Raw genomic sequence first — 44,618 nt, forward strand, 5'->3', positions numbered from 1 at the left:
TTTTTACTGGCATTCTTTATTTTTGAAATCGATGACCATTCGTCCTTGAATTTTACCTTGTTCCATCTCTTCGAAAATATCTTGGACTTCGTGGAGGCAACGTTTCTGGACGACCGGTACGACCTTTCCTTCGGCCCCGAATTGGAAAGCCTCTTCTAAGTCTTTACGTGTACCGACGAGTGATCCGACGACTTCGATGCCATCGAGGACGAGACGTGGGATATTCAAATCCATTGTTTCAGACGGAAGTCCGACCGCGACAACTTTTCCACACGCTCTTACAGCGTCGACCGCAGAGTTGAAGGCTACTTTTGAAACGGCCGTGACGACCGCTGCATGTGCGCCCCCGAGTTGCTCTTGGATGATTTTGTCCGCAGCGCCCTCTGTCACTGGATTGATGATCATATCGGCGCCGCTGTCTTTAGCGAGTTTTAGTTTGTCGTCATTGATGTCGACTGCGACGACGTACGCATTGAACACGTGTTTGGCGTACTGAATTGCCAGGTTACCAAGACCACCGCATCCATAGATAACAACGATTTGACCTGGCTTCACGTCAGCCACTTTAATGGCTTTATACGTCGTGACACCGGCACACGTGATACTCGAAGCTTGTGCTGGATCGAGTCCGTCTGGTACTTTGACAGTGAAATCGGCCATTACGATACTTTGCTCGGCCATCCCGCCATCAACGCTATATCCAGCGTTTTGTACGTGGCGGCAGAACGTTTCACGTCCAGTCGTACAGTACTCACAACGCCCGCAGGCATGATACATCCAGGCGATACTGACGCGGTCTCCGACTTTCAAACTCGTTACGTCGTCAGCAATTTTTGAAACGATCCCGATGCCTTCGTGTCCGAGTACGCGGCCTTGGACATCACCGAAATCTCCCGCGGCAACGTGTAGGTCTGTGTGACATACGCCACAATACTCGACGTCGACAAGCGCCTCTCCAGAATTTAGTGGTCGCAACTCCTTTTCAACCACTTCGATATTCGCTTTGTTAGATGAATTGACTACGACTGCTTTCACTTTATCCCACGCTCCCCATCCTAATTATAGGTAATTAAAGATATGTAATTACCAAACTGACAAGAAAAGAATAGCATAAAAAAGGGAATGAAAACGCTTAACTAAAGGCGAAGTCTTGTCGCTTTCATGAACTTTTTTCACATAATGATTTTGGGGAACAGTATAAGACAGAACACGAAAGGAGGATGAATCGTGCCGACACGAACCGACCTGTTTCAAGCCTATAAACAGAAAATCATTGAGCTTCCTGACATGGACGAAACGACGTTGAAGAGCGAGACGTTTCTTCTCGAGGAAGACCCGAAGAAGCAATTGACCATTTATTATGCCCCGTTCGAATACATCAATCCGAACGCCAAAGTCGTCATTGCTGGCATCACGCCGGGTCTTTATCAAATGCGACAGTCGTTCGAGGCGATCCGCGACTTGGCTGATGCCTCGGACGAAACAGCGTTACGAGTCGTTAAACAGCGCGGCAGCTTCTCAGGTCCGATCCGTAAGAACTTGGTGACGATGCTCGATGACTTGGACTTGCATCGCCATCTCAACATCGAGACGACGCTCGACTTGTTCGGTGAGGCGAACCATCTCGTCCAAAATACGGCCGTGTTGCCTTATCCGGTGTTCTATAAAGGGAAGAACTACAACGGCTCAAGTCCAGACATATTAAGAACGGACCTGTTCCGTTCTTACGTCGAAGGCAGTTTCGCTGACGAGATGGCCGTCCTCGAAGACGCGCTCATTTTGCCGATGGGTGTCAACGTGCGCCGGGCCGTCGAGACGCTCGTCGACCGTGGGCTTCTTGCATCAGAACGGGTTGTCAGCGGGTTTCCGCATCCGTCAGGCGGTAACGGTCACCGGCACCGTATTTTCGCCGAGAACCGTGATGCAATGCGGTATCACATCGCCGAGCATTTCAAGCGGCATCCGATTTGAAGGACCGTGAGAGCGGTTCTTTTTTCATTGAAGCGCTTCAACTGACATTTTTACTTTAGTTCGCTAAAATGGATAACGGTTATCATCCACTTTTTCATCATAAAAGAAAGGGACGGTCTATGATCACGTTAACGAATGTAAGCAAACAGTTTGGTCGTGACGAGGCGGTCCGTGACGTCTCGCTTCAGATTGAACGAGGCGAGGTATACGGTATCATCGGTGCGAGCGGTGCCGGCAAGTCGACGCTGCTGCGCCTGATGAACTTGCTCGAGACGCCGGACGCAGGGACGGTCACGGTCGATGGGAACGAACTGACGAGTCTATCGAGCCGGCAACTCCGCGAACAGCGACACGTCATCGGGATGATCTTTCAACAGTTCAACCTCGTCGGCAACAAGACGGTATATGACAACGTGGTCGCCCCGCTCAAACTGGCCAGGCGACCAAAAACGAAGCATGAGGAACGGGTGCTCGAATGCCTCCGCTTTGTCGGACTCGAGTCGTTCAAGGACAAGTACCCGGCCCAGCTGAGCGGCGGGCAAAAGCAACGCGTCGCCATCGCCCGAGCGCTCGCGAACGAACCGCACGTCTTGTTATGTGACGAGCCGACTTCGTCGCTCGACCCGAACACGACGGCCGAGATTCTCGGCGTGCTGAAGTCGATCAACGAGGCGCTCGGTGTCACGATCGTCATCGTCACCCACGAGATGGACGTCATCAAGCAAGTGTGTGACCGCGTGACCGTCATGGCGGATGGATCGGTGTACGAGACGCTCGATCTCGTCCCGCGTGGTGTCCCGGAAATCGACAATAATCCGGCCTGGTTCGTCAACGAGTTGCGAAAGGCGGGTGAGCCGGATGCCTGACGTGCTCGTTCAATATCAAACCGAGATTTGGCGCTCGATCGGTGAGACGTTCATCATGGTCGGCGTCTCGATCCTCGCCGCCGTCCTCGTCGGCTTACCGCTCGGGACGTGGCTCTACTTGTCCCGGAAAGGGCAGTTGCTCGAGAATCGGGCCGTCTTCTCGGTGCTCAACTTGGTCGTCAACATCGTCCGCTCGTTCCCGTTCCTGCTCCTCGTCGTGTTTTTGATTCCATTTACGCGGCTCATCATCGGAACGGCGCTCGGGACGGCGGCAGCGACCGTGCCACTCGCGATCATCGCCATCGCCCACTACTCTCGTCTCGTCGAGCAGTCGCTCCTAGACGTCCCGCGCGGCGTTGTCGAGGCGGCCGTATCGATGGGGGCGTCGATTAAAGACGTCATCTTCAAATTTTTATACGTCGAGGCCCGGTCCGGACTCGTCCTCGGGCTGACGACGTCGATCATCAGCTTCATCTCGTACTCGACCATCATGGGGGTGGTCGGGGGCGGCGGCATCGGCGACTTCGCCATCCGCTACGGCTATCAACAGTTCAAGACGGAGCTGATGCTGTACATGATCTTCATCATGCTCGTCTTCGTCCAGCTGATCCAGTTCACCGGTACGACGGTGGCCCGGGTCATCGACAAACGCTAATCATATATAGAAAGAAGGAAAATCCATGAAAAAATTGATGGCACTCTTCGCCTCACTCACTCTCGTCCTCGCGGCGTGTGGAACTGACAACGAAACAACGACGGAAACACCGTCAAACGAGCCGCAGACGCTCAAAGTCGCCTCGCTCATCCCACCGATGACCGACATGCTCGAGATCGCAAAAGACCAGCTCGCAGAAGACAACATCGAACTCGAAATCGTCGTCCTCGGCGACAACGTGCAACCGAACACGGCGCTCGCGGCGAAAGAAGTCGATGCGAACTTCTTCCAGCACGTCCCGTACATGGAAGAGTTCAACCGCAGCAATGACGCCAACCTCGTCCCGATTGAACCGATCTATTTCGCCAACTACGGCGTCTACTCGAAAGAGTACGACAACATCGACGACATCCCAGAAGGCGCGACGATCGCGATCGCGAACGACGTCTCGAACATCGACCGCTCACTTTCGCTCCTCGCGCAGCATGACGTGATCAAGCTCGGGGAGAAGACCGGCTCGTATTACACGCAAGCGGACATCACGGACAACCCGAAAAACCTCAAGTTCGAAGAAGTCGACCTTCTCATGCTCGCGCGTGCCTATGACGACGTCGACGCGGTCCTCATGACGCCGGCGTACGCGGCACCGCTCAACCTTACACCGAAGAGCGACGCGCTCTTGACGGAAGGGGTCGAGAACGACTTCGCCATCACGCTCGTCGCCCGTGAAGACAACAAGGACGATGAAGCGATCCAGAAACTCGGTGAAGCGCTCACGAGCGACGAAGTCCGTGCGTTCTTAGAAGAGAATTACGACGAAACGGCGATCCCGGCGTTTTAACGAAAAAAATGAGCCCATGCGGCTCATTTTTTTTAGAATTCTTCGTATTCTCTCGGGTCTTGGTTGTCGATGCGGCCATCGGGTTTCGTCAACGCATTGATGGTCTCCATCTCGTCCTCGGTCAACTCGAAGTTGAAGACGTCGAGATTTTCTTGTTGGTGCAGCTCGCTCGACGAACGCGGGAGCGGGATGACGCCAAGCTGGATGTGCCAACGCAGGATGACTTGCGACACCGTCTTACCTTTTTGGTTGGCGAGCTCGGTGATCGTCTCATCATGGATGACGGTCCGGGCCCGGCTGAGCGGACTCCACGCCTCAGTGACGATATCTCGCTTTTTGTCGGCTTGACGTTGCTCGACTTGAGAGAAGTAGGGATGGAGCTCGATTTGGTTGATGACCGGTGTCTCACCCGTCTCTTCGATCAAGCGATCGAGATGCTCAGGCATGAAGTTCGAGACGCCGATCGAGCGGATCCATCCGTTTTTTTTCGCTTGGATGAGCGCGCGCCATGCCTCGACGTATTTATCTTGCTTCGGGTTCGGCCAGTGGAGTAAAAATAAGTCCCAATAGTCGAGGTTGGCCCGGTAGAGCGACTCTTGAATCATATTGAGGGCCTCATCATAATCGAAATATTGACCACGCAGTTTCGACGTCAAAAATAACTGCTCACGCGGGATACCGGACTGGCGGACTGCTTCCCCGAGCGCGCCTTCGTTGTCGTAGCGAATCGCTGAGTCGATGAGACGATAACCGTTACGGATCGCGCTCGTGATGGCGTCGACACCGGTCTCGCCTCGTAAGAAGACGGTGCCGAGTCCGATAGCTGGAATCTCGTAACCGTCGTGTAGTTTGATGGTCGGAATGTTCATAAAATGCCTCCTCCGTGGAAATACGTTCTCTTCTCGGCTATTCCACTTTCCCGGGGAATGAAACGTTTGAAGCGGTTAGAATAAAATAAAATGAAGTTGCCTATTTTCCTGTTTTTGGGATAATTAAAGTAAGGTGATCGGGATGAAATGGTGGTGGGCAGGTGGTTTATTAGTGTCGGTTACGTTACTTTACGTGAATGACGCGTGGTACGGAGGTGCGGCGACATTCGGTGTGCCGATCGGTTGGATGATTTCGATATTGATTTTAGTGAAGCTCACGTATCCGAGACTTGAACTACCCCCACCTACGCTTCGCTTAGAGGTGGAGGATTCCTGAGTGATCCAGTCTAACGACCGGAACCTGATCAGGCTAGCCCCGTCGTCCCGACGGTTGAAGAAGCCACGATTCGTTCAGCTTCTTGTTTGAGATTCAGTCCTGCGTTCACATCGCGGTCGTGGTGGATCCCGCAGCCCGGGCATGTCCACTCACGCAGACCAAGATGCTTCACGTCTTTGTGTTGATGGCCGCAACTCGAACAGAGCTGGCTCGAGGCGAAGGTCTTGCCGACCTTCACGACGATCTTCCCGTACCAGTCCGCCTTGTATGCGAGCATGCGGAAGAACTCCGACCAACTGACATCGGAGATAGATTTGCTGAACTTGCGGTCCTTCTGCATGTGCTTGACCTGCAGGGTCTCGATGCCGATGACGTCGTGGTTTTTGACGATCTCGGTCGATACCTTGTGCAGGAAGTCGGTACGCTTGTTGGCGATCTTCTCATGGATGCGGGCGACCTTGCGTTTTTGTTTCTGATAGTTCCTCGCCTCGGACAGCTTGATGTTCTTGTCCAGGGCGATGAGCTGACGGCGGGAGAGCTTGCGCTGCTCGCGCGCCAGTCTCTTCTCGAGCGTGCGGAAATAGCGGTCGTTTTGGTACACCGTGCCGTCGGACAGGACGGCGAAGTTCTTGAGCCCGACGTCGACGCCGACGGTTGAGCCGGTCTTCGGCAGTTCGTCGATCTCCTGCTCGACGAGGAGGGAGACGAAGTATTTGCCTGAGGCGTTACGTCGGATCGTGGCGTTCAAGATGCGGCCCTCGACCTGCTTCGAGTTGGCGAACCGGACCCACTTCAACTTCGGGAGCTTTAGCCGGTTGCCGACGATCGACACCTCAGGAAGTTGAGACTTGCCTTGGATGTTCGTCTTATAGGATTGGACGGGGTTCCGCTTCGATTTGAACCGTGGCCGTTCGTTCTGCCTCTTGAAGAAGCGGTCATACGCCTCGGCCAGATGTTTGACGCTCGTCTGGACAGATGTGCTATCGACCTCCCTCAGCCAGTCGAACTCTTGCTTCAACAAAGGGATTTCTTTCGAACAGGAACCGTAGGACAAGCCTTTCCCTGTCGCCTTGTAGGTTTCTTCCCACTTCGCCAAGAAGTGGTTGAAGACGAAGCGTGAACAACCGATCGTCTTAGCGATCAGGATCTCCTGCTCTCTTGTCGGATAGATCCGGAATTTATACGCTTTATGCTTCGACATGATGTTCACCTCCTCTAGGTATTTATACCCGAAAGAGAGGTCGGCACTACGATCGTACTTTCGATTCCGACTTACTCGGTCGCTGCCGCGGAACAAGAATTGTCCACAACGCATGGGAGTGTCACTTATAAGGAGAGTGTGCGAACAAGCGGGGACGACTGGAATCCGTTCAACCCAACTGTCGCTTATGTGTTTGAAACGGAAACGGGGGAGTCGATCCTGTTCATCCCGGACACTGGGAAGTCATTTGAACTATAAAAAACGCGTCCTCCAATGTGAGGACGCGTTTCCTGTTTAGTTGCGAATCATGTAGTCGAAAGCACCGAGTGCGGCTGTCGCACCAGAGCCCATCGAGATGATGATCTGTTTGTAGGCACTGTTCGTGCAGTCGCCTGCCGCGAACACGCCTGAGATGTTCGTCGAACCATGACGGTCGACGATGACCTCTCCGAAGTTGTTGCGTTCGACCGTATCGAGCCAGTCCGTGTTCGGGACGAGGCCGATCTGGACGAAGACGCCTTCAAGTTCGACGTGATGCGTTTCGTTCGTCTCACGAGACATGTACGAGATCCCGTTCACTTTGTCAGTACCCGTGATTTCAGTCGTCTGGGCGTTCGTGACGACGGTCACGTTCGGTAGACTGTGAAGACGGTTTTGAAGTACTTGGTCGGCCTTCAGTTCAGGTGCGAACTCGAGTACCGTGACGTGCTTGACGATGCCGGCGAGGTCGATGGCCGCTTCAATCCCAGAGTTACCGCCGCCGATGACCGCGACACGCTTGCCTTCGAAGAGTGGACCGTCACAGTGTGGGCAGTAGGCGACACCTTTGTTTTTAAACTCGGCTTCGCCTGGGACGTTGACGTTGCGCCAGCGTGCCCCTGTCGACAAGATGACACTCTTACTCTTCAGAATCGCGCCGTTTTCAAGTTCGACTTCGACGAGGTCTTTCTTCTCAAGGCGCTTCGCGCGTTGAAGATTCATGACGTCGACGCCATATGCTTTCACGTGTTCCTCTAAGCTCGCGACGAGTTTTGGACCTTCCGTGTACGACGTGCCGATGAAGTTCTCGATGCCCATCGTGTCCATCACTTGACCACCGAAGCGTTCAGCGACGATGCCGGTACGAATGCCTTTACGAGCTGCGTAAACGGCCGCACTTGCACCAGCCGGACCACCACCGATGACGAGGACGTCATACGCCTCTTTGTCTTCGAACGCCGAAGCGTCAGGACCTGTGCCGAGTTTCGCCAAGATCTCTTCGAGCGACATCCGTCCGTTACCGAACGCTTCTCCGTTCAAGAAGACGGTCGGGACGGCCATGATTTCTTTCGCTTCGACTTCTGCCTTGAACGCGCCGCCGTCGATCATCGTGTGTGTGATGTTCGGGTTGAGCACGCTCATGACGTTAAGTGCTTGGACGACGTCCGGACAGTTATGGCAGCTGAGGCTGATGTACGACTCGAAGTGGTACGTCCCTTGGATGTTTTGGATTTGCTTGATCGCATCTGCGTCTACTTTCGGCGCTCGGCCGCTCACTTGGAGCAACGCGAGGACGAGTGACGTGAACTCATGACCGAGCGGGATCCCGGCGAAGACGATGCCCGTCTCTTCAGACGGACGGTTCACGCTGAAGCTCGGTGTGCGAACGAGTGTGACGTTCTCGACTGAGATGCGTGACGACATGCTCGCAAGTTCGTTCACGAGGTCGAGCATCTCTTTAGAGACCGCGTCATCACCAGCGTTCACACGGAGGACGACGTCGCCCTCCATGAGCTGCAAGTATTGGTCTAATTGTTGTTTAATATCTGCTTCTAACATAGAATCCGCTCCTTACAACTTGCCAACGAGATCGAGGCTTGGACGAAGTGTCGCTGAGCCTTCTTCCCATTTCGCTGGGCAAACTTCGCCTGGGTTGTTGCGGACGTATTGTGCTGCTTTGACTTTGTTTACGAGCGTGCTCGCGTCGCGGCCGATGCCGTCTGCGTTGATTTCAACAGTTTGGATGACGCCGTCTGGGTCGATGATGAACGTACCGCGGTCAGCAAGGCCATCTGCTTCGTTCAAGACGTCAAAGTTGCGTGAGATCGTGTGTGACGGGTCGCCGATCATGATGTATTCGATCTTGCCGATTTTCTCTGACGTTTCGTGCCAAGCTTTATGTGTGAAGTGCGTATCTGTAGACACTGAGTAGACTTCGACGCCGAGGTCTTTCAATGTCGCGTATTCGTTTTGAAGGTCTTCAAGTTCAGTCGGGCAGACGAATGTGAAGTCAGCCGGGTAGAAGCAAACGACGCTCCATTGACCTTTAAGGTTGTTGTCTGATACTTCGAGGAATTCACCTGTTTGGAACGCTTGTGCTGTGAATGGTAAGATTTCTTTGCCGATTAATGACATGGGGTATGTCCTCCTTGGTTTTTTACTCTAGCGGGACTCTGTCTCTACTAGAATAATTATAATGTAATACTAATTTCATATAACTAGGCGAAATTGTCAAGACGTATGCATGCTGCCTAAAAGGTTGATCTATCAAGGTATTTATTAAAAATCGCATCGTAGCGGTAAAGAAAACGGTTACATTAAAACTGCTAATTTGTTTTCTCAAACTCATATAAAATGAGTAGAATAGCTTTTGATTAAAAAGAGTAAAGAAGGGATTAGATGCTTCATTCTCGTAAATGATCGACATTTTATCAATTGCATACAAAAAAACCTTATCCAGATTGGATTAAGGTTCGTCAAGTTGTTAACTTATGAATCAGTTGTTTATTATAGCCCGCTCCGTCTTTTCCTTTGTGCATGCGAGCATGGCAATTTGGGCATAACGCAGCCACTTGATCGGGACGTGATAATCCATCATCTGATTCTTTATATAAAGAATGGAGTTCGAGATAAGGACCTTCTTCTGTTTCAAACGGGGCTTGGTTTCCACAAGCTTCACAGCAATTATTTGCCCGAGCCAGCACAGCGTAATAAAGAGCTGCTGTTTGTTCGCGAACTTGTAATTTTCGAGCTGGCACACTTAAACCAGTAGCTCGTTTCGGATCACGTAAAGCAATTTCATTTAACTCTTCAACGGTTTTATAGCGCATGGTTGATGCAAAATGATGGGCTTCTTCTTGAACAACGTGTAGCGGTTCGAATGCAAAAACGATTACTTCGCGCTGGTTATGGTGTTTATCAATTCCGAATTGAATGTCGTAACCGATTAAAATAAGTTGATCCACGAAGCGATAATTACCTTTTCCAAGTGATTCGAAGAGATAGACGTCTTCTCCATTTTCGATATGGTTTAGAAGAGCTTTGTTTCCAAAAGAAAAAGATTGGTTTCCTTCCTGACCCTCACCACTGTAATAATATAAACCGTCGTCTTCACTCCAGCCATTCTTGTATCCAAACTCTTCATCCATCCCGCTATCAAAAATAAAGATTAGCTTATGTTTGTTCGGAGTACTAATTCCACGTTGACGACTCCCGCCGTATTGATCGTGAAGGACAGAGCGTTTGTATAGTTTGTTTTTTTCGAACAGCATATGTCACCTCGTTTGTTTAGTTGTTCTACAATTATCCTGCTCAATTGTATCATGTCTATTTGTGATCCTGTTTGTAGGATAAACGAAAACAAATCAAGCATCTCATCTAAAAACGGGAATACAACTCATGTAGCCACATCCATATTTATTTTCATTATGAAAGAAGGCAACGGTCATGAGAGATGTCCAGACAGATGTATATTGGTCCCGTCCTTCTATTGACTTAATCCAAGCACTCGACTCATCAACTCACGGTCTCAGTTCTACTGAGGCCAAGCGTCGTCAAGTCGAATTTGGATTAAATGCGCTCGCCAAAGAACGCCGCTTTACCCGGCTTGCGTTATTGCTTGGACAATTTAAAAGTCCGATCATTCTCATTCTGCTCGGTGCGACGCTCATCTCGGCACTGACGGGTGACTATATCGATGCGGGCATCATTCTAACAATCATCTTGGCGAGTGCCGTCCTCAGTTATTTTCAAGAATTTCATGCGAGCAAAGCGGTGGAAGAATTGCGTGACAAAGTGAAAGTCCACGTCTTAGTTTGGCGCGACGGCAACTTGATCGACGTGCCTGCCATTGAATTAGTACCCAGGCGATGTCGTCGAACTGTCAGCAGGGAGCTTGGTGCCGGCTGATGGGATTCTTCTGACGAGCGAGCATTGTTTCGTCAATCAGTCGATGCTGACCGGGGAGTCGGGTGCGGTCAAAAAACAAGTCGGCGTGACGGCGCCTGACCAGTCGTTAGAACAACGCTTCAACTGCGTCTATATGGGAACAAGCATCCAAAGCGGGAACGCGGCGATGCTCGTCGTTCACACGGGACGGACGACCGAATACGGTGAAATCGCGAAGCGGTTGACGCTCCGCCCTCCGGAGACGGAGTTCGAACGAGGAATCCGTCATTTCGGTTATCTGTTGACGCGCATCATGCTCGTGCTGACACTTGTCGTCTTCGCCATCAACGTTTGGTTCGAGCGGGATGTCATCGACTCGCTCTTGTTTGCTGTGGCGCTTGCGGTCGGGATCACACCGCAACTTCTCAGTGCCATCATCAGTATCACACTATCCCAAGGGTCACGAGCAATGGCACAAGAAGGGGTCATCGTTCGCAAATTGACCGCCATCGAGAACTTTGGGGGCATGGACGTACTATGTACGGACAAGACGGGGACGCTGACGGAAGGACAAATTCGAATCGACGATGCAGTCGATGCGAGCGGGGTCTCCTCGGACGAGGTGTTCCGAGCCACCTATTTGAACGCCACGCTCCAGACGGGAATGAAGAACGACTTAGACGATATGATTCGCCGTCACCGCCAGATTGACGTGGCGGCAGTGACGCGTCTCGGGGAAGTCCCGTTCGACTTCATTCGGGAGCGCTTGAGCGTTATCGTGCAAGACGGGCAGGACGTTCGCATGCTGGCGAAAGGTGCCTTCCATAGTGTGCTTGATACGTGCGACCATGTATGGAAGCACGCGACGAGCCACCCGCTCGACTCGTTCGCGCGAATGGAGCTAGAAGTTCAATTTGAAAACTGGAGCGCCGAGGGTATCCGGGTGCTCGGGGTTGCGGAAAAACGAGTGACGATTCGTGAAGAGTACAGTGTCGACGATGAGACCGGTATGACGTTCATCGGTTTCTTGCTCATATTCGACCATCCGAAAGCTGATGTCGCCGAAACGATCCGTCAACTTGCCGTCTATGGTGTCGACCTCCGGATCATCACAGGCGATAACGCTTCGATCGCGCTTCACACCGCTGAAGCCGTCGGTCTGAAAGTCACCGGTGTCCTGACTGGGAAAGACTTGGTTCGAATGTCGGACGAGGCACTGTGGCAAAAAATCGAGACGACGACACTCTTTGCCGAGGTCGATCCGAACCAAAAAGAACGGATTATTTTGGCGCTCAAGAAAAACGGGCACGTCGTCGGGTACATGGGTGACGGAATCAATGACGTACCGGCGCTCCATGCGGCCGACGTCAGTCTGACGGTCGAGAATGCGGTCGATATTGCCAAAGAGTCGGCTGATTTGGTACTCGTTCGAAAGAGCCTACGTGTCTTGCTGCGTGGTATCGTCCTCGGCCGGACGACGTTTGCGAACACGCTCAAATATATTATGGTGACGACGAGCGCCAACTTCGGGAACATGTTCAGCATGGCCGGGGCCTCGTTGTTCTTACCGTTTTTGCCGCTGTTACCGAAACAGATTCTCATGATCAACTTCTTGAGCGACTTCCCGGCCCTGGCCATTTCACAAGATAGAGTCGACACCGAGGATGTGCGTGTGCCCAGACGATGGGATTTGAAAGAAGTGCGGCGCTTCATGATCGTCTTCGGACTCGTCAGTTCCTTATTCGACTACACGGTGTTTTTAGTGTTGATCGTCTTATTCAATGCGAACGAGTCCGTGTTTCAAAGCGGTTGGTTCGTCTTCTCGATTTTGACCGAGCTGCTCATCTTGATGATCATGCGGACACGCCGGATCCTGTATCACAGTCGTCCGGCCCCGATCCTCTTATTCGCGTCGATCCTTGTCGGTGCGGTCGCGATCGTCGTGCCTTATTTGCCGAACGCGTCGCTGCTCGGCCTCTATCCGTTACCGTTCCCGATTCTATTCACGTTACTCGGGCTGCTGGTCGGCTATGTCTTGCTCAACGAAGTGGTGAAACGCTGGTTTTATCGGGAAAAATAAAAAAGGCAGAGGTCGCCCTCTGCCTTGATTCATCACTCTGCCATCAACGCACATACCGCATTCGAATACGCTACCGGATCTTCAAGCGGTAACCCTTCGATGAGGAGTGCTTGCTGGTAAAGAAGATCGGTATATTGTTTTGCTTTTGCCTCGTCTTCCGTATAGACGCGTTGCAACGTCTGGAAGATGGCGTGGTCGGCGTTCACTTCGAGCACTTTTTCTGCTTTCATGCCGCCGCCATTCGGCATCGTGTTCATGATCTTCTCCATCTCAATCGAGACGTCACCTGCGACCGTCAAGCAGACCGGATGCGACTTGAGACGAGTTGACGCGCGCACTTCTTTGACACGATCGCCAAGCTCGGTCTTCATGAAGGCAAACAAGTTTTTATTGTCTTCATTGAGCGAATTCGCCGCCTCATCATCGAGACCGAGGTCACCGCTCGCGACCGACTTGAACTCTTTGTCTTCATAAGACTGGAGCACTTTGATGGCAAACTCGTCGATCTCTTCTGTGAAATAGAGGATCTCGAAGCCTTCTTCTTTCAAACGTTCCGTTTGCGGGAGAAGGTCGATACGATGGATCGATTCGCCCGTCGCGTAATAGATGTACTTCTGGTCCTCTTTCATACGCTCGACGTATTCTTTCAGCGAGACGAGCTTTTTCTCGTTCGACGAGTGGAACAAGAGCAAGTCCTTCAACTCATCCTTCGCGGCGCCGAACTGGTCATAGACGCCGAACTTGATTTGGCGGCCGAACGCGTCGAAGAACTTCTCGTAGTCCTCGCGCTCATTCTGAAGCATCTTCTCGAGCATGCCTTTAATCTTCGACTTGACGTTCTTAGCGATGACGCGCAGTTGGCGGTCCTGCTGCAACATCTCCCGGGAAATGTTGAGCGATAGGTCTTCCGAGTCGACCATCCCTTTGACGAAACCGAAATAGTCCGGCAATAAGTCAGGCGATTTCTCCATGATCAAGACGCCGTTCGAGTAGAGCTCGAGCCCTTTCTCGAACTCTTTCGTGTAGTAGTCGTACGGGACCGTCGATGGGATATAGAGGATCGACTGATAGCGGATCGAACCGTCGACGTTCAAGTGGAGATGTTTGAGCGGCTCGTCGAAACCGTAGCGCTTCTCGTGGTAGAACGCCGTGTAGTCCTCGTCCGTCAGTTCGTTCTTCCGCTTGCGCCAAATCGGGACCATACTGTTGATCGTCTCTTCTTCGACATAGTCCTCGAATTCTTCCGAGTCGTCTTTTGGACGGTGTTTCGTCACGTCGAGTTTGATCGGGTAGCGGATGAAGTCCGAATGCTTCTTGATGAGCGAGCGGACCTCATATTCCTCTAAGAATGAAGAATACGTATCGTCTTCGGTGTCGGCTTTCAAGTGCAGGACGATCTCGGTTCCGATCTCTTGTTTAGACGTCGGCTCGATCGTATAGCCGTCGATGCCGTCTGACTCCCAAAGATATCCTTGGTCACTGTCGACGGAACGGGTCCGGACCGTCACACGGTCGGCGACCATGAACGCCGAGTAGAAACCGACGCCGAATTGACCAATCAAGCTGTGGTCTTCTTCCATCTTCGTCGCCTGCTTCATCGCGAGCGAACCGCTCTTGGCGATGATCCCGAGGTTCGATTCGAGTTCGTCTTCCGTCATCCCGATCCCGGTGTCACGGATTGTGACGGTGCGTGCGTCTTTGTCGAGTTCGACTTTGACGAAATAGTCGTCCTTGTTGAAGTCGATCGCCTCGTCCGAGAGGGCGCGGTAATACATCTTGTCGATGGCGTCACTCGCGTTCGAGATGAGCTCACGCAGGAAGATGTCCTTATGTGTATAGATTGAGTGGACCATCAACTCTAAAATTCGTTTCGATTCGGCTTGAAACTGTTTTTTTGTCATGACCATTCTCCTTTGCCGTTCGATTTTGGCACTCTTTACATAAGAGTGCTAACACTCTTCATTATCCTAGTTTTTGGAGAGATGTCAAGGTGCGAGAAAACAAAAGATTGACGACGAAGCGTGATTCGAGTATTGTTGAGTACATGCGATGAGCTGGTCTATGTAAGACGGCGGACATTCCTTCGGGAGCACGTTGTGGAGCGTGGTTCGACGCGGTAGACTTTTCGAGAGCACCTCTTTAGAGAGGTGCTCATTTTTTTTTGCCTAAACATCAAGCCCCTTCAATTGCGAAGGGGCTTTTGTCATGCCCGCACGTAAGCGAGCAGCATCTCTTTTAAGACACGTTGTTGGATCATTGGGTCGATATCTTTCTCTAAATAACTGATGTGCGACTTCAAGATGATGTTGTTGCCGAACGTGCCGAACGCGTTGATGACGGTGATGACCGTCTCTTTCACGTCGATATCGTGCCGGAACGACCCGTCCGTCCGCCCGTCTTGGATGAGCGGCTCGAGCGTCGCCATGATTTGGCGCTGTAGTTCGATATAGCCATCGATTCCTGGGAGCGGGGAAGCGACGAACGAGGCATAGCTCTCGAACGCCTCGCGGAATCGGGAGTGGCTCGTCTGACGAAGCTGTTGCCCAAGCAAATAATCGAGTATTGCTTCTAGTCTTGAATAGGCGTCACCGGGACGCGCCGTCAATTCCTTGAAGACGTGCAACGTCGGCGTCAAGTTATGGACGGCGGCCGCAACGATCAGTTGGTCTTTTTTCGGGAAATAGCGGAACAGCGTCGCCACCCCGATGTTTGCAGCGTCGGCGATGTCCTGCATTTGGACGCGCTCAAACCCGTCTTTCAAAAAAAGTGTCTCAGCTTGATCGATGATGTGATTCAAGCGATCTTCTTTATTTTGTTGTCGTTTGTTCATCTAATCACCTCTTTGTTGTCTCGTCATTATAACGTGTTCAGGCAGTTTCGTTGAGAATCAAATGTGCCTCGTCTATTATTATGATAGTTAGACTATCATAATTTAAGAATGGAGAGAATTCAATGCGATTAAAGGGGAAAGTTGCGGTCATCACAGGTGCAGGCAGTGGTATGGGAGAAGCGACGGCGAAATTGTTCGCAAAAGAAGGGGCGACGGTCGTCGCGACCGATATCAATCTTGAAGCAGTAACGAACGTCGTCGAGTCGATTCGAGCGCAGGACGAGGAGGCGCTTGCGATTCGCCATGACGTAACATCACGTACAGATTGGGAGAAGGTTTACGCAGAAGTCCAAGCAACGTGCGGCAAGCTCGACATTCTCGTCAACAACGCTGGCATCGCGCTCGCTAAACCATTTTTACAGCAGACAGAAGAAGATTGGGCGCGGACGTATCGCATCAACATCGATGGCGTCATGCTCGGAACGCAATACGCGATCCCGCTCATGGAGAAGAATTTCGGAGGCTCGATCGTCAACATCTCATCAATTTCGGCGTTGACCGGTATGGCCGGAGCAGGAGCGTATACGGCATCGAAAGGTGCGGTCCGCTCACTCACGAAAGCAGCAGCCGTCGATTACGGCAAACATAACATTCGCGTCAACTCGGTCCACCCGGGCTATATCGTCACGCCGATGAGCGCGCCGCATATGGAGCATCCAGACTATAAACAGCATTTCTTGAATCAAGTCGCCTTACCAAACTTAGGGACGGCGCATGAGGTGGCGGCAGCCGTCTTGTTCCTCGCGTCAGACGAGGCGAACCATATCACCGGCATCGAACTACCGGTCGACGGGGGCGTCACGGCTAAATAAAAAAAGAAATTCAGTTCTTGAATGGACTGAGTTTCTTTTTTTATGCGACGATAGCTGTGCTAGACTGATATTCAAAAGGAATGATTATGAGGGGGAGACTAGATGGACTGGTATTTGGACAATGTGGAATCCTTACATAAAGAAGCGCCATACACGTTCTATATTCCGAGCAAAGAAGTGTTAAATCAGTTGAAAGTCGATGACTACGTGAAATTGATTTTTACGACTCAAGTTGCTGAAGCTGACGGGTATCGTGGTGAACGCATGTGGGTTCAAATCACAGCAATCGACGGCAATCGATTTGAAGGTGTGCTCGACAATGAGCCGGATCGCTTACCGATAACCCCGGGTACGATCGTGTCGTTCGGGATGGAGCACATCAGTCAGACTGAACATGAGGACCCCGATGCAGCCAAATGGGATTATTACTCCGATACGCTCGTGACAGTCAGCGCGGACGTGTTAGAACGAGAAGAATTTCATTTTATGTTGCGCGATGAGCCGCACGGAGAAGGCGACTCGGGTTGGTCGTTTTTAAGCGGTTACGAAGATGATGCGTACTTAAGTGATGCGGACAACTTTTACATCGTGTCAATCGGAGTCATCTTGAATATTGATGACTCGATCCTACGAATTCTTCAACAACCACCGCTTTGTGCGTATGAACGGGACGAGGCCGGGAAGTTTCAAGAAATTCAAGACTATGATTGGGATGGGTATTTGAATGGCTAACAAAAAGGAGCATCGCGCTCCTTTTTGTCTACTCTAAAACCCCAATCAGTTCCATGACGAGCAGGACGAACAATCCTGAACCGAGAACGGCCGCGAAGAAGACGAGGACGGCGTACTCTTTTTGTTTCAAGATGGCCCACCAGCCGGTCACAAACGCCCCGAGTCCAAGCGCGGAGAACGTGGTCATGTAGCTGAGCCGAAGCATGTGTGCGGCATTGTCATTCCATAGCGTTGACGTGAACGTCGTGTCGAAGTTGTCGAGCAACAAGAACGGCACGTACATGGCGAGGAACAAGCCAATGAGAATGATCGACCACTTGCCGACCGAGGTGCGGGGGAACAAGGCGCCATTCATGACGATTCACCTCTTTTCCGTTACAAAATCATCTGTATAGAACTATTCCCGTTTTGGTGAACGTTTGACTATTTTTCGCCTAAACGACATGAGATCGTCGGAACTAGAGAAACGATTGTCTTTCTCTATGAACGCTTACAAGCCCAGACAAAAGCGTCTGGGCTTGTTTTAGTACCACTCTTTCGGTTCGTAATTCAATTCGCGGAACAACTGCTCGCGCTCTTTTTTCGATAGGTCGCGCCATTGTCCGGGCGGGAGCTTGCCGAGCGTGATGTTCATGACGCGCACGCGTTGAAGGCGGTATACCTCGTAACCGAGCGTCTCACACATACGACGGATCTGGCGGTTCAGTCCTTGCGTGAGCGTGATGTTGAAGTCGAACTTCGACAGCGGATGAACTTTACACGGTAACGTCTTCTGGCCGAGGATTTTGACGCCCGCTTCCATCTGTTCGACGAACTCTGGTGTGATCGGCTTGTCGACCGAGACAATGTATTCCTTCTCGTGCTCGCCCTCGGCGCGAAGAATTTCGTTGACGATGTCGCCATCGTTCGTCATCAAGATGAGCCCTTCTGAGTCTTTATCGAGCCGGCCGATGTTGAAGATGCGGAGCGGGTGGTTGACGAGGTCGACGAGGTTGCCTTTGACTTTCTTCTCCGTCGTGCTCGTGACGCCGACCGGCTTGTGAACAGCGATGTAGACGTTGTTGCGGGCGACGCGGGCGGCTGAACCGTTGACGAGTACTTCGTCACCCGGGTTCACTTGGTCCCCGATTTTCGCTTTCTTCCCGTTGATCGTGACCCGCCCTTCTTCGACGAGACGATCGGCTTGGCGGCGGGACGCCTTGCCGGATTCACTAATAAATTTGTTAATACGCATGGTTACACGTCCTTATGAAATGATACTTCACTATACCGCATTTAGAGGGGGGATCACAATTACTGTCCGCTAGGAGGAAGGACGCGCGTGATGCTGCCCCAAAAGTTGAACTCGTTGAAGTCGATATAACGGATATTCTGTGAGCGATTATCGAGCACCTCGAGCAAGACGACGTCCGGGAAGCCGGGCTTTTTAAAGATCATATAGCCGATTCCCGTAACGGAATGATTTTTATAAAATCCGTTCGCCATGTTCAAAATGAACGGTCGACCGGCGGCCAGTTCCCGTTCGAACGTCGACCACTTCCATAAATAGCGGGAACTCCCGTGCCCAGCATAGCCATAACGGGACCAGAGTTTTGTGATGATCGCACTGATTCGTGTCGGCGGTGTCCCTTTCTCGTCTTTGAACTGATGGGCGAGGGCGATCTCTCGCGCGTCTTGCTGGAGTTGAAACACGTCGTCAGGGATGTTGGGATAGCCGTGGTCATGGTAATAACGGAAAATGGCCGTCATCGATGTGAGGGTGCAATTGTTCTTCCCGCCATTGAACGCTTTTTGAAGCAACGCCGGGACCCCGTCAATCCGTTGCTTGGATTTCACCGTCCAATGTCCATGATAGCGGTCGTTCACATACGCTTCCGGGTCGATGATGCCGGCATAGCTTTTTTTCGCAATCTCAAGCTGTCCGGCGTAATGATGTTCCATGGCGCACCCCTCCCTTTTCTCCATTATACAAACAACGCCTCTTCTCAGGGAAATATGAGAAGAGGCGTTCTGTCTTCAAAAGACCAAGTGGGCGATCCCGACTACGATCGGGAGCGTGATGAACGTCCGGAGCAAGAAGATGAGGACGAGGTCGAAGAATGAAATCGGAAGTTTCGACCCGAGGAGCAGTCCCCCGACTTCCGACATGAAGATGAGCTGCGTGACCGATACAGTGGCGATGATGAACCGTGTCATCTCGCTCTCGATACCGCTGCCGAGCACGGCTGGCAAGAACATGTCGGCGAAACCGACGACCATCGTCTGAGCGGCGGCTTCCGCCTCCGGCACTTGCAACAGCATCAAAATCGGTTCAAACGGTTTACCGAGAATCGTGAACAGCGGTGTATGTTCGGCGATGACGAGTGCGATCGTCCCGACGGCCATGACAATCGGCAAAATACCGAGCCACATGTCGAGCACGTTTTGGAACCCGTCTTTCAACGTAGCGACGAAGCTCTTGCTTGAGCGTGACTTGAGCAACGCTTGACGGAGCGCCCATTTCGGCATCGAGACGTTGGCCGGTACCGGCTCTTCCGGTTTTAGTTCGGTCTCTTCATACGGGGTGTCGGCTTTTTTCGACAACGGATAGATCCGTGGCATGATGAGTGCTGCGACGATACCTGACACGACGATGGCGCCATAATATTGTAAGAAGTAAGCATCGAGATCCATATACGACAAGATGACGATTGTGAACGTGATTGAGACGACCGAGAACGTCGTGGCGATGACGGCGGCCTCCCGTTTCGTGTAGTAGCCGTTCTCATATTGTTTCGTCGTCAACAGAATCCCGATCGTCGCATCTCCGACCCAAGAGGCGAGCGAGTCGAGCGAGGCCCGACCCGGCAGTTTGAAGAGCGGGCGCATCACTTTGATGAGCATCGTCCCAACGAACTCGAGCAGGCCGAAGTTCAATAGGAGCGGCAGCAACATGCCGGCAAATAAGAACGTCGCGAACAAAATCGGGATCAAATCATACAGCAACAGGCCACCCGTGAACTCGGATGTGATCATCTCCGGCCCGATCACGAGCAGCGTCATCACCCCGGCAATCAGACCGACGACCCGCATCCCGAACCAGAATGGCGTGACGTTGAACAGTGAATTGAAGTGTGGCCGCTCAAGGACGAACGCCGGTTTGGCCATGTACGTCCAAAGCGAACCGAGCACGGAGATGCCCATCATGATGACGGCGAGTGTCGGAACGACATCACCGATCAAACCAATCAACTGGTTTGACAAGAGAGCGACCGGGATGGTGAACCCCTCATCGGTCGGGATCGGCACGATGAAAAACATGAGACCGATTAAAGAAGGAATCAAAAATTTCAAAAAGTCGTTGGTCGTGAACGATGTCCCGTCTTGGCCAGGCTTGTTTGGTGTCTGATTCATGTTAGTTACCCCATTTCCCCGAAATAGTAATTGGCGCATATCACCAGCATGTCCCCATCATGCGTTTCGTGATTTGCTATGAAAGAATAGCATCTTCTCGTTCATTATAAAGAAGGGGTTACGTGCCTAGCAACAATCCGTTGTAATTTTCTGAAAAAAAGAGAGCGTTGCGATGAGCGGACTATTCGTATTGTCAGGTCGACTTTAGTATGATGACGGCGAGTCCTACAAATTCGAGATGTTCAACATATATACTATAAGGAGTGGATGATAACAATGAGATTAAGCGTCCTCGATCAAGCACCGGTGACGTCCGGACATACGTCAGAACATGCCTTGCAGAGCGCCGTCGAACTCGCCCAAGTGGCAGAAGAGCTAGGCTATTACCGGATGTGGATGGCTGAACACCACGGCGGCATGTCGTTCGCGAGTTCGGCCCCGGAAGTCATCGCGGCCTATATCGCTGCGAAGACAGAACGAATTCGTCTGGGGTCGGGCGGCATCATGATGATGCACTATTCGCCGCTCAAGATGGCTGAAGTGTTCAAGACGCTGAGCGCACTCGCACCAGGTCGAATCGACTTTGGGGTTGGCCGGGCCCCAGGCGGCGACGCCAACGCCATCTACGCGATGTCGCAAGGACAGAAGCCGATGATGGACGGACTGTATGAGAAATTACAGACGACACTCCAGCTGATCAACGATGAGACGCCGGAAGAACGGTGGTACAAAACGACGCCGGCCGCACCGACCGGGGTGACGCTCCCTGATGCTTGGTTGCTCGGCTCGAGCGGCAACAGCGCCGTCCAAGCCGGCCGCATGGGCGTCGGCTACTCGTTCGCCCAATTTTTTAACGGGGAACTGAGCAAAGACACGCTCGACACGTATCGGCACCACTTCACACCGTCCGCGTTCATGGAGAAGCCTGAAATCAACGTCACGTATCTCGTGACGACGGCCGAAACGGAGGAAGAGGCGGAATATTTGGCGCGTCCGTCCGACTTGTCACGCCTATTCCTGATGAGAGGGCAGCTGCGTCAATTGCTCAGCCCGGAAGCGGCTAACGATTATCCGCTCACCGAAGTCGATAAGATTCACATCGCCAACAACCGGGCCATCCATCTCGTCGGGACGCCAAAACAGATCGCGGCGAAATTGCAGGACGAGTCCGTGCAGTATGGCTTTGACGAGGCGATGATTTGCAGTATCCAACATACACAAGCACAGCGGTTGAACGTCTACCGTCTGCTCGCGAAAGAACTCCTCTAACGAAACGCTCCTTCTCATATCGGGAAGGAGCGTTTTAGATTAGCGGAATAGTTGCATGAGCACGAACAAGGCGACGAGTCCGCCGAGAGAGACAGTAAAGAAGACGGCGACCGAGCGTTCGTGGTTGCGGAAGATGGTGTACAGACCGACGACGAACGCACCGATGGCGGCGGCGATGGCTGACATCGAGAAGACGACACCCCATGTGTTATCGAACAAGGTGTCGAAGTTGAACGGTTGACCCGACTGGGCGATGAGGACAGAGACGACTAAGAGCAGAAAGACGGCGAGCAACAGGACGACGGACCATTTCCCTGGTCGCGTCTGTGGGTAGACGTTCCGACTGAGCATGGCGGTTCACCTCACTTTTCATCTAAACTCATTTACCTATACCCGATTTTTTTAGCTATTTCCAAAAATACTTTCCCTTTTTTTGAACGGTTTTATGAACAAGTCAGTGTAAAAGTTCTAAACTAAAAGAAATGGAGATTGTATGGAGGTAAAGTATGCAGCAGATGAAGGCCGATCCACATTATTTGTTCGATGTATTCGTCCGTTTGTATCGGATGGTCTTTTTGATGGAAGTGACGCCGAAAGGGTATCGTTACGTCCGTGTCAGTGAGCAAGGGAAGCGCGCGTCGTCGCTTCCGGACGATGTGAGCGGTCGCTATTTGCACGAGATGTATGCGCCGGACGTCGCGAACGAGTTGATTTTGCACTATGATGTGGTCGTTTCGTCTCGTGAGCCGGTCTATTTCATGTCAAAGATGAACATAGAAGCTAACACTGCACGCTTCGCCTCATCCATGCTCATGCCGCTCGAGGACGGCACCGGAGAAGTGCGCTACGTTCTCGGGTTGACGACCGACTTGTCGGAAGATGCGGAGATGAAGCTACTGAGTAGCATCGAGAACATCGATTATTTGACGGGCATGCCGAACTTGATGAAAGTGAAGCTCGAGCTTGAAAAACTGTTTGCCAAACGAGAGCGCGAGGAAGCGACGAGCGTCATGCGTTTCCACATCAATCGTTTTAAGATCATCCTGTCGCTCCAAGGGGTGGAGCGATCGCAACGTTTAATCAAAGAGATGACCCGTCACTTATCTGATTTGCTGCCGAATGGCTCGATCATCGGCCGCGTCGACGGGGAAGATTTCATCGCTGTACTGCCACATACCTCGATTGAGACGGCATACATGCACGGGGAACGTCTACTGGCGACAATCGCGGATTACACATACCATGTTGCCGAGACCGAGTTCACCCTGTCCGGTTGTCTCGGCATCAGTTCTGGCAGTGAAGACGCCGACCAAGTGATTATGAACGCGTCGACGGCATTGCTAGAAGCAAGGCAAGCCGGTAAACAGATGATCAAAGTGTATGAGAAAGATGATTATATGCAGCATTACATCGACGAGATGACGATCGAGATGGAGCTTCATAAAGGATTGAAGGCAGGCGAACTCGGCGTCGTCTATCAGCCGAAAGTAGACTGTCGGAATGACGCCGTCCATTTCGAGGCGCTCGTCCGCTGGAAGAACACGGTGCTCGGAAACATTTCGCCTGAAACATTCATCAAAATTGCGGAACAGTCACTATTGATCGAGGACATCACCGAGTTCGTGTTCGAACGCGTCTGCCGCGACTTGAGCGATCGACCCGAGCTGTTCAACGGCCGCCGTGTCGCTGTCAACTTATCCCCGGTCTTGTTCCGTCAAGACTACGTTCAAAGCAACCTGATCCCGCTTCTTAAGACGTATGGCCTCTCAGCTGATCAGTTCGAGCTTGAGATCACGGAACATACGCTCATGCAGGAACCGCTCATCGGGATCCAGACAGTCGACTACTTGAAGGCGGCGGGATTCCGTATCTTAATTGATGACTTCGGCGTCAGCTATTCGTCACTCAACTATTTGAAGATGTTCGACATCGATGGCATCAAGATCGACCGGTCGTTCATCAGTCAGCTCGATAAAGACAACGGATTAAAAGAATATGAGATCGTCAAACTGATTGTCGCACTCGCTAAAAAACTGAACTTAGCAGTCACGGCGGAAGGTGTCGAGACGGAAGCGCAGTACCGCGCGATCCAGCGGCTCGGATGCGACGACGTGCAAGGCTATTTCTTCAGCCGGCCGCTCTCGCTCTCTAACCTCGAGCCGGCACTTGAGACAATCGTCTGTCAATACGAGGCGCTGCGATTAGACGGCTCGGACCGGTCCAAGTTAGCGGTACGGTTCGATGAGACAGAGGCCGAACGATTGAAAACAATCCTTCGGCTCGAAATTTTAGATACCCCGAGGGAAGAGCGGTACGATCGCATCAGCCGACTCGTCGCGAAGACGCTCGGGATGCCGGTCGCGCTCATCTCGATCCTGACAACGGACCGGCAGTGGATCAAATCGTGCCAAGGCACCGATCTCGAAAGTCCCCACATCGATCGGAAATGGACGCTATGTGACCGCGTCGTGACCGGCCGGGGACCACTCGTGATTGAAGACGTCAAAACCGCGGAGGCGTTGAGTGAGAATCCGTTGCTCGAAGGGATCGGCTTTTATGCAGGTGTGCCGCTTGTGACGAGAAGCGGACATGTCATCGGAACGCTCTGCGTCACCGACGGAGTGCCCCGCTCGTTCGAGCATGAGGCGCTGCAGACACTTGAAGATTTTGCGCGTTGGGTGATGGCCGAAATCGAATTGACCGAACAGGCACGTGGCCAGGAGCGGCGTCAACAGACACTCGAGTCGCTGTACGAGGTGACGGCCATCCAAGCCCCGTTTGCTGACAAGTTGAAGCGAATTCAAGAAGTGCTCAGGGAGTGGATCGGTTATTCGCATGCAGTCATCTTCTCGACAGAATCACGCCAGCGCGTCCTGTCCGCTGATGGGGATGCCTGGATCGATTGGACGGACGAGCGCTTGCAGCACGTTCATGCGCTGACGACGGTCGGGCATCAAAAATTGAAACGTTCGGAGCTCGTCCTCGAAGGGGTCGAATTCGCATCGATGATCAGCTTGCCGTTATCAAACGAAGGCAAGACGTTCGGATGGGTCGTCTTCCTGGCGGAGCAGGGCAGTTTAAACGATGTGGCCGATGCGGTGGCAATTCACGAGATGACGGACACGATCTTACTCGTGACCCGTTGGATGGAGAACGAGATTCGCCGCGAGCGTAAACATCAGGAAGTGATCGAACTCATCACAAAAGACGGACTGACGAAACTGTCGAACCGTCACTCGCTCATGACGGATTTGAGACAGATGATGAATCGGAAACGGCCGGTAGCGCTCCTGTTCATCGATTTGGATGATTTCAAGCGGATCAATGATACGCACGGCCATCTTGTCGGCGATGAAGTGCTCGTTGAAGTGGCGAAACGCATCGGATCGTTCAGTCACATGCATGCAGGGAAAGCGTATCGGTTTGCCGGAGATGAGTTTTTGATTGTCATCGAGACAGGTCCAGAATCGCTTGAAGAAGCCGTTTTCGACCAACTATCGACCGTTATTTCCCAGGAAATGACGGTCGGGGACGGATTGATGCTCCATCTTTCGGCCAGTATTGGTGTCGCATACTCTGATGCTAGTTTGTCCTCCCTCGACACGCTCATCCATCACTCGGATGCGGCGATGTATATCGCTAAAAACGGTGGCGGGGACGGCTACTATATTTATGATTCGTATCAAGAAAACAAATCAATGAAAGGAGGGTGCTCATGCAGACGTTAAAACGCTACTCAGACCGCTTTTGGTATATGACGCCCGTTAGTGAGACGGACCGGCCGATCATCGGCGCGGTCGTCGGGGACACTCATACGCTCATGATCGATGCGGGCAATTCCGAGGCCCACGCGAACTTATTTTTAGACGCCTTGGCCGAGCGGGGGATCAGCTGTCCGTCGCTCGTCGCGTTGACGCACTGGCACTGGGACCACATCTTCGGTCTGTCGGCGTTACAAGATATCGTCTCGGTTGCGAGTAGGGCGACGAAATCGCGGATGGAGCGCCTCATACCATACAACTGGGACGACGAGTCGCTCGATGAACGCGTCGAGAGCGGCATCGAGATCGCCTTTTGTGCGGAGGCGATCCGGCTCGAGTTCGGGGACACCCGCTCGATGCAAGTCGTCCTACCGACCGTGACGTTCGACGACACATTGACGCTCGACCTCGGTGGCGTCCACGTCTTGTTGAAACACGTCGGGGGCGATCATACGGCCGACGCGGTCGTCGCTTATATCCCGGAAGAGAAAGTGCTGTTTTTAGGGGACGCGCTATATGCGAACTTGTATGCCCCGTCTTGGCAGATGACGGCCGGGGAGACGCTACGGTTGTTGAGCGTCCTCGACACGTTCGAGGCCGAGGCGTATGTTTGGTCACACGGTCAAGTGGCGACGCGGGCAGAGTATGAGAAAGACCGAGATGTGCTTCGACACTTAGCGCACATCACTCTTGATTTCCCGGGAAATAAAGAGTTGATAACGGCTCAATACGAACGCTTAACCGGTCGTCTGGTTGACGAAGAAGAGCAAGAACTGATCACGTTTTTTGTGAACGGGTCAGGTGGTGAAGCGTGATGGACATCATCCACATCCGTGAAGACGACGAGGCGTTCCAACAGTTTTTGACGAGTCGGTTGCGTGCGTTCAACGATGTTCATTCAGCGCATCACCGAGCGATTCGCAATGCCGACGTCCCGGTAATCCAGTTGAAAGTGGAGCGTGACGGTCAAGTGATTGCCGGACTGTTCGGTAGCGTCTACTGGGGCTGGTTCGACCTTGACCGGTTATGGGTTGACTCCAACCATACCGGTGAAGGGATTGGGACACGACTCCTTGAGGAAGGTGAGCGTCATGCCCGCGCACTCGGCGCCACGCAAGTAAAGCTGACGACATTTTCGTTTCAGGCGAAAGCGTTTTATGAACGTTTCGGCTACGAGGTGGCAGGCGTCCTCCGCGACTATCCCCCGGGCTCTGACTACTACATGATGACGAAACGTTTGACCGATGCATGAAAAAGGCGACTCGCGCGAGTCGCCTTTTTCAGTACACTTTATCCCCGTTGAAGATTGAGTTTTTCACCATGACGTAATCGACGGTACGTAACGCGTCGAGATTGTTCCCACCCGAGTATGAGATGGCCGACTGGAGGTCTTGCTCCATCTCGGTCAACGTGTCTTGAAGCGCCCCTTTGTGCTCGACGAACACTTTCTTGCCTTCGACGTTTTTCCGTTCCCCTTTTTGGAATTCAGAAGCCGACCCGAAGTATTCTTTGAGCCGTTTCCCGTCCTGCTCGAACGTCTCCCCCGGAGACTCGTCGTGACCGGCGAACAGTGAGCCGATCATGACCATCGACGCGCCGAAGCGGACCGATTTGGCGATGTCACCGTGCGTGCGGATGCCCCCATCCGCGATGATCGGTTTCGTCGCCGCCTTGGCACACCAGCGGAGCGCGGCGAGTTGCAAACCGCCTGTCCCGAAGCCGGTCTTGATTTTCGTGATGCACACTTTGCCCGGTCCGATGCCGACTTTCGTCGCGTCCGCCCCGGCATGCTCGAGCTCACGGACCGCTTCTGGTGTCCCGACGTTCCCGGCGATGACGAACGAGCTCGGAAGATGCTGTTTGATGTGTTGGATCATCCGGATGACCGCGTTCGAATGTCCATGTGCGATATCGATCGTGATGAATTCTGGTGTATGTCCCGCTTCGGCGAGCTGTTCGACGAACCGATACTCGTCTTCTTTCACGCCGACACTGATTGACGCGTACAGGCCACGTCCGTGCATGTCTTCGATGAACCTTAGCCGCGTTTCCGGATTGAACCGATGCATGATGTAGAAATAGCCGTTCTCAGCGAGCGAGAGCGCCACGTTCTCATCGATGATCGTCTGCATGTTCGCCGGAACGACCGGAAGGCGGAACGTGAGGCCGCCGAGTGTGACGCTCGCGTCACATTCCGAACGACTGTCGACGACACATTTTGCCGGAATCAATTGAATATCTTCATAATCAAACACTTTATCCATCGTTTGCACCCCTATTTACGAACATTTTAATTGAGTTACTTAGAAATACTTCGCCCATTCGGTAATGTAACGCATTTTTTGATGAAAGTCAAAGGGATGTATCGGAAAAATGTGTATTTTCAATACGATAACGTTATTTATATTCATAATGTTCGTGTTTAGGCTAATAGTATTGATGTTTCACGTGAAAAAGACCGCTAGTCAGCGGTCTTGAAACATCACATATCGGTTGCGGCCGTTCGACTTGGCTTCATAAAGAGCGAGATCGGCTTGTTTGAGCAATCGTTTCTTTGTCATGCCTGATTGGTACCGAGCGACACCGATACTCGACGTCGTGACGAACGTATGCCCTTCGATCTGCCACGGGTGCTGGAGCGAGGCAATCAGCTTGTCCGCGACCCGGTCAGGTGCTGACAAATCGGTATAGCGGATCAATACAGAGAACTCGTCGCCGCCGAAGCGGGCGATCACGTCTTGTTTCCGTAGCGCCCGGGTGAGACGGATCGAGAACTGTCGCAGCAGCTCGTCCCCGACGTCATGTCCGAGCGTGTCGTTGATTTGTTTGAAATGATCGATATCGAGCGAGAGGATGGCCAGCTCCTCGCCGTCCTCTTCAACCCTCGAGAGTGCCTCTTCTAAGTAAGCCAAGAAGTAACGGCGGTTGGGGAGCTCGGTCAGCGTATCGTGGTAGGCTAAGTGTTTTAGTTGTTTCTCGAGTACTTTACGCTGCATGATCTCACGGGTGACGGTTAAATAGTGCAGCAACGTCGCTTCTTCATAGATAGCCTGGATCTTCGTCTCGAGCCAAATCCATCTGCCGTCGTGGTGGAGGTGACGAAACTCGAGCGTGAGCGGCTCACTGCCGGCCGTCATCGCTTTGAGCTGTTGTCTCGTCGGCGTGACGTCTTCCGGGTGGATGAAGTCGAGCGTATTCTTGCCTTCGTAAACCGCAGGCGCATAGCCGAGGACGCTCTGATGGGACGGCGAGGCGTAGCGGACACGGCCGTTGCGCTCGAGGATGCAGACGAGGTCGCTCATGTTTTCCGTGATCAGCCGGTACTGCGTCTCGCTTTGGCGTAACGCCCGTTCCATCTCTCGTTTCTCGGTCACATCACGCAGGACGGTCATTACGGCGGTCGTCCCTTCATAATCAATCAATAGACTGCCGATATCTATATGTAAGTGCTGACCGGACGGCGCGACAAGGACGATTTCCGTGTCTTGGACAGGATCACCGAGCTGCAAGGCAGAAAGGCGTGTCCTCGTCGCCTCATGGTATTCGGCAGCAAGATATGTAAAGATGGATTCGCTCTCGATATACGTCTCCCCGATCGTCTCTAACGCCACGGCGTTCGCGTATAAGATCATGCCGTCTTTATGGACGATGATCCCTTCTGGAATCGTCTCGATGAGCTGGCGATAGCGTCGTTCACTCTCTTGTAAAGCGCGTTCGGCGGTCTTCTCCGGCGTATGGTCGATGATGATGGCGAATAGGCCGGTGATGTTGCCGCCGATCTCGATCGGGATGTTCAAGACGGCGAGGTCGAGCGCTTCGCCCGTCTTTTGATGCGCCGTGATCCCGTACTTGTGGGGCTTTCCGGATAAGGCGAATCGGAGTCCCTCGCAGACGAGCGGTTGTTCCGAGTCCGGCAGCCAGTCGAGGAACGAACGGTTGATGAAATCGGTCTCGCAATAGCCGGTGATGTTTGTGACGGCAGGATTGATCGATTTGACCCGAAGTTCGGGGTCGAGAACGAAAATACCGTGTGGCGAATAGCGGCGCAACGACTCATGCTGGTCTCGTAGAATCGATAGCTCGAGCTCACGCCGTTTTCGCTCCGTCACTTCCCGAACGACCGAGATGACGTGGGTGCAGGCACCGGATTCGTTGAACACCGGCGTCACTTCCGACTCGAAATAATGAAGCGGCAACAAGATCACATCTTGGTACTCGAGTGTTTCTGAGTAGAACGAATCAGCGAGGCGGTAGTCTTCATAGACGATGCTCTTTCGTGCGCGAATCGCCTCGTCATAATGGTGGGTGATGAGTGCGGCCGTCTCGGCCGGAACCATGTCGCCGACACACTTTCCGACGTCAGCGTCTGTCCAACCGATGGCCTGCTTCCCCGGCTCGTTCACAAATACATAGCGATAGGTCGAACCGTCCACTTCCATGAAGAACACAAAATCCGAGATTTTGTCGAACGTCTGGAGCAGGATGGAAGAATGGTGTTGGATCGTCTGGTCGGCGCGCATAATGTCCCTCATTTCAGTCAAGTTTTTGACACGTCATTTCTATATTACAACATTCATAAAAAGATGTGTGAACATTCAAAAAAAGACAGGACTGTAAAAGTCCTGTCAGGCAGCTTGCTTGAGACGGTCCCGTTCTTGGCGGCCGTTCATCACGTAATACAAGAAAATCGTCAAGGTGACGACCCCGGCGAGCAACAGATAAATGGTAGAGAAACCGGTCAGCGGGATGAGTAGCCCGATAAAGTAGGGACCGAAGCCGAGCCCGGCGTCGAGGGCGATGAAGAACGTCGACGTCGCCATCCCCATCCGTCCAGGTGAGGCCGACTTGACGGCGATGGCCTGTGTACCGGACTGGATATTGCCGAAGCCGAGCCCGATTAACGCCCCGGCGAGTAAAAGGCCCAAAGCGCTCGTCGCTTGGCTAAGGACGAGCAGCCCGACCGCGAAGATGAAGATGGCCGGATACATTACGACGTTGGCGCCACGCGCGTCCATGAGCCGTCCCGTGATCGGGCGCGACAACAGGACTGAAATCGAATAGACGAGGAAGAAGACGCTCGCCGCTTCGACGAGGTCGAGTTCGGTCGCGTAAAAGTTGATGTAAGACAAGACGCTTGAAAAACTGAGTGCGGCGATTGCGATGATGAGCGCGATTGGTAACGCCTTCGGTTCGACGAACGCCTTAAGTGACAACCCGCGAACGATTTCCGGATGGTCAGCCTCGGGAATGGTGACGAACAAGGCGCTCACCAAACTGACGACGCCGACGACGAGACAAGCGATAAAGATGGTCGAGAAACTCGTATATTGGCTCATCAGCAAGCCGACGAACGGGCCGATGGCGGTGGCGAGCGTCGAGCTCATGCTATAGTATCCGATGCCTTCGCCTTTTCTGGCGCCAGGGATGATCTGGGCGACAATCGTGCCGGTCGCTGTGCTCGATAAACCCATACCGAGACCGTGCACGAAGCGGGTGAACAGTAAGAAGCCGACGCCGAGGTCGACGAAATAAAGCAGGATCGTGGCCGTGAAGAAGGTCAGCCCGATCAACAACGTCTTACGCCGTCCGATTGAATCAATCAGTCGACCGATGAACAGCCGGCCGACGAGCGTACCGATGATGAAGATCCCGGTGACGAGACCGGCTTCACTTGTCGTCGCGCCGTATGTCGCAACGGCGTGAACGCCGATCGTTACCATGAGCAAGAAAAAGATGAGCGTCAAGAAGAAGTTGACGAGCGAGATGATGAGGAAGTCTTTCGTCCATAATTTTTGTGCGGTCAATTGCATCGGCGATGACGCCTCCTTATTTGTTTGAACCTAAATAGTTAGTAAACATAACTAAAGGAGTATAGCAAATTGATGAGAGCTTGTCAGAGACGACGCATTGTGCGTGAAAAACCGATTCGCGTTAGCGGATCGGTTCGTCATCAGATTAAACGGCGGCGGTACCAGAGGACGATCGGTACGAGAACGAGTGAAACGATTCCGCCGAGCAGTGACAGCGTCAAATAGCTCGACTGGGAGGCGATGATACCGGACAGCATGCCGCCCGAGGCGCCGGACAAGGCGATCCAGACGTCGACCGACCCTTGCGTCTTCGCTCTCGTCTCGGGTGTCGTTGCATCGACCAAGATGGCCGTCCCACTGATGAGACCAAAGTTCCAACCGACACCGAGCAAGACGAGACCGACGATCAACAAGAACAGCGAGTCGGCCGGTGCGAACGCCGCGACGACGCCGGCGAAGAATAACGTCACCCCAGAAGCGATGGCCATGATTTCACGGCCGACTTTGTCGACGAGCACGCCGGTCACGAGCGAGGGTAAATACATCGCACCGATATGGAAGCCGATGACGAGACCGACCGCGCTCAACTCATGGCCGTGCTGCCGCATGTGGACAGGTGTCATCGTCATGATGGCGACCATGACGATTTGGCTGAGCACCATGACGAAAGCGCCGACGTACACACCAAGGCGAGAGTGGACTTCTTCGGGTTGACGTTGCGTCGCGTCTGTCGATTGCTTCCGTTTCGATTCGATGGCTCGGGCGACGAGGAGCGGGTCAGGGTTCAAAAATACGATCAAGATGAGACCGGCCACGAAGTAGGCGGCTCCCGCGAGTAAAAACGGACCAGAAAGCGTCGGGATGCCGATGGCGTCAGCAACCCGCCCCATCGGTTCGACCAAATTCGGTCCGGCGACGGCACCGAACGTCGTCGATACCATGGCGATACTGACCGCGGTCGCCCGTTCGGTCGCATTCGCCAAATCCGTTCCGGCGTAACGGGCCTGGAGGTTACTCGCCGTCCCGGCCCCGTAAATAAGGAGCGACACGAACAAGAGCGGTACGCTCTCGAACGCGGCGGCAAAGATGACACCGAACGCACCGAGGGATCCCGTCAAGAACCCGGTCGCGAGTCCGACCCGGCGTCCGACCCGTTGCGATATCATCCCGATCAGAAACGCGGCGCCGGCAGAGCCGAGCGTGAACAGCGCCGTCGGGACACCCGCATACGCATCGGTCCCGAGCAGGTCACGGGCGAGAAGCGCCCCAACGGTAATACCTGCGGCGAGGCCGGCACCCCCGAAAATTTGAGACATCACGACGACGAACAACGTCCGTTTATACAGACGGCGTTGTTGCTCGCTGTCGGTCACATATGGATCAATCTTATTTCGCATGATACGATTCCTCCTCCATCAACTTATACCCCACCTAGTATAACGTTTGCAGGCGTGGAAAAGAAGGGTGGACAAAAAAGGACTCGACTCGAAAAATACCGAGTCGAGTCCTTCCGTTCGTGAATCATCAAGCACGGTCCCAGAACCGGGCTTTGGCAATCCCGTCGATGAACGTGTCGAATCCGTCGAGACTGTGCTGTTTGAACGTGTAGACGCCAGGTTGGTCCGTCTTGACGCGGCACTGATCGAGCACTGAATCATCGTGTAGGTGCAAAGCGAGCGGCTTGAAGTGTTTATACGTGTTCTCGATAAACTCGAGGACATCGTCTTCGACCGAACTCGCGGCGCTGACGAGGAAAGCGGCGTCGAACAGGCTCGAGTCGACCGTATCGTACGTCTCTTTCACTTTGAGGTCACCGAGCATGTACGATTTTTTCCCGACGAGGCTATAGTTCACTTTTTTGTCGGCGAGCGCTTGGACCCACGCCTTCACTTGCGCGGCATCGACATCACCGGCGAGAAGGACGGCGACGCTCTTCGTATCCGGTTTCGAGATCGTGTCCGCCATGCTGAGAGCAGGCGATGTTTTGTCCGAGACGACTTCGTTGTTCTCGGCAGGCAGTGCGACGCCTAAGTTGTCGGCGACGACCGAGGCGAGTTCGCGGTCGATGCGGTTCAACAAGTCGACGGCGTTTTCTTTCACCATGTCCGATTCACACTTGCCGAGCTCAAAGCTGCAGGCGTCTTGAATGTGCTTCTGTTCGACCGGGGTCATGCTGTTGTAGAACATTTTGGCTTGTGAGTAGAAGTCGAGGAAGCTGTCGCTGCGGCCACGAACTTTGTGACCATCGACTTTCTCTTGGTAATGCTCAAATCCACCTTGGTCGACCGGAACAGGTGCCGGCTGATTGTTGTTGAGCGCGTTTTTATGGTAGCTCGTCTGGCCTTTATGGACCGACATTTGATGCATGCCGTCGCGTTGATTGTTATGGAACGGACAGACCGGTTTGTTGATCGGGATCTGATGGAAGTTCGGTCCGCCGAGACGTGACAGCTGTGTATCTGTGTATGAGAACAAGCGCCCTTGCAGGAGCGGGTCGTTCGAGAAGTCGATGCCCGGAACGATATGCCCTGGATGGAATGCGACCTGTTCGGTTTCGGCGAAGAAGTTATCGACGTTCCGGTTGAGCGTCATCTTCCCGACAAGTTTGACCGGGATCTCTTCTTCGGGCCACAGTTTGGTCGGATCGAGGATATCGAAGTCGAACTTGAACTCGTCTTCGACTGGGATCATCTGCAGTCCGAGTTCCCATTCCGGGTAATCGCCTTTATCGATCGCCTCATACAAGTCGACGCGGTGGAAGTCGGCGTTTTTCCCGACGGCCTTTTGCGCCTCGTCCCAAACTTGCGAGTGGACACCGAGCTTCGGTTTCCAATGGAATTTGACGAAATGGGCTTTCCCTTCCTTGTTGACGAGTCGGAACGTATGGACGCCGAACCCTTCCATCATGCGAAGGCTGCGCGGGATCCCGCGGTCGCTCATCGCCCACATGACCATATGGGCCGTCTCATGGTTTTGCCCGACGAAGTCCCAAAACGTATCGTGGGCACTCCCGCCTTGCGGGACTTCCGTATGCGGTTCCGGTTTCACGGCATGGACGAGGTCGGGGAACTTGATCGCGTCTTGGATGAAGAAGACCGGAATGTTGTTCCCGACGAGGTCGTAGTTGCCTTCGTCCGTATAAAACTTCGTCGCAAATCCACGGACGTCACGGACCGTGTCGCCGGATCCACGCGAACCTTGAACCGTCGAGAAGCGGACGAAGACAGGCGTCACTTTCGAAGGATCGTTCAGGAAATCCGCTTTCGTATAGTCGGCAAGCGATTCGTATACTTGAAATTCTCCGTGGGCACCGACGCCGCGCGCGTGAACGATTCGTTCTGGAATCCGTTCATGGTCAAAGTGCGTCATTTTTTCACGGAAGTGGAAATCTTCGATGAGCGTCGGTCCCCGAAGCCCCGCTTTGAGTGAGAACTCATCCTCCGCCATCTTCAGTCCTTGGTTCGTCGTCAGTCCTGCTGCTTGTTCATTGTCGATCGTGTGTTGTTTCAACTGTTCTTCTTTTTTATTCCCCATCATGTTGCCTCCCCATAAGTATATGCTCTCCCGACGTAAGCCGTGATTGACCTACTTTACGGTTTTTCCCTAACGCTACGAGAAGAAACCCCCATTTTAAAATGGGGTACGTTAATTGATAGGTGTCACAACGCTGCCCAAACGCTCTGCTTCAAAACGATATGCTGCACTTTTTCAGGCTCGAGATCGTATTTCGTCGAGATGGTCCGGGTCACTTTTGCTTTCAAATCAGGGTCGTTGGATTGTTTCGCCTCGTAAATCTTGTTCCACTCTTCCCAGACACGTACCTCGCCTTCAGATAGTTGGCCGGTCCATTCTTTCTCGCGAAGCTGCCAACCGAACACCATGTCGTCGTAGTCGCCGGCCTCGACCGTCTCGGCTAGCGACCAGTCGCCTCCTGGAGCGTAGACGGCCTGACCGAGGGGAGAGTCCGTGCCAATATACGCCTCGTGATCATAAAAACGGATCAATGCGGCTTGGAACGTGTCTCGTTCGGTCACCTCACTCATGACGTCATGGCTGATGGACTGGAGCGTCTCGACGTCAGGACGTCCGTGGACGACGACATCGTATTCATAGCGGACCGCGTCATCTTCATGTATCGGTTTGCTCGCTTCAATCGTATAAGTTGCTTCGTGCTGAGACATCTGCTCAGTTTTGTCTTTCTGTTTCGGCGGGTCATTCGGCCACACGTAAGCGGTGAACGCGATGGCAGGGACGAGCAGCAGTGCTCGTCTCAGACGATATACCCACTTCGGTTTTCGTTTCGATTTCATGGTTATCACTTCCAATCTTATGTATGAAAAAATCCCCTGATCGCCAGGGGATTAACGCGTCCGATCTAATCGTACGAGCCGGGCATCCGAATTGACGATGCCGCGCACTAAATCACTCAAGATTTTAGAACCTAACATGCTGTAAACCGTACCGTTGCCGCCATACCCGAGCAGGTAGAACAGGTTTTTCCGGTCCGGGTGTTCCCCGATGAAGGGCAGATGGTCGATCGATTCACCGAACAGAGCTGCCCAAGCGTATTCGACTGTCAAATCGTACATCGGGAACAGCGCCGCGACTTCTTGGCGAATCCGCTCGGCCCGATTACGGATGAGCGCCTCACTATGAGGTGTTTCCGGCTTTTCTTCGTCGAGGCCACCGGCGATGATCCGGCCATCGACCGTCGTCCGTAAATACAGGTAAGGACGTTTCGTCTCCCAAATGAGCGCCTGCCCGTCCCAATCCTTGAAATCCTTGATTGGGTTCGTCGCGATGGCGTAGGAACGATTGAGCTCGATGCGATGGGTGTCGAGCAGTGGTGCCGGCCCGTAACCGGTCGCGAAGATGACATGCTTAGCCTTGAACGTTGTTTCAGGCGTCAACACGAGCCAGCCGTCCCCGTCAGGCACGACTTCCGTCACGTCCGTCTCCTCGAAAATCGGAACGTCGTTCATCGATAGGTGGCGAACGACTTGACGGCTGAGCGTGAGCGGGTTGACTTCAGCATCGCCTTTTGTGATCAGTGCGGCCGGTTTATCAAATGGGAACCGGTCTTGGAGTGCCGTTTGATCAAGCCATTCAGCCTCAAACCCGTGCTTGGTGAGCATCTCATATTCACGTTTCAGTTTGGAGACATCTGCCTCCTCGCTCGCGAAGCAAAGGCTGTCGCGTCGGATGTAGACGTCTTTTGCATCGACGGTCTCGGCGACCTCGTCGAGCGCATCGACCGCCTCCCTACATAATTTATAGAAGCGGACGGCATCGACTTCCCCGATCTGATCAGCGAGCTCATGCAACATGATGTCGTTTGAATACTGGATGAGCCCAGTGTTCGCCGCCGTGCTTCCGGCTCCGACTTTCCCTTTGTCGAGGACGGCGAAGTCGATGCCGTCCTTATAAAGCGTGTAAGCCGTCAATGTGCCGGACATGCCGGCTCCGATGACGAGCACGTCGTACTGTTCTTTTTGGATCGGCTTTTGTAAGACGATCTGTTCCGACTCAGTGATCGGCCAATATAAGTTCCCGTTGTGCATTTCCATGACGTCATCCTCCGATAATCAGCATCTTCTTCTTAATCCCCGAATTTTGAGATTGAAAACGCAAAAAAACGCAGACGAGATGTCTGCGGTAGCGTTCGTTATTTTTTGACGACAACTGTTTTAGCAGATGCGCCTTTCGTATACGTGATGCGTTTGACGTTCTCGGCACCACGAATTTCTGCAAGGTTCGTTCCGTCGACGATGACTTCTTTGACGGTCGCGCCTTTGAAATCGATGATGGAACCGGCTTGTTTCGGCTTCACTTGAACGACGACGTTCTTGAGCGGGTCACCCGTCAATTCCGTGTAAACGCCGCGCACGAAGATGCCGTTCTTAAAGTTCGTGCCTTTACCGATCGTCACGCCGATGTAGTCGTCTTGAAGGACAAGACGGGCAGCCTTATTGTTCTCGACTGTATAACGTTTCACGTCGACAACGGGTTCTGGTGTAAGGTCGATTTGCGCGAGGACCGGATCGTGGTCACTGGCCCGGCCTGACATCTCTGTGAAGTCGGCGTTGACGTGGATCATATCAATCTCGGTCGTAGCGGCCAAACGGTTCGACACGAGGATGTGGTCGAGCACTTGCGAGTTGCCTTGGTAGACGTAAGAGTAACGATCGATAGCAGGTACTTTCTCGACCATGTTCGTCATCAAGTCACCTTTGAAGATTTGAAGCGCGTCTGAGAACTCGAAGTCGTTGAAGTCACCGAGAGCGACGACGTTCGCATCCGGGTTATCGGCTTTCACGTCCGCTACGAAGTTGTGGACGAGTTGTGCGATTTTTTTCCGTTGCACTTCACTGCCGAGCACGACCGGCTGTTGTGAACCGAAGAAGCCGGTGTCGCCGCCTTTTGAGTTCCAATGGTTGGCGATGACGACGACGTTCTCACCTTGGAAGTCGAACTGGGCCGCGAGCGGCTTACGTGAGCTGTTGAATGCTGGGTCGAGTGGCGCGATTCGGCCCGGGTTATGTGTCAACTTGCCGTTTTCGTAACCGACGGCCGTTGTCGCGTCACCAGCAGGGATGCCTTCCGTGAGCGAGACGCGTTCCGGATTGTACAAGAAGCCGACACGAATGTTGGCGTTCGGTGCGCCGCCATCTTGATTGTTCTCCGGATCGATGTTGACGTACTTGTACGACTTGCCGCCGATTGAGACGATATCATCGATCAAGCGTTGATAGCTTTGGTCAGCTGCAGCATCTCCTGTGCTTTGACCGTTGTTGTCTTGAACTTCGGTCACGCCGATGATGTCCGGGTTGTTCAACTCTTCGACGAACGCTTTCGCCAGTTTGAGCGCCTTCTCGTCCGACGTCTCCTTCACGTTGTTCGAGAAGTTCTCGAGGTTGTAAGAAGCGATCGTCAACTTGTCTTCTTCTGCCTCGATGAATGTCGTCTCACGCTTAGCATCACCTTTGACAAAGGCAGCTTTCATCTCATCGAGACCTGCTTGAATTTTGTAGTTTCCATATGAATAACCGACGACACCGACGATTGGTCCGTTGAAACGGTCACCGGTCGCGACATCGAACTCACGCGCTTCTGCGTTCGGTTCGAGACGGAACTGGATACGTTCCGGGTTTGCGTCATCTTTCTTCAAAAGGATTCCTCCGTTGAACGTCTCGGTAGGCGTGCTTTCGAGTACGGTCACGAGGTCACCGTTTTGTTGCGGCGATACCGATTTGAGATTTCCGGTCTCGACGCGCATCCCTTCGAGGCTTTCCCAGAAATCGATGGCGTCTTTGTCCGGATTGAAGACGGCGAGGGCGTCGCTGTCGATAAACTCGGTCGGCAAGTTCGACGCGTCAATCTTCACAGGAGTCGGAAGTGTGACACCACTCTTGACGACATTGACACTACCGTTGCGTGTATCGATTTGCGTCATCTTCATGTCCGTCTGTTGGCGATCGCTATACCCTTCAATCGCGTATTCGCTGACGAGACCTTTCACGCTGACGAGGTCACCGACTTGAATGCCGGCGATCGAACGGCCACCATACAAGATGATTCCTTCTGACGTGCGTGCGTCTTGGTCGGCTTCCATGTCAGGCGTTTGGATGTAGTAATACGTCGTGCCCATCGAGACGAACGTGTACGTGACGACACCTTCGACGCCTTCGACCGTCTGTCCGTTCATCGGTGACGTGTGGCTCGCGCCTTGGATGTCATGGATGCGAATTTTGTCCGTGATCTTATATTCGTACGTCGTTACCGGGCTGAACGCATCGCCTGACTTGACGGCAGTTTTCAGCGTCATCGTCTCTTCAATGCGGACTGGACCTGTATAACGTGTCCCGTTCACTTTCGGGTCTGACCCGTCGAGCGTGTAATAGATGTCAGCACCCGCAGTCGTCGTCGAAAGCATCACGTCTTGAGGTCCGACGAATGTGCCGGCGCCTGGCTTCGCTGTCGCAGGGCGGAGGACAGATGCGTCGATGACCGTGTCAGACGTGTCGCGCGGAATGATTTGATAGGCATCATCGAATTGTTGAACGATTCCGGTGATCGATGAGTAATTGACGTCTGCCTGTAAGTCGAGACTGCCGCGCTCGTCGCGGACGATGAATTCTTTCGTCCCGTCTGTCGCCGTCAAGTTTTGACCGCTGCCTGAGAGCGTGACGTTCTTCACCGTGACGAGTTCTGACTCGACGTCCTCATTGATCTGTTCGCCTGTCAATACTTGTGCGCTTGGAACGGTTGCTGCTTGTTTTGAGACGACGACGGCGCTGTTCAATTGAAGGAGTTCACGATATGAACCGACGACACCCGTGACGACGACTTCATCACCGACGTTGACGGCGAGCGAAGTCGCTCGGACCGATAGGCCGCCAGTCGCGTCTTGGATTGAAATCGTATTGGCGAGTTTTGCCGTGACGACACCTTTGATCGTGACCGTCTCGCCTTCAGCTTTCGTGCGGGCATCATTGATCGAAATTGGTGCCACTGGTGCCGGTGGTTCTTCCGACCCGCCATCCCCATACTCGACACCTTGGAACGTGTGCTTACCGAGATCCGTGAACGAATCGGTCGGGAGCGAGTTCCATTCGGTGGCCGGATCGAACGCATCTGTGCCGTTAGCATCTCCGGTCGTGACCGTATCTTTACGAATCAACGTCTGGTCAGCGGTCGCGACGCTTGTTCCCCATTTTGTGCCTGGATCGACACCGATTTGACCGAAGACGTCGAGCACAGTGTCACCTTTTTTCAAGACGAGCGTGTCATCACCGTTAAAATTCGTCACGCCGCTCGTCGCATTTGATTTTGCCTTGAGCGCCTCGCTCGCACTGCCGTTGACGATGACATACGTGCCACCCGGTTGGAGGGTCCCCGTTAAGTTGAGCGTCGTGCCAGGAGCCGTCCCGCCGTTTGAATACAGTTCGAGCTTGTAGGCAGAGAGATCGATCGCTGAATCGGTTCCGTTGAACAATTCAATCGCTTTGTTGTTGCTTGAGCCTTCAATATACTCCGAGATGAATAAGTCTGCTGCGTTCAACGTTTCGGCTTGTACGTTTGCCGCGATCGGCGTAATGCTGCTGACGATCAGTCCGGCTGATAAAGCGAGGCCGGTCATTTGTTTGAGTGAACGTGCTTTTGGTTTCCCCATGTTGTAGTCTCCCTTTGGTATGTAGATGGCCGATACGATTTCTCAATTCATTTGGTCACTTGTTGAGCGTTCAGCCCCCTCCTAGTCAATACAGAAATGATAACGCTTACATTAATCGACTATTACCCACGAAAATGGCTCGTTACGACTCCATCGATTGGTGTATTTCACTATCATTTACCAACTTTGCAACTACATGTTAAACATAACCAAGCAGACATTAGAACTCAATCTCCTTTTCACGAAGTTCCTATTACATTTTAATGACAAGGTAATGAGTTTTTGGATTTTTCCCTTTTAGGTTGACGACAAGGCCATGAACTCTTACAATTCATTAATACAAATTAAGTGTATCGGTTAACTGTGAATTAATAGGGAGGAAACGAATGACGACGACTACTTATCCGGTCATCCCGGGAGCGGGGACGTTTTATTATGAAGGGAATCAAACCGGGATATTATTATGTCACGGTTTTAATGGGACGCCACAAAGCGTGCGCGATGTCGGGATCGACTTGATGGAAAAGGGCTTCACAGTGTATGCCCCTCGCTTGACGGGGCACGGGACCGACCCCGAGGACTTTAGATGTTCGACGAACAAGTGCTGGTATGAGAGCATGGAAGCAGGTATCCGCTTCTTGCGCGAGCGATGTCGTCACGTCATCGTCGTCGGACAATCGATGGGTGGGACGCTCGCCTTAAAAGCCGCGCTCGCCGGCCTTGCCGACGCCGTCATCACGATCAACGCGGCGTTGTCTGTACCGGGCTATGCGTGTCATGCGGCTGAAGATGTCTGTCGCTTCATCGACGAGGACGAACCGGATATCAAGGCGAATGACGTGTATGAGATCGTCTACGACAAAGTACCGACGTCGGCCATTCGCGAATTGCTCGCTTTGATCGAGGAAGTTCGGCCTCGCGCGTCGGACGTGGACGTTCCGACGTGCGTCATCCATTCCGCTGTCGACCACGTCGTCCCGCCGGAAGATTCGATGTGGTTGTATGACACGATTCAGGCGCCGAAACAACGTATCGTTTTGGAGCAATCGTACCATGTGGCGACGCTGGACCATGATCGTGGTCGATTAGCTGACGCGATCGGTACGTTCTGTGAACAAGTGACGCCGATTGAACAAATGTAGTCTCTAAGACTGCATTTTTTATTTGCGCTTCTTTGCAAACGCTTGCACTAATGCTATTGTAAGATTAGATTTACCCAAACAGTGGTATGTACCTTCATTGATACTAATCGTAGGCTTAGGAGGAATTTGACGTATGGAGACGGCGTTCAGACAAAGTGAGAAGCAAGGCATCGCCCGGGCATGGTGGAAAGAAGCCATCGCCTATCAAATATACCCGCGTAGTTTCAAAGATTCGAACGGGGACGGCATCGGCGACCTCCGTGGCATTATCGAAAAGCTTGATTACTTGGAAGATCTCGGCATCGATGTGATCTGGCTCTGTCCGATGTACAAATCACCGAACGATGACAACGGTTATGACATCAGTGATTACGAAGACATTATGGAAGAGTTCGGGACGATGGAAGATTTCGATGCGTTGCTGAGCGCGGTCCATGCGCGAGGGATGAAGCTATTGCTAGACCTCGTCGTCAACCATACGTCAGACGAACATCCATGGTTCGTCGAATCGAAAAGTTCGAAAGACAATCCGAAGCGGGATTGGTATATGTGGCGAGACGGATCAGAAGACGAGCCACCGAACAACTGGGCCAGCATTTTCGGCGGCTCGGCCTGGGAATATGACGCGGCGACCGAGCAGCACTACCTTCACGTGTTCTCTAAAAAACAGCCTGACTTGAATTGGGAGAATGAAGAAGTGCGCGGTGCGGTCTACGATATGATCAACTGGTGGCTCGATAAAGGAATCGACGGGTTCCGGGTCGATGCGATCAGCCACATTAAAAAGATGCCGACCGAGACGATGTTACCTTCCCCGGATGGCAAACGTCACGTCACGGCGTTCTCGATGTATTCAAATATCGAGGGGATTCATGATTATCTCCAAGAGATGAAGCGCGAGACGTTCGCCAAGTACGATATCATGACGGTCGGGGAGACGAACGGAATCGAGCCGAAAGCAGCCGACCTGTGGATGGGACCGGAAAACGGGGCGATGAACATGGCGTTCCATTTTGACCACGTCGATATTATGCGCAAGTCCCGGCTCGCCCCGCTTGACGTCGTCAAACTGAAACGTATTTTTGACAAATGGCAACAAGGGTTGCTTGAAACAGGGTGGAACGCCCTCTATATCGAGAACCATGATATGGTGCGTGCCGTCTCGCTCGTCGGGGACGAGAACCACTATTGGCGCGAGAGTGCGACCGCGCTCGGAATGATGTACTTCTTCATGCACGGGACACCGTTCATCTATCAAGGGCAAGAAATCGGTATGAAGAACGTGCCGTTGCCATCGATCTACGACTACGATGACGTCGCGACAAAGAACGAGTACTTCGAACGGATCGCGAACGGGATGAGTGAAATCGACTCGATGCAACACGTGTGGGGGACGTCGCGCGACAACGTCCGGACGCCATTGCAATGGGACGCCTCGCCACACGGCGGCTTCTCGTCAGCCACCCCGTGGATGCCGATCCATGCCGAGTATGAGACGTTGAACGTGGAAGCACAGTCTAAAGACGTGAACTCGATTCTGTCGTTCTACAAGGCGATGATCCGACTGCGCCGAGCCGAGGAGACGTTCACGTATGGAAGTTACCGCGATCTCTTGCCGGAACATCTGCAAGTATTCGCGTATGAGCGCAAGTTCGAGCAACAATGCTTTTATGTGCTCGTTAACTTGACGGCGAATCCGGCCGAGACGACGCTCGCTGGTCTTGACGAGGCGACACTCGTCTTGACGAATGAGGTGGATCCGGAACCGATCGAGCAAGACACGTTCATGCTGAAGCCGTTTGAAGCCCGGTTATATCGCTTATAATGATGAGACACCTTCCATTCGGGAGGTGTCTTTTAGGAGGGGATCAGTATGCATCAGATCGAACTCGGGAACGACGACGTCACGGTTCGGTTCATCATTGCCGAGGCTAATCGTACGACGTTAAAACTTGTCCTCGCTCGCGACGCAGAAATAATCCGGACGGCTGACTATGTCTCGTTTGGACGAGACCTTACCGAAGCGTATGAGCAATTGAGTGGTAAGGCCCAACTTCAAAATGAGAGCGGCCGGACGATTTTAACGATTGCGTTCAACAGGGGACGGGTCGATGTCTCAATCGCGTGGGGACAAGGCGAGACGACGTTTGCGACCGATCAAAGTTATTTGACGAAAACGCTTGGTCAGCTCGGTCCGTTTGAATAGACTGTGACAAATGCGGGAAAAGAGCATATGATAGAGGTTGACTATACGGAAAGGGGTGTCGGGTATGGATGGTAAGAAACGCGCGGACATTCGCCCAGGACTCCACGTCCAGATCGTCCTGAAACAAGATCAGCGGAGCGGGAAGTTGACGAAAGGCGTCGTCAAAGACATTTTGACGAACTCGCCAAGTCACCCGCACGGCATTAAAGTACGCTTAAACGATGGACAGGTCGGTCGGGTAAAAGTGATCGAAGCTGGAGGTGAATGATATGAGTGAAAAGAAATTGAGTTTCCAAGAGGCGATGAAGCAAAAACTCGCCGAGAAGAAACAGAACGAAACGAAAGTGCCGACAGGACTTCGTGGGACGAAGCAAAAACCGTTGACGAACCAGTTGACGAAAAAGCCGAACAACCAGAAGAAACGGACCGGCGTATAAATCAAGCAGTTGCTCATGCGAGCGACTG

38 protein-coding genes are annotated in these 44,618 nt (G+C 52.8%); 17 read left to right on the forward strand and 21 right to left on the reverse strand.

From position 1 onward, the window contains the following. Positions 1–3: 3 nt before the first annotated feature. Complete coding sequence (adhP, locus tag A6395_RS08830; protein WP_070328005.1) at positions 4–1,035, reverse strand: alcohol dehydrogenase AdhP; 1,032 nt, start codon at positions 1,033–1,035, stop codon at positions 4–6. A 192-nt stretch (positions 1,036–1,227) separates the two neighbouring features. Between adhP and A6395_RS08835 the strand changes: the two genes are divergently transcribed. The 4 genes from A6395_RS08835 (at position 1,228) to A6395_RS08850 (ending at position 4,333) form a co-directional block, all read left to right on the forward strand. Continuing rightward, entirely contained in the window at positions 1,228–1,971 is a 744-nt protein-coding gene (locus A6395_RS08835; RefSeq protein WP_084813017.1) for a hypothetical protein, read from the forward strand. A 119-nt stretch (positions 1,972–2,090) separates the two neighbouring features. After that, on the forward strand, positions 2,091–2,837 hold the full coding sequence (locus tag A6395_RS08840; protein WP_071398720.1) for a methionine ABC transporter ATP-binding protein: 747 nt from the start codon (positions 2,091–2,093) through the stop codon (positions 2,835–2,837). Beyond that, positions 2,830–3,492, forward strand: coding sequence for a methionine ABC transporter permease (locus tag A6395_RS08845; RefSeq protein ID WP_071398721.1), 663 nt, complete (start codon positions 2,830–2,832; stop codon positions 3,490–3,492). The genes A6395_RS08840 and A6395_RS08845 overlap by 8 nt, the downstream gene beginning before the upstream one ends. A 25-nt stretch (positions 3,493–3,517) precedes the next feature. After that, entirely contained in the window at positions 3,518–4,333 is an 816-nt protein-coding gene (locus A6395_RS08850; protein WP_071398722.1) for a MetQ/NlpA family ABC transporter substrate-binding protein, read from the forward strand. A gap of 32 nt (positions 4,334–4,365) precedes the next feature. On the opposite strand, the gene A6395_RS08855 is transcribed toward A6395_RS08850, so the two are convergent. From A6395_RS08855 to A6395_RS08880, 5 genes are all read right to left on the reverse strand, one after another. Then, the gene (locus tag A6395_RS08855) at positions 4,366–5,202 is read right to left on the reverse strand and encodes an aldo/keto reductase (RefSeq protein ID WP_071398723.1); all 837 of its coding nucleotides are present in this window, start codon (positions 5,200–5,202) and stop codon (positions 4,366–4,368) included. A gap of 365 nt (positions 5,203–5,567) precedes the next feature. Then, positions 5,568–6,740 carry an IS200/IS605 family element RNA-guided endonuclease TnpB gene (tnpB, locus tag A6395_RS08865; RefSeq protein ID WP_071398725.1) on the reverse strand — a complete coding sequence of 391 codons (1,173 nt, stop codon included), beginning with the start codon at positions 6,738–6,740 and terminating at the stop codon, positions 5,568–5,570. A gap of 294 nt (positions 6,741–7,034) precedes the next feature. Continuing rightward, complete coding sequence (ahpF, locus tag A6395_RS08870; protein WP_071398726.1) at positions 7,035–8,558, reverse strand: alkyl hydroperoxide reductase subunit F; 1,524 nt, start codon at positions 8,556–8,558, stop codon at positions 7,035–7,037. Between the two features lie 12 nt (positions 8,559–8,570). Next, the gene (gene ahpC / locus A6395_RS08875) at positions 8,571–9,134 is read right to left on the reverse strand and encodes an alkyl hydroperoxide reductase subunit C (RefSeq protein WP_071398727.1); all 564 of its coding nucleotides are present in this window, start codon (positions 9,132–9,134) and stop codon (positions 8,571–8,573) included. A 341-nt stretch (positions 9,135–9,475) separates the two neighbouring features. Further along, positions 9,476–10,270 carry an SRA domain-containing endonuclease gene (locus A6395_RS08880; protein ID WP_071398728.1) on the reverse strand — a complete coding sequence of 265 codons (795 nt, stop codon included), beginning with the start codon at positions 10,268–10,270 and terminating at the stop codon, positions 9,476–9,478. 175 nt (positions 10,271–10,445) lie between these two features. Between A6395_RS08880 and A6395_RS16145 the strand changes: the two genes are divergently transcribed. Together A6395_RS16145 and mgtA are read left to right on the forward strand one after the other, a co-directional pair. Beyond that, positions 10,446–10,907 carry a cation-transporting P-type ATPase gene (locus A6395_RS16145; protein WP_216820987.1) on the forward strand — a complete coding sequence of 154 codons (462 nt, stop codon included), beginning with the start codon at positions 10,446–10,448 and terminating at the stop codon, positions 10,905–10,907. Continuing rightward, the gene (gene mgtA, locus A6395_RS08885; RefSeq protein ID WP_216820988.1) at positions 10,897–12,966 is read left to right on the forward strand and encodes a magnesium-translocating P-type ATPase; all 2,070 of its coding nucleotides are present in this window, start codon (positions 10,897–10,899) and stop codon (positions 12,964–12,966) included. Before A6395_RS16145 ends, mgtA begins: the two co-directional genes overlap by 11 nt. Positions 12,967–12,998: 32 nt before the next feature. Here mgtA and htpG read toward each other — a convergent pair whose 3' ends face one another. Together htpG and A6395_RS08895 are read right to left on the reverse strand one after the other, a co-directional pair. Next, complete coding sequence (htpG, locus tag A6395_RS08890) at positions 12,999–14,867, reverse strand: molecular chaperone HtpG (protein WP_071398729.1); 1,869 nt, start codon at positions 14,865–14,867, stop codon at positions 12,999–13,001. A 302-nt stretch (positions 14,868–15,169) separates the two neighbouring features. Continuing rightward, positions 15,170–15,796 carry a TetR/AcrR family transcriptional regulator gene (locus tag A6395_RS08895; protein ID WP_070328019.1) on the reverse strand — a complete coding sequence of 209 codons (627 nt, stop codon included), beginning with the start codon at positions 15,794–15,796 and terminating at the stop codon, positions 15,170–15,172. Positions 15,797–15,918: 122 nt separating this feature from the next. Here A6395_RS08895 and A6395_RS08900 point away from each other — a divergent pair, with 122 nt between their 5' ends. Together A6395_RS08900 and A6395_RS08905 are read left to right on the forward strand one after the other, a co-directional pair. Next, positions 15,919–16,668 carry an SDR family NAD(P)-dependent oxidoreductase gene (locus A6395_RS08900; protein ID WP_071398730.1) on the forward strand — a complete coding sequence of 250 codons (750 nt, stop codon included), beginning with the start codon at positions 15,919–15,921 and terminating at the stop codon, positions 16,666–16,668. 102 nt (positions 16,669–16,770) lie between these two features. Continuing rightward, positions 16,771–17,400 carry an immunity protein Imm33 domain-containing protein gene (locus A6395_RS08905; RefSeq protein WP_071398731.1) on the forward strand — a complete coding sequence of 210 codons (630 nt, stop codon included), beginning with the start codon at positions 16,771–16,773 and terminating at the stop codon, positions 17,398–17,400. A gap of 28 nt (positions 17,401–17,428) precedes the next feature. Here A6395_RS08905 and A6395_RS08910 read toward each other — a convergent pair whose 3' ends face one another. The 4 genes from A6395_RS08910 to A6395_RS08925 all read right to left on the reverse strand — a co-directional run bounded on the left by A6395_RS08910 (position 17,429) and on the right by A6395_RS08925 (position 20,793). After that, the gene (locus A6395_RS08910) at positions 17,429–17,755 is read right to left on the reverse strand and encodes a hypothetical protein (protein WP_071398732.1); all 327 of its coding nucleotides are present in this window, start codon (positions 17,753–17,755) and stop codon (positions 17,429–17,431) included. Positions 17,756–17,923: 168 nt separating this feature from the next. Further along, positions 17,924–18,634, reverse strand: coding sequence for a 23S rRNA pseudouridine(2604) synthase RluF (gene rluF, locus A6395_RS08915; protein ID WP_071398733.1), 711 nt, complete (start codon positions 18,632–18,634; stop codon positions 17,924–17,926). Positions 18,635–18,693: 59 nt separating this feature from the next. Beyond that, complete coding sequence (locus tag A6395_RS08920; protein ID WP_071398734.1) at positions 18,694–19,341, reverse strand: C39 family peptidase; 648 nt, start codon at positions 19,339–19,341, stop codon at positions 18,694–18,696. Between the two features lie 75 nt (positions 19,342–19,416). After that, positions 19,417–20,793 carry a YjiH family protein gene (locus tag A6395_RS08925; RefSeq protein WP_071398735.1) on the reverse strand — a complete coding sequence of 459 codons (1,377 nt, stop codon included), beginning with the start codon at positions 20,791–20,793 and terminating at the stop codon, positions 19,417–19,419. 276 nt (positions 20,794–21,069) lie between these two features. On the opposite strand from A6395_RS08925, the gene A6395_RS08930 reads away from it, so the two are divergent. Then, positions 21,070–22,062 carry an MsnO8 family LLM class oxidoreductase gene (locus tag A6395_RS08930; protein WP_071398736.1) on the forward strand — a complete coding sequence of 331 codons (993 nt, stop codon included), beginning with the start codon at positions 21,070–21,072 and terminating at the stop codon, positions 22,060–22,062. Between the two features lie 39 nt (positions 22,063–22,101). Here the strand turns inward: A6395_RS08930 and A6395_RS08935 are convergent, their stop codons facing one another. Further along, a complete protein-coding gene (locus A6395_RS08935) occupies positions 22,102–22,413 on the reverse strand; it encodes a hypothetical protein (RefSeq protein ID WP_071398737.1) in 312 nt (103 codons plus the stop codon). A gap of 155 nt (positions 22,414–22,568) precedes the next feature. Here A6395_RS08935 and A6395_RS08940 point away from each other — a divergent pair, with 155 nt between their 5' ends. From A6395_RS08940 to A6395_RS08950, 3 genes are read left to right on the forward strand one after another with little or no spacing between them, the layout of a single operon-like run. Continuing rightward, positions 22,569–25,790, forward strand: coding sequence for an EAL domain-containing protein (locus A6395_RS08940; RefSeq protein ID WP_071398738.1), 3,222 nt, complete (start codon positions 22,569–22,571; stop codon positions 25,788–25,790). Continuing rightward, a complete protein-coding gene (locus A6395_RS08945) occupies positions 25,778–26,638 on the forward strand; it encodes an MBL fold metallo-hydrolase (RefSeq protein ID WP_071398739.1) in 861 nt (286 codons plus the stop codon). Before A6395_RS08940 ends, A6395_RS08945 begins: the two co-directional genes overlap by 13 nt. Beyond that, entirely contained in the window at positions 26,638–27,075 is a 438-nt protein-coding gene (locus tag A6395_RS08950; RefSeq protein ID WP_071398740.1) for a GNAT family N-acetyltransferase, read from the forward strand. Before A6395_RS08945 ends, A6395_RS08950 begins: the two co-directional genes overlap by 1 nt. 28 nt (positions 27,076–27,103) lie before the next feature. On the opposite strand, the gene guaC is transcribed toward A6395_RS08950, so the two are convergent. From guaC to A6395_RS08990, 8 genes are all read right to left on the reverse strand, one after another. Next, entirely contained in the window at positions 27,104–28,087 is a 984-nt protein-coding gene (gene guaC, locus A6395_RS08955; protein ID WP_071398741.1) for a GMP reductase, read from the reverse strand. 201 nt (positions 28,088–28,288) lie between these two features. Continuing rightward, positions 28,289–30,355: a PAS domain S-box protein gene (locus tag A6395_RS08960; RefSeq protein ID WP_233589704.1), complete on the reverse strand. Its 2,067-nt coding sequence runs from the start codon at positions 30,353–30,355 to the stop codon at positions 28,289–28,291. A 93-nt stretch (positions 30,356–30,448) separates the two neighbouring features. Continuing rightward, the gene (locus A6395_RS08965) at positions 30,449–31,633 is read right to left on the reverse strand and encodes an MFS transporter (RefSeq protein WP_071398743.1); all 1,185 of its coding nucleotides are present in this window, start codon (positions 31,631–31,633) and stop codon (positions 30,449–30,451) included. A gap of 140 nt (positions 31,634–31,773) precedes the next feature. Next, positions 31,774–33,030, reverse strand: a complete 1,257-nt coding sequence (locus tag A6395_RS08970) for an MFS transporter (RefSeq protein ID WP_071398744.1) — start codon at positions 33,028–33,030, stop codon at positions 31,774–31,776. 127 nt (positions 33,031–33,157) lie between these two features. After that, on the reverse strand, positions 33,158–35,167 hold the full coding sequence (locus A6395_RS08975) for a catalase (protein ID WP_071398745.1): 2,010 nt from the start codon (positions 35,165–35,167) through the stop codon (positions 33,158–33,160). A 125-nt stretch (positions 35,168–35,292) separates the two neighbouring features. Next, complete coding sequence (locus A6395_RS08980) at positions 35,293–35,943, reverse strand: hypothetical protein (RefSeq protein ID WP_071398746.1); 651 nt, start codon at positions 35,941–35,943, stop codon at positions 35,293–35,295. 51 nt (positions 35,944–35,994) lie between these two features. Next, on the reverse strand, positions 35,995–37,200 hold the full coding sequence (locus A6395_RS08985; RefSeq protein WP_071398747.1) for an NAD(P)/FAD-dependent oxidoreductase: 1,206 nt from the start codon (positions 37,198–37,200) through the stop codon (positions 35,995–35,997). Positions 37,201–37,298: 98 nt separating this feature from the next. Beyond that, a complete protein-coding gene (locus A6395_RS08990) occupies positions 37,299–40,805 on the reverse strand; it encodes a lamin tail domain-containing protein (protein WP_071398748.1) in 3,507 nt (1,168 codons plus the stop codon). Between the two features lie 386 nt (positions 40,806–41,191). On the opposite strand from A6395_RS08990, the gene A6395_RS08995 reads away from it, so the two are divergent. From A6395_RS08995 to A6395_RS16100, 5 genes are all read left to right on the forward strand, one after another. Further along, the gene (locus tag A6395_RS08995) at positions 41,192–41,947 is read left to right on the forward strand and encodes an alpha/beta hydrolase (protein WP_071398749.1); all 756 of its coding nucleotides are present in this window, start codon (positions 41,192–41,194) and stop codon (positions 41,945–41,947) included. Positions 41,948–42,116: 169 nt separating this feature from the next. Then, positions 42,117–43,772: a glycoside hydrolase family 13 protein gene (locus A6395_RS09000; RefSeq protein ID WP_071398752.1), complete on the forward strand. Its 1,656-nt coding sequence runs from the start codon at positions 42,117–42,119 to the stop codon at positions 43,770–43,772. A gap of 48 nt (positions 43,773–43,820) precedes the next feature. Further along, positions 43,821–44,153 (forward strand): hypothetical protein, encoded by a 333-nt coding sequence (locus tag A6395_RS09005; RefSeq protein ID WP_071398750.1) that lies wholly within the window; start codon positions 43,821–43,823, stop codon positions 44,151–44,153. A 64-nt stretch (positions 44,154–44,217) separates the two neighbouring features. Beyond that, a complete protein-coding gene (locus tag A6395_RS09010; RefSeq protein WP_016508010.1) occupies positions 44,218–44,421 on the forward strand; it encodes a YwbE family protein in 204 nt (67 codons plus the stop codon). 1 nt (position 44,422) lies between these two features. Then, on the forward strand, positions 44,423–44,590 hold the full coding sequence (locus A6395_RS16100) for a hypothetical protein (protein WP_016507944.1): 168 nt from the start codon (positions 44,423–44,425) through the stop codon (positions 44,588–44,590). Positions 44,591–44,618: the final 28 nt, after the last annotated feature.

The sequence above is a fragment of the Exiguobacterium sp. SH31 genome, assembly GCF_001816105.1.
In the GTDB taxonomy this organism is placed as follows: Bacteria; Bacillota; Bacilli; order Exiguobacteriales; family Exiguobacteriaceae; genus Exiguobacterium; species Exiguobacterium aurantiacum_A.

Excerpts from the sequence above, each read along its gene's own strand:
- A6395_RS08840 (WP_071398720.1), top strand. The coding sequence starts at position 2,091 with ATGATCACGTTAACGAATGTAAGCAAACAGTTTGGTCGTGACGAGGCG.
- A6395_RS08845 (WP_071398721.1), top strand. The coding sequence starts at position 2,830 with ATGCCTGACGTGCTCGTTCAATATCAAACCGAGATTTGGCGCTCGATC.
- A6395_RS08850 (WP_071398722.1), top strand. The coding sequence starts at position 3,518 with ATGAAAAAATTGATGGCACTCTTCGCCTCACTCACTCTCGTCCTCGCG.
- A6395_RS08855 (WP_071398723.1), bottom strand. The coding sequence starts at position 5,202 with ATGAACATTCCGACCATCAAACTACACGACGGTTACGAGATTCCAGCT.
- tnpB (WP_071398725.1), bottom strand. The coding sequence starts at position 6,740 with ATGTCGAAGCATAAAGCGTATAAATTCCGGATCTATCCGACAAGAGAG.
- ahpF (WP_071398726.1), bottom strand. The coding sequence starts at position 8,558 with ATGTTAGAAGCAGATATTAAACAACAATTAGACCAATACTTGCAGCTC.
- ahpC (WP_071398727.1), bottom strand. The coding sequence starts at position 9,134 with ATGTCATTAATCGGCAAAGAAATCTTACCATTCACAGCACAAGCGTTC.
- A6395_RS08880 (WP_071398728.1), bottom strand. The coding sequence starts at position 10,270 with ATGCTGTTCGAAAAAAACAAACTATACAAACGCTCTGTCCTTCACGAT.
- A6395_RS16145 (WP_216820987.1), top strand. The coding sequence starts at position 10,446 with ATGAGAGATGTCCAGACAGATGTATATTGGTCCCGTCCTTCTATTGAC.
- htpG (WP_071398729.1), bottom strand. The coding sequence starts at position 14,867 with ATGACAAAAAAACAGTTTCAAGCCGAATCGAAACGAATTTTAGAGTTG.
- A6395_RS08895 (WP_070328019.1), bottom strand. The coding sequence starts at position 15,796 with ATGAACAAACGACAACAAAATAAAGAAGATCGCTTGAATCACATCATC.
- A6395_RS08900 (WP_071398730.1), top strand. The coding sequence starts at position 15,919 with ATGCGATTAAAGGGGAAAGTTGCGGTCATCACAGGTGCAGGCAGTGGT.
- A6395_RS08905 (WP_071398731.1), top strand. The coding sequence starts at position 16,771 with ATGGACTGGTATTTGGACAATGTGGAATCCTTACATAAAGAAGCGCCA.
- A6395_RS08910 (WP_071398732.1), bottom strand. The coding sequence starts at position 17,755 with ATGAATGGCGCCTTGTTCCCCCGCACCTCGGTCGGCAAGTGGTCGATC.
- rluF (WP_071398733.1), bottom strand. The coding sequence starts at position 18,634 with ATGCGTATTAACAAATTTATTAGTGAATCCGGCAAGGCGTCCCGCCGC.
- A6395_RS08920 (WP_071398734.1), bottom strand. The coding sequence starts at position 19,341 with ATGGAACATCATTACGCCGGACAGCTTGAGATTGCGAAAAAAAGCTAT.
- A6395_RS08925 (WP_071398735.1), bottom strand. The coding sequence starts at position 20,793 with ATGAATCAGACACCAAACAAGCCTGGCCAAGACGGGACATCGTTCACG.
- A6395_RS08930 (WP_071398736.1), top strand. The coding sequence starts at position 21,070 with ATGAGATTAAGCGTCCTCGATCAAGCACCGGTGACGTCCGGACATACG.
- A6395_RS08935 (WP_071398737.1), bottom strand. The coding sequence starts at position 22,413 with ATGCTCAGTCGGAACGTCTACCCACAGACGCGACCAGGGAAATGGTCC.
- A6395_RS08940 (WP_071398738.1), top strand. The coding sequence starts at position 22,569 with ATGCAGCAGATGAAGGCCGATCCACATTATTTGTTCGATGTATTCGTC.
- A6395_RS08945 (WP_071398739.1), top strand. The coding sequence starts at position 25,778 with ATGCAGACGTTAAAACGCTACTCAGACCGCTTTTGGTATATGACGCCC.
- A6395_RS08950 (WP_071398740.1), top strand. The coding sequence starts at position 26,638 with ATGGACATCATCCACATCCGTGAAGACGACGAGGCGTTCCAACAGTTT.
- guaC (WP_071398741.1), bottom strand. The coding sequence starts at position 28,087 with ATGGATAAAGTGTTTGATTATGAAGATATTCAATTGATTCCGGCAAAA.
- A6395_RS08960 (WP_233589704.1), bottom strand. The coding sequence starts at position 30,355 with ATGAGGGACATTATGCGCGCCGACCAGACGATCCAACACCATTCTTCC.
- A6395_RS08965 (WP_071398743.1), bottom strand. The coding sequence starts at position 31,633 with ATGCAATTGACCGCACAAAAATTATGGACGAAAGACTTCCTCATCATC.
- A6395_RS08970 (WP_071398744.1), bottom strand. The coding sequence starts at position 33,030 with ATGCGAAATAAGATTGATCCATATGTGACCGACAGCGAGCAACAACGC.
- A6395_RS08975 (WP_071398745.1), bottom strand. The coding sequence starts at position 35,167 with ATGGGGAATAAAAAAGAAGAACAGTTGAAACAACACACGATCGACAAT.
- A6395_RS08980 (WP_071398746.1), bottom strand. The coding sequence starts at position 35,943 with ATGAAATCGAAACGAAAACCGAAGTGGGTATATCGTCTGAGACGAGCA.
- A6395_RS08985 (WP_071398747.1), bottom strand. The coding sequence starts at position 37,200 with ATGGAAATGCACAACGGGAACTTATATTGGCCGATCACTGAGTCGGAA.
- A6395_RS08990 (WP_071398748.1), bottom strand. The coding sequence starts at position 40,805 with ATGGGGAAACCAAAAGCACGTTCACTCAAACAAATGACCGGCCTCGCT.
- A6395_RS08995 (WP_071398749.1), top strand. The coding sequence starts at position 41,192 with ATGACGACGACTACTTATCCGGTCATCCCGGGAGCGGGGACGTTTTAT.
- A6395_RS09005 (WP_071398750.1), top strand. The coding sequence starts at position 43,821 with ATGCATCAGATCGAACTCGGGAACGACGACGTCACGGTTCGGTTCATC.
- A6395_RS09010 (WP_016508010.1), top strand. The coding sequence starts at position 44,218 with ATGGATGGTAAGAAACGCGCGGACATTCGCCCAGGACTCCACGTCCAG.
- A6395_RS16100 (WP_016507944.1), top strand. The coding sequence starts at position 44,423 with ATGAGTGAAAAGAAATTGAGTTTCCAAGAGGCGATGAAGCAAAAACTC.